The organism is Paenibacillus rubinfantis (assembly GCF_001486505.1).
GTDB classification, from domain to species: domain Bacteria; phylum Bacillota; class Bacilli; order Paenibacillales; family Paenibacillaceae; genus Fontibacillus; species Fontibacillus rubinfantis.
Genome location: NZ_LN909059.1, coordinates 56,865 through 113,720 on the forward strand (window position 1 = coordinate 56,865; position 56,856 = coordinate 113,720).

Annotated in this window: 60 protein-coding genes (2 of these 60 running past the window's edge); 6 read left to right on the forward strand and 54 right to left on the reverse strand. The window is 51.2% G+C overall.

Annotated features, from left to right (window positions below):
* The 6 genes from BN3277_RS25680 to BN3277_RS01990 all read right to left on the reverse strand — a co-directional run.
* On the reverse strand, window positions 1-393 hold the 5' end (the start) of the coding sequence (locus BN3277_RS25680) for a YecA family protein (RefSeq protein ID WP_059040634.1). 498 nt of this gene lie to the left of the window's left edge; the window shows 393 of its 891 coding nt (coding positions 1-393); the start codon lies at window positions 391-393; its stop codon lies beyond the left edge, outside the window.
* 166 nt (window positions 394-559) lie between these two features.
* On the reverse strand, window positions 560-889 hold the full coding sequence (locus BN3277_RS01970) for a hypothetical protein (RefSeq protein ID WP_059040635.1): 330 nt from the start codon (window positions 887-889) through the stop codon (window positions 560-562).
* A 2-nt stretch (window positions 890-891) separates the two neighbouring features.
* Window positions 892-1,284 (reverse strand): hypothetical protein, encoded by a 393-nt coding sequence (locus BN3277_RS01975; protein WP_059040636.1) that lies wholly within the window; start codon window positions 1,282-1,284, stop codon window positions 892-894.
* Window positions 1,285-1,340: 56 nt separating this feature from the next.
* On the reverse strand, window positions 1,341-2,501 hold the full coding sequence (dnaN, locus tag BN3277_RS01980; protein ID WP_059040637.1) for a DNA polymerase III subunit beta: 1,161 nt from the start codon (window positions 2,499-2,501) through the stop codon (window positions 1,341-1,343).
* Window positions 2,502-2,729: 228 nt separating this feature from the next.
* On the reverse strand, window positions 2,730-3,494 hold the full coding sequence (locus BN3277_RS01985; RefSeq protein WP_059040638.1) for a LytR/AlgR family response regulator transcription factor: 765 nt from the start codon (window positions 3,492-3,494) through the stop codon (window positions 2,730-2,732).
* Between the two features lie 46 nt (window positions 3,495-3,540).
* Complete coding sequence (locus tag BN3277_RS01990) at window positions 3,541-5,283, reverse strand: sensor histidine kinase (protein WP_148500957.1); 1,743 nt, start codon at window positions 5,281-5,283, stop codon at window positions 3,541-3,543.
* Window positions 5,284-5,448: 165 nt separating this feature from the next.
* On the opposite strand from BN3277_RS01990, the gene BN3277_RS01995 reads away from it, so the two are divergent.
* A complete protein-coding gene (locus BN3277_RS01995; protein WP_059040640.1) occupies window positions 5,449-5,952 on the forward strand; it encodes a type II toxin-antitoxin system HicB family antitoxin in 504 nt (167 codons plus the stop codon).
* A 515-nt stretch (window positions 5,953-6,467) separates the two neighbouring features.
* On the opposite strand, the gene BN3277_RS02005 is transcribed toward BN3277_RS01995, so the two are convergent.
* The 6 genes from BN3277_RS02005 to BN3277_RS02030 form a co-directional block, all read right to left on the reverse strand.
* Window positions 6,468-6,659, reverse strand: coding sequence for a hypothetical protein (locus BN3277_RS02005; RefSeq protein WP_059040642.1), 192 nt, complete (start codon window positions 6,657-6,659; stop codon window positions 6,468-6,470).
* Window positions 6,660-6,770: 111 nt separating this feature from the next.
* Window positions 6,771-7,001 (reverse strand): hypothetical protein, encoded by a 231-nt coding sequence (locus BN3277_RS02010; protein ID WP_059040643.1) that lies wholly within the window; start codon window positions 6,999-7,001, stop codon window positions 6,771-6,773.
* 76 nt (window positions 7,002-7,077) lie between these two features.
* Entirely contained in the window at window positions 7,078-7,377 is a 300-nt protein-coding gene (locus tag BN3277_RS02015) for a DUF5983 family protein (RefSeq protein WP_059040644.1), read from the reverse strand.
* A 14-nt stretch (window positions 7,378-7,391) separates the two neighbouring features.
* Window positions 7,392-7,925, reverse strand: coding sequence for a single-stranded DNA-binding protein (ssb, locus tag BN3277_RS02020; protein WP_059040645.1), 534 nt, complete (start codon window positions 7,923-7,925; stop codon window positions 7,392-7,394).
* A gap of 32 nt (window positions 7,926-7,957) precedes the next feature.
* A complete protein-coding gene (locus BN3277_RS02025; RefSeq protein WP_082691265.1) occupies window positions 7,958-9,208 on the reverse strand; it encodes a toprim domain-containing protein in 1,251 nt (416 codons plus the stop codon).
* Between the two features lie 15 nt (window positions 9,209-9,223).
* Window positions 9,224-10,189, reverse strand: a complete 966-nt coding sequence (locus tag BN3277_RS02030; RefSeq protein WP_059040647.1) for a hypothetical protein — start codon at window positions 10,187-10,189, stop codon at window positions 9,224-9,226.
* A gap of 361 nt (window positions 10,190-10,550) precedes the next feature.
* Between BN3277_RS02030 and BN3277_RS02035 the strand changes: the two genes are divergently transcribed.
* On the forward strand, window positions 10,551-11,660 hold the full coding sequence (locus BN3277_RS02035; RefSeq protein ID WP_059040648.1) for a replication initiation protein: 1,110 nt from the start codon (window positions 10,551-10,553) through the stop codon (window positions 11,658-11,660).
* Here the strand turns inward: BN3277_RS02035 and BN3277_RS02040 are convergent.
* Window positions 11,648-12,889, reverse strand: coding sequence for a replication initiation protein (locus BN3277_RS02040; RefSeq protein WP_059040649.1), 1,242 nt, complete (start codon window positions 12,887-12,889; stop codon window positions 11,648-11,650). The two genes, BN3277_RS02035 and BN3277_RS02040, sit on opposite strands and share 13 nt — an antisense overlap.
* 1,185 nt (window positions 12,890-14,074) lie before the next feature.
* Between BN3277_RS02040 and BN3277_RS02045 the strand changes: the two genes are divergently transcribed.
* Window positions 14,075-15,061 carry a helix-turn-helix domain-containing protein gene (locus BN3277_RS02045; protein WP_059040650.1) on the forward strand — a complete coding sequence of 329 codons (987 nt, stop codon included), beginning with the start codon at window positions 14,075-14,077 and terminating at the stop codon, window positions 15,059-15,061.
* A gap of 476 nt (window positions 15,062-15,537) precedes the next feature.
* Here the strand turns inward: BN3277_RS02045 and BN3277_RS02050 are convergent, their stop codons facing one another.
* The 7 genes from BN3277_RS02050 to BN3277_RS02075 all read right to left on the reverse strand — a co-directional run bounded on the left by BN3277_RS02050 (window position 15,538) and on the right by BN3277_RS02075 (window position 20,687).
* Window positions 15,538-15,717, reverse strand: coding sequence for an aspartyl-phosphate phosphatase Spo0E family protein (locus BN3277_RS02050; protein ID WP_059040651.1), 180 nt, complete (start codon window positions 15,715-15,717; stop codon window positions 15,538-15,540).
* Window positions 15,718-15,751: 34 nt separating this feature from the next.
* Window positions 15,752-17,482 carry an LPD1 domain-containing protein gene (locus BN3277_RS02055; protein WP_059040652.1) on the reverse strand — a complete coding sequence of 577 codons (1,731 nt, stop codon included), beginning with the start codon at window positions 17,480-17,482 and terminating at the stop codon, window positions 15,752-15,754.
* Between the two features lie 79 nt (window positions 17,483-17,561).
* Window positions 17,562-17,774, reverse strand: a complete 213-nt coding sequence (locus BN3277_RS02060) for a hypothetical protein (RefSeq protein WP_059040653.1) — start codon at window positions 17,772-17,774, stop codon at window positions 17,562-17,564.
* Between the two features lie 79 nt (window positions 17,775-17,853).
* Window positions 17,854-18,294 carry a hypothetical protein gene (locus tag BN3277_RS02065; protein WP_059040654.1) on the reverse strand — a complete coding sequence of 147 codons (441 nt, stop codon included), beginning with the start codon at window positions 18,292-18,294 and terminating at the stop codon, window positions 17,854-17,856.
* Window positions 18,295-18,331: 37 nt separating this feature from the next.
* On the reverse strand, window positions 18,332-18,499 hold the full coding sequence (locus tag BN3277_RS25425) for a hypothetical protein (RefSeq protein ID WP_157688668.1): 168 nt from the start codon (window positions 18,497-18,499) through the stop codon (window positions 18,332-18,334).
* Window positions 18,496-20,376, reverse strand: coding sequence for a phosphoadenosine phosphosulfate reductase domain-containing protein (locus tag BN3277_RS02070; RefSeq protein WP_059040655.1), 1,881 nt, complete (start codon window positions 20,374-20,376; stop codon window positions 18,496-18,498). Before BN3277_RS02070 ends, BN3277_RS25425 begins: the two co-directional genes overlap by 4 nt.
* 17 nt (window positions 20,377-20,393) lie before the next feature.
* Window positions 20,394-20,687 (reverse strand): hypothetical protein, encoded by a 294-nt coding sequence (locus BN3277_RS02075; protein ID WP_059040656.1) that lies wholly within the window; start codon window positions 20,685-20,687, stop codon window positions 20,394-20,396.
* A 355-nt stretch (window positions 20,688-21,042) separates the two neighbouring features.
* Between BN3277_RS02075 and BN3277_RS02080 the strand changes: the two genes are divergently transcribed.
* Window positions 21,043-21,876, forward strand: a complete 834-nt coding sequence (locus BN3277_RS02080; protein WP_059040657.1) for a hypothetical protein — start codon at window positions 21,043-21,045, stop codon at window positions 21,874-21,876.
* A 52-nt stretch (window positions 21,877-21,928) separates the two neighbouring features.
* Here BN3277_RS02080 and BN3277_RS02085 read toward each other — a convergent pair whose 3' ends face one another.
* From BN3277_RS02085 to BN3277_RS02100, 3 genes are all read right to left on the reverse strand, one after another.
* Window positions 21,929-22,576 carry a hypothetical protein gene (locus tag BN3277_RS02085; protein ID WP_059040658.1) on the reverse strand — a complete coding sequence of 216 codons (648 nt, stop codon included), beginning with the start codon at window positions 22,574-22,576 and terminating at the stop codon, window positions 21,929-21,931.
* Window positions 22,573-22,845, reverse strand: coding sequence for a hypothetical protein (locus BN3277_RS02090; RefSeq protein ID WP_059040659.1), 273 nt, complete (start codon window positions 22,843-22,845; stop codon window positions 22,573-22,575). The genes BN3277_RS02085 and BN3277_RS02090 overlap by 4 nt, the downstream gene beginning before the upstream one ends.
* 501 nt (window positions 22,846-23,346) lie before the next feature.
* Entirely contained in the window at window positions 23,347-24,069 is a 723-nt protein-coding gene (locus tag BN3277_RS02100) for a restriction endonuclease (RefSeq protein WP_059040661.1), read from the reverse strand.
* Window positions 24,070-24,140: 71 nt separating this feature from the next.
* On the opposite strand from BN3277_RS02100, the gene BN3277_RS24820 reads away from it, so the two are divergent.
* Window positions 24,141-24,533 carry a hypothetical protein gene (locus BN3277_RS24820; protein WP_082691267.1) on the forward strand — a complete coding sequence of 131 codons (393 nt, stop codon included), beginning with the start codon at window positions 24,141-24,143 and terminating at the stop codon, window positions 24,531-24,533.
* Here BN3277_RS24820 and BN3277_RS02105 read toward each other — a convergent pair.
* Genes BN3277_RS02105 through BN3277_RS02130 form a run of 6 tightly spaced genes read right to left on the reverse strand, consistent with a single transcriptional unit; the run spans window position 24,454 to window position 32,916 of the window.
* Window positions 24,454-25,452: an HTH domain-containing protein gene (locus BN3277_RS02105; RefSeq protein ID WP_059040662.1), complete on the reverse strand. Its 999-nt coding sequence runs from the start codon at window positions 25,450-25,452 to the stop codon at window positions 24,454-24,456. The two genes, BN3277_RS24820 and BN3277_RS02105, sit on opposite strands and share 80 nt — an antisense overlap.
* Window positions 25,453-25,507: 55 nt before the next feature.
* Window positions 25,508-26,236, reverse strand: a complete 729-nt coding sequence (locus BN3277_RS02110; protein ID WP_059040663.1) for a DUF6602 domain-containing protein — start codon at window positions 26,234-26,236, stop codon at window positions 25,508-25,510.
* Between the two features lie 11 nt (window positions 26,237-26,247).
* The gene (locus BN3277_RS02115; protein ID WP_059040664.1) at window positions 26,248-27,009 is read right to left on the reverse strand and encodes a nucleotidyltransferase domain-containing protein; all 762 of its coding nucleotides are present in this window, start codon (window positions 27,007-27,009) and stop codon (window positions 26,248-26,250) included.
* A 57-nt stretch (window positions 27,010-27,066) separates the two neighbouring features.
* Entirely contained in the window at window positions 27,067-30,117 is a 3,051-nt protein-coding gene (locus BN3277_RS02120) for a type I restriction endonuclease subunit R (RefSeq protein WP_059040665.1), read from the reverse strand.
* The gene (locus tag BN3277_RS02125; protein ID WP_059040666.1) at window positions 30,110-31,360 is read right to left on the reverse strand and encodes a restriction endonuclease subunit S; all 1,251 of its coding nucleotides are present in this window, start codon (window positions 31,358-31,360) and stop codon (window positions 30,110-30,112) included. The genes BN3277_RS02120 and BN3277_RS02125 overlap by 8 nt, the downstream gene beginning before the upstream one ends.
* Window positions 31,360-32,916: a type I restriction-modification system subunit M gene (locus tag BN3277_RS02130; RefSeq protein ID WP_059040667.1), complete on the reverse strand. Its 1,557-nt coding sequence runs from the start codon at window positions 32,914-32,916 to the stop codon at window positions 31,360-31,362. Before BN3277_RS02130 ends, BN3277_RS02125 begins: the two co-directional genes overlap by 1 nt.
* A 440-nt stretch (window positions 32,917-33,356) precedes the next feature.
* Here BN3277_RS02130 and BN3277_RS02135 point away from each other — a divergent pair, with 440 nt between their 5' ends.
* On the forward strand, window positions 33,357-34,487 hold the full coding sequence (locus tag BN3277_RS02135; RefSeq protein ID WP_059040668.1) for a GTPase: 1,131 nt from the start codon (window positions 33,357-33,359) through the stop codon (window positions 34,485-34,487).
* Between the two features lie 327 nt (window positions 34,488-34,814).
* Here BN3277_RS02135 and BN3277_RS02140 read toward each other — a convergent pair whose 3' ends face one another.
* The 25 genes from BN3277_RS02140 to BN3277_RS02265 form a co-directional block, all read right to left on the reverse strand.
* A complete protein-coding gene (locus BN3277_RS02140; protein ID WP_059040669.1) occupies window positions 34,815-35,024 on the reverse strand; it encodes a hypothetical protein in 210 nt (69 codons plus the stop codon).
* 88 nt (window positions 35,025-35,112) lie between these two features.
* On the reverse strand, window positions 35,113-36,036 hold the full coding sequence (locus BN3277_RS02145; protein ID WP_157688670.1) for a DNA cytosine methyltransferase: 924 nt from the start codon (window positions 36,034-36,036) through the stop codon (window positions 35,113-35,115).
* A gap of 720 nt (window positions 36,037-36,756) precedes the next feature.
* The gene (locus tag BN3277_RS02155) at window positions 36,757-37,011 is read right to left on the reverse strand and encodes a hypothetical protein (protein WP_392396608.1); all 255 of its coding nucleotides are present in this window, start codon (window positions 37,009-37,011) and stop codon (window positions 36,757-36,759) included.
* Entirely contained in the window at window positions 36,989-38,146 is a 1,158-nt protein-coding gene (locus BN3277_RS02160) for a hypothetical protein (protein WP_059040673.1), read from the reverse strand. The genes BN3277_RS02155 and BN3277_RS02160 overlap by 23 nt, the downstream gene beginning before the upstream one ends.
* 67 nt (window positions 38,147-38,213) lie before the next feature.
* Window positions 38,214-39,344 (reverse strand): hypothetical protein, encoded by a 1,131-nt coding sequence (locus BN3277_RS02165; protein ID WP_059040674.1) that lies wholly within the window; start codon window positions 39,342-39,344, stop codon window positions 38,214-38,216.
* Window positions 39,341-39,808, reverse strand: coding sequence for a hypothetical protein (locus BN3277_RS02170; RefSeq protein ID WP_059040675.1), 468 nt, complete (start codon window positions 39,806-39,808; stop codon window positions 39,341-39,343). Before BN3277_RS02170 ends, BN3277_RS02165 begins: the two co-directional genes overlap by 4 nt.
* Before the next feature lie 72 nt (window positions 39,809-39,880).
* Window positions 39,881-40,378: a BC1872 family protein gene (locus BN3277_RS02175; protein WP_059040676.1), complete on the reverse strand. Its 498-nt coding sequence runs from the start codon at window positions 40,376-40,378 to the stop codon at window positions 39,881-39,883.
* A gap of 109 nt (window positions 40,379-40,487) precedes the next feature.
* A complete protein-coding gene (locus tag BN3277_RS02180; RefSeq protein WP_059040677.1) occupies window positions 40,488-40,964 on the reverse strand; it encodes a hypothetical protein in 477 nt (158 codons plus the stop codon).
* 14 nt (window positions 40,965-40,978) lie between these two features.
* Complete coding sequence (locus BN3277_RS02185) at window positions 40,979-41,368, reverse strand: DUF6573 family protein (RefSeq protein WP_059040678.1); 390 nt, start codon at window positions 41,366-41,368, stop codon at window positions 40,979-40,981.
* 29 nt (window positions 41,369-41,397) lie between these two features.
* Window positions 41,398-42,126, reverse strand: a complete 729-nt coding sequence (locus BN3277_RS02190; protein WP_059040679.1) for a hypothetical protein — start codon at window positions 42,124-42,126, stop codon at window positions 41,398-41,400.
* 15 nt (window positions 42,127-42,141) lie between these two features.
* A complete protein-coding gene (locus BN3277_RS02195; RefSeq protein ID WP_059040680.1) occupies window positions 42,142-42,609 on the reverse strand; it encodes a hypothetical protein in 468 nt (155 codons plus the stop codon).
* 33 nt (window positions 42,610-42,642) lie between these two features.
* Window positions 42,643-44,187 carry an AAA family ATPase gene (locus tag BN3277_RS02200; protein WP_059040681.1) on the reverse strand — a complete coding sequence of 515 codons (1,545 nt, stop codon included), beginning with the start codon at window positions 44,185-44,187 and terminating at the stop codon, window positions 42,643-42,645.
* Window positions 44,168-44,884 (reverse strand): RadC family protein, encoded by a 717-nt coding sequence (radC, locus tag BN3277_RS02205; protein ID WP_059040682.1) that lies wholly within the window; start codon window positions 44,882-44,884, stop codon window positions 44,168-44,170. Before radC ends, BN3277_RS02200 begins: the two co-directional genes overlap by 20 nt.
* Window positions 44,885-45,075: 191 nt before the next feature.
* Entirely contained in the window at window positions 45,076-45,330 is a 255-nt protein-coding gene (locus tag BN3277_RS02210) for a hypothetical protein (RefSeq protein WP_059040683.1), read from the reverse strand.
* A 26-nt stretch (window positions 45,331-45,356) separates the two neighbouring features.
* Window positions 45,357-45,920, reverse strand: a complete 564-nt coding sequence (locus BN3277_RS02215; protein ID WP_059040684.1) for a hypothetical protein — start codon at window positions 45,918-45,920, stop codon at window positions 45,357-45,359.
* 4 nt (window positions 45,921-45,924) lie between these two features.
* Window positions 45,925-46,269, reverse strand: a complete 345-nt coding sequence (locus BN3277_RS02220; protein WP_059040685.1) for a hypothetical protein — start codon at window positions 46,267-46,269, stop codon at window positions 45,925-45,927.
* 24 nt (window positions 46,270-46,293) lie between these two features.
* Window positions 46,294-46,545 carry a hypothetical protein gene (locus BN3277_RS02225; protein WP_059040686.1) on the reverse strand — a complete coding sequence of 84 codons (252 nt, stop codon included), beginning with the start codon at window positions 46,543-46,545 and terminating at the stop codon, window positions 46,294-46,296.
* 64 nt (window positions 46,546-46,609) lie between these two features.
* Window positions 46,610-46,804, reverse strand: coding sequence for a hypothetical protein (locus BN3277_RS02230; RefSeq protein WP_059040687.1), 195 nt, complete (start codon window positions 46,802-46,804; stop codon window positions 46,610-46,612).
* A 232-nt stretch (window positions 46,805-47,036) separates the two neighbouring features.
* Window positions 47,037-47,312, reverse strand: coding sequence for a hypothetical protein (locus BN3277_RS02235; protein WP_059040688.1), 276 nt, complete (start codon window positions 47,310-47,312; stop codon window positions 47,037-47,039).
* A 57-nt stretch (window positions 47,313-47,369) separates the two neighbouring features.
* On the reverse strand, window positions 47,370-47,771 hold the full coding sequence (locus BN3277_RS02240) for a DUF4258 domain-containing protein (protein ID WP_059040689.1): 402 nt from the start codon (window positions 47,769-47,771) through the stop codon (window positions 47,370-47,372).
* A gap of 418 nt (window positions 47,772-48,189) precedes the next feature.
* Window positions 48,190-49,476: a transposase gene (locus tag BN3277_RS02245; protein WP_059040690.1), complete on the reverse strand. Its 1,287-nt coding sequence runs from the start codon at window positions 49,474-49,476 to the stop codon at window positions 48,190-48,192.
* Window positions 49,477-49,687: 211 nt separating this feature from the next.
* Window positions 49,688-50,086, reverse strand: coding sequence for a hypothetical protein (locus BN3277_RS02250; protein ID WP_059040691.1), 399 nt, complete (start codon window positions 50,084-50,086; stop codon window positions 49,688-49,690).
* Entirely contained in the window at window positions 50,086-51,903 is a 1,818-nt protein-coding gene (locus BN3277_RS02255) for a glucosaminidase domain-containing protein (protein ID WP_059040692.1), read from the reverse strand. Before BN3277_RS02255 ends, BN3277_RS02250 begins: the two co-directional genes overlap by 1 nt.
* 20 nt (window positions 51,904-51,923) lie before the next feature.
* Window positions 51,924-54,662: a CD3337/EF1877 family mobilome membrane protein gene (locus BN3277_RS02260; protein WP_059040693.1), complete on the reverse strand. Its 2,739-nt coding sequence runs from the start codon at window positions 54,660-54,662 to the stop codon at window positions 51,924-51,926.
* On the reverse strand, window positions 54,643-56,856 hold the 3' portion of the coding sequence (locus BN3277_RS02265) for an ATP-binding protein (RefSeq protein WP_059040694.1). It continues 432 nt past the right edge of the window; only the last 2,214 of its 2,646 coding nucleotides appear in the window; its start codon lies off the right edge, out of view — the gene reads right to left on this strand; the stop codon is at window positions 54,643-54,645. Before BN3277_RS02265 ends, BN3277_RS02260 begins: the two co-directional genes overlap by 20 nt.

Genomic DNA, 56,856 nt, shown 5'->3' on the forward strand with positions numbered 1-56,856 from the left:
CTCCAATTCTAGCACCTTAGAGAGCATCATCGAAATGTTCACGCATGCGCCCTTCGCTCCGTCCCGAGCCAGTTCCTCGCGAATCAGGTTACAAATTCTCGGAATAACAGTCCGTGCCCGCTCCAAATATTCTTCGCTATACGGCCGCTCATTGACGAATCGCGCGTATTTCTCCAGATATGCGGGATCTCTACGTTCCTGCGCCATGAAATTGGGATGGTTATAGAATTCAATTTGATCGTAGGGAATTTTCTTCGCCGCAAACTCGCTTACGAGTTCATCGTACCCGTTCTGTACTGGCCGATTCGCTGCCGGACTATTCATGCAGCACGCTTTGAATTTCTTCCCGCTTCCGCAAAAACACGGGTCGTTACGCCCCAATTTTGCAGTCATACGAATGCCTCCCCACCCTTGATATAGTAAGACAAACATACCCCGCTCCGTTAATGGAAGTCAATATTTGGATGGGCTTTTTTCCTATGACCTCATCCCCACTTCGACAAAAAAATAGAGGCCCGTTCTGCACATACGGCAGACGGACCTCATTTTTTCTGGCTACTCATTTTCGGCCATTCTTGATGCCGAAATAGTATCCCAAGACCAGCGTTACGAACGGCGAAGCCATCGAGGAAATCGCCTTGAACACTTCAAGCGTCTTATCCACGTTCTGATCGCCGCTGAGCAGTTGAATCGCAAAGATGACCGTGAATACTACAATGACGAAGATTCCCGTACCGACGAGAGCCTTTACAAGCAGACCGCGCTCCTTGTATTGGTCCACGATGGTCACCGATTCCGCCTTCTTGCTTGCGGCACCTTTACGGCTCTTCGTAACTTTCAACTGTTCTTCAACACCCGTTACTTTGAGCTGTTTTTCGTCAACCCGCATGGTTATTCACTCCTTCCTATTTGCAGACGTACAACCTCCTTCCCAAACAGCCCCGAACGCCGCACAGCACAGATTTCATAGCCGCGTTCCTCCAGCTCCACGCCCATGTTGACCAGGGACAAAGCCTTCGAGAAAAGCTGCTCCGTGGTCCGCACGCCGAGCTTTTGAGAAAGATTTTTCAACATGACGAAGATGCCGGAACGCGGAGCATAGACTCCCTCTTCTTCCCGACCTTCGTCATAAGCACTCGCCAACTTGTTCTTCAAGTCGGCCATAAGCGGATGGCGGTTTGGTAAAGCATCAATGAGCTGCCGAAGCTGCTCCTTGGTGTACGTAAGTTGAATGTCCACGACATCCGAATCCGCCTTATTTACTGCGTCCATTGCATTTACCATGCCTTATCCCCCAAACCATAGAATTAGGGCTGCATAACCCGCAGCCCCACTCTTTGTTACCTTACGGGCAGAACGACGTTCGTCATGGACGGATCTCCATCATAGAGCATATAAGCCGGCGAACTGGGTCCGGTCATATGCAACACGACGTCCTTCACGTCCCGATCCCCGACCGCAAGTGCATCCCGAAGGTATCGTCCGTTGAACTTCACCATGGTCAGACCATCGTCCACGACCGATCCTTCGATCGTCTCCACGATCTCACCCGTCTGGCTTTCCGACTTCACGACCAATTCTCCGTCGTCGCTTCGAAGGAAAAAGACCCGATGATTCTCGGATTCCAACGAGAGCATACGGTTCAGCGTTTCATCGAGCGGTCCGCGCGGAATCTTCGCAACGATCGGTTGCTGCGGCAGTTTCATCACGTCCGTCACATTAGGGTAATTCCCTTCCAGCAGCCGGCCGAAGTAGACGATATTGCGATCCCGAAGAATCAGCCATGCGTCACTCAGCGCCATCGCAATGCGATCGGCATCTTTGAAGGAATCCACGATGCTCTTGAAGTGAATCGCGTCGATCGCGCCTCCGCGGAAATTCGCCGGGTCCGGAATCGTTACATCGGAGATGTACCGATAAATCCGGTGGCGGTTTGTCGCAACAAAGCCCAGTTTCCCTTCGGCTTCGTAAATCTTGACCCCGCACAGAATCGGCGTATTCTCGTCCGTCGAAGCGAACCGCTGCGCGGCCGCACCTTTACGCAAAGCGTCGATCGGAATGTGGAGAAATTTCGCTCCTTGCAGGGCTGGCAGCTGCGGAAACTCATCCGGATCCAGCACTCGAAGGGATGCAGAACCTTTCCCATATGAGATATGGACAGAGGCTTCCTTCACGCTGAACGAAAGCGTACCGCTGGGAAGCCGCTTGACGAGCTCGATACCTTCCCGGGAAGGGAACAAGTAACTGCCGTTTTGGTTGCCCGTGTTTTCTACCTTCAGCTGCAGGAGCACCGACTGCGTTGTGTCCGTCGCCGTCACGAAGAGGGTATCGCTGTTTAGATCGAACTTAATGCACTTCATGATCGGAATAGCGCTGCTCTTTGGAGCAACCTTCGCGCACGTGGTGAGCGCGCTCATGATCGCATCGTGTTCAACGTTAAACGACAAGCCATCTGCCTTCACTACCGAACTGCTTGTTTGTTCCTGGATTGCGTTTGCCATCCTACCTATTCCTCCTTGTTTTTGAGCACGCAAAAAAGCCGTGGAAAACAAAAAAACACACCATAGGCGTGTTCATGTTCTCCACGGCAATTTCAGTGCCAATATTTTGCGCCCAATTCTGGGCCTTCTCGCTCACCTACCGAATTTCAACGGCGGTGAAAAAAAATGGTGTTTCGTAATACCCTTATTATAGAAAATATCCTACAAGCCCGCAAGACGGGAAGTGCCTCAGCTTTTCCGAAGCTCTTCCCGAAGACTAAGGAACTCATCGTAGTTCGTTCTGGCCAGCATGACTTCTGCATTGGTATGGTTCATAGCAATAAGGTAGTTGCCATAGATAACAGGATCCGGTCGCACAGAAGCAACATATTTGAGGTTTACGAGAAAACTACGGTGCGGACTGAAGATATACCTGGACGTCTGCTCCAGCATTTTCTTTAATGGCGTGCTCGTCTCAATCACCCGGCCATCCGATAGATAGATATTGACGTGCTTTACCTTGCTCAACTTCTCGGCATAAATGATCAGATTCTCGCTGAAGGTTAGGTCACGCCACTTATGCGTCACGGTAATCATGTTTACTTGTTCCGACACCGCGGCGTTTAATAACTCGTCCGCCTTGATACGCTGGATCGCTTTATTCACTGCAATCTCAAATCGTGGGAATGTAACGGGTTTCGCAAGATAGTCCACCGAATTGAGCTCGTAGCTCAACAGAAGATGCTCTGGATTACTGGAACCCGTTACGAATATCATCTTGGGCGATATACCCTTATCTAACAACGAACGATACGCAGAAATACCGTCAAGTTTCTCTAGCCCGATATCGAGGAGGACGATGTCCGGTCTGTATAATTCACATGCCTCGATTAACCGCGAGCCGGAGGAGACCATATCGAGCACGGTAAGGCCCAATTTTTCAGCAAAATGCTTTAATTTGTTGCGCGGAATAAGGTCATCCTCCGCGATGACTACTGCGTATTTCCTCTCCATCTCCTATACTCCTCTTTGTCTGTGACTTGTCGTTATCGCATGCACCTCACCTAAGCGTTATTGGTAACCAAACATTGAATTGAATAAATCCCTCTTCGGGCAATTCCGCGTGAATGCCGCCCCTGTAACGAGTGACCCGTTCTTTTACAATGGATAAACCAATACCTGTGCTGTTCTTAGAAGACTGCTTTGGTCGGAACATTAGGTCAATTGCTTCTGGTAATACCTCTCGATGTAGTTTATTTTTAACCGCGAACCGAAGCTCGTTCTCGTACGTTTCGCCGCTGATGAACACAGTACGCTCACCCTCTGGGAGCTTCAGCACTTCATCAAACGCATTATCGAGCAAGTTCCCGAGGATTTTTACAACATCTACAGACTTCACGCCTACGATATCCAACCTTCCACCGGCCAGGTTACGGAATTCATAAGTGAAGTCGATATGCCGCGCAATGGATTGCGTCAGCTTGGATTGTATTAAAGCCGCTATACCGGGATGGCCGATATCGATGACCTCGTGTATTCTGACCGTTTCCTCAGCCAAGTCATTGATATACCGCTTGGCTTCGTCGAAACATTCCAGTTCGATCAGTCCATGAAGGGTGTCCAAATGGTTGTTGAAGTCGTGCCGCTGGCCTTTGACAGCCACGAGCAGGGAGTTCAATTCGTCGGTATAATTATCCTGCACGTCCTGGGCGACTCTGTTCTTTACCCGGTTTATTCCCCGAATTACGATAAGCCCTACAATGATACTGGCGGCCGTGACGACTGCAATGATGATAGTATGACTAAGGAGTTGATTATGAAGAGCTTTCTGAACGCTGTCCATGCTGCTGGTAATGCCGATGACATATGGGAATTGTACGTTCTCGCTCGTAACGGGAAAATAGGTCTTTAACACTTCGTACCCATTGACGTTCGCCGTATAGGACGAAACGCGCCCAGTGCGAATCGCCGCCTCGATAAATTCCAGGTCTTTGCGATCGGCATACTCATTCGAACCGAAGAGGATTTTCCGTTCCGAGTACCGCGGGTTTCTTACTCCGTTGGAAACCGTGTATAGCCGCGGATCATCTTCATCTAATGCAAACGTTCTCGGATTGAAACCTGCAATCGCTAATAGTTTCCCCTTGTTCTCGTCAAGCGTCTTCCGGACGTACGCGTTTGCCCCTAGCGTCCACTCAATCTGCTGGATATAGCTGCTATCTATGTACGGGTTGATGATGTAATTAGTAGAGCCGTCGAAGTAATAACCGTATTTATTCTGCAGCGATTCCGGGTTTGATGAAGAACCGGATATCTTGCCGGACCAGTAGTGTTCGGAAACAACCCCTTCCACTGTGACCGGCTCAAGATTGAACAGTTGGTTAAACGCAGTGAAGTAATCTCCCCAGCCTTTCGAGCTTAAACCGATCTGCCTCGGTTCGGATGAGCGGACCACGACGATATCCTCGCCGTTGCGCGCGAACAGCGAGATAGCGGTGACGTTCAACTGCTCCGCCAACTCGACCAGTTTTTCATTCGTCACATCATTGTAGCTCGGCGGCAAGTCATTGCGGATCGCAATCGCCGTATTCTTGAGTGCGTGAGATACCAACGTATCGGATAAATACATAGCGCTCTCAACGTTATCTACGCTAAGACTAATTTGATTCGAGATCGTTTCCATCTCGCTAGCGAGGTTCTCAGTAAGGGACTTTTTACTTACAAAATAAAAGATAGCATCATTAGCGAGTAGGATAATTAGTATAGTAATGAATGAAACCCAAGTCAGGTTCTTGGCTGACATTAACAACTACTTACCTCCCAAGTTGCCACTCCCATATGCCTATTTCTTTTGCAATTCAGGGCAAAAATTCTACAATTTAGGACATGAATATTCCTGAATCGTGCCGTGGTGTATAGAATGTGTAATAGGCACACTATCGAAATTGGCAAAGGGGGTCTGGATCATATGAGTCGCGTTTCTTATTTAGTTATCTTCGAAGGAGACCATGCTGAGTCCAATGTTGCTGCGTTCGTGCCGGCTTTAGACGTAAGCATCATGGGCGACACATACGAAGAAACACGAACCCTCGTAAAAGAGATATTAAATCAAGAGATCGCGTCCCTTATTACTAGAGGACAAGGTATCCCATCTGAGAGCGCCCGATCGGAAACGATTGAGCTCGCAGGAGAGAGCTACCCTGTTCTCTATGAGTCGAGCAGCAGCGTTGAGCGGTGTACCGCCTACATCCCAGGCTTGCGGGTTCGGATTGCAGGCATGTCCCTTCTGGATGTGCGGTCGAAAGCAAGAACCATCCTTGAATCGGAATTGGCCGAACGGACTACTGCCGGCAGACCAATGCCGAATGATTTCGTTCGAATCGAGTCGGTTTCTGTCAATCTTCGGCACGCATCGCACATTCTGTTTCGACAAAAAAGTTTCAGGAATGCAGAAGTATTATACAATATTTAATGTGTCATAACTTGTCAAAAAAAGTCGATCCAATTTATTCAAAACAATAGAGAGAGGGCAGCGCGGCTGCCCTCTCTTACTTTTTTCCTATGGGTTTACGTCTTGCTTCCACTCGGTCATCAATGCCCCCACCTCTTCAAAGGATAGTACATCCGGGACGATGCGAAGGAAAGCCGCGTCGAACAATAAATCAACGGTTGTGCTGCGAGCTGTGCGACAATAAACGGATTGCATCCATCTCCTCACGATCTCCCTGCGGTCCATCGGAGGGAATGTGACGTGGATGCCGGAATGATATGCTCGGACAGAAAGCTGCAGCTTCCTGCCCTCGTCCTTTACACATACACAAATGTACAAATTGCCCGGCTCCGGGCGAAACCGCCTTACCGAGAGCCGGCAGGCCGCGGCTTTTGGCTTATATGAGCGGTTCGCTGGTATTCGGCTTTGCTCGCCGGCGCGGGCAGCCATGTTCATCAATACCAGCTCCTATTCACTGTGACGCGCTGAGCGCCACCTTATCCGACAGACACAAGCGGCCTGTGATGCTCCATCTCTGACCACTTGCCCCAATAATCCAGCAAAATCACTGGACCGTACGTTGTTCCTCCGTTCAAGCCCATATAGAGAAGGTACGGAACCCCTTCCTTTTCCGACCGGTAGTCCGACGGCATGCGAGCATAATCGCTTCTCAGCATCACCGGCTGCACGAGGACGTCTTCCCCTCGTACAGTCCTCTCATGCAGCTCCCCACGCGCCGCCGCGGCCCAAGCGTACGTCCACCATTTCGCCTGTCCTGCGATCTACTAATCCGTAATGAATCATTTATTCCCCTCCTGTTCGCACGGGCGCCTGTCATGCTCCTCAACGCATGCGATTTCGATTGCATGCAGTCTACCGCCGCGGTCGACGAACGAAAACCACACTTGGGTTTCCACTTCTGAGATTTTGCCGGAAAAATGATCGCCGTTCACCAGTCGAAAAACGACGTAGTCTCCTGCCTTGATGTCTTCCAACTTCACCGGATCAATCGAATCGAGCAATGGTTGCATCGATACCCCTCACTTTCATTTTTCTAAACTAAAAAAGGGAATCGCCCGGCACTCGCCAGAGCAATTCCCCTTACCACTACCAATCAAATACCGGGATTCCATCAACGGTCGGGGCGTCGCTATCGAACATCACCCACGAACACCCTTCAGCAACCGCAAGCCGTAATATGTCCTGAAGCTCCGAGGGAACCCCATCGAGATTCTTCCCCGCTTCCGGAACCAGAATCCAGTATCCATAAATGTGCTTGTCGTAAACGATTAATGTTCCATGCTCGTCACCCGACAGCCATTGGTTCGTTTCCGAACTGATATGCGCGGTTGAGAGCTCAAGCATATTCCGGATAGCCGATTTTACTCCCGTTTCTACTGCCCCCATGACGTCTCCTCCTTTCAAAACGGCAAGTCGTCTTCCGATATGTCGATCGGCCTGCCCTCATCCGAGAACGGATCGTAGTCCCTGCTGCCGCGAGACGAATTGTTGCCGCCGTAACTTCCGCCGGCGCCATAGCCGCCGCCAGTACCGTAACCTCCGCCGGAGCTGCCGCCATAGTTTCCGCCTTCCGCGCTTCGATTCCCGCCGTTACCGCCATTGCCGCCTTCTCGGTTCGGCGATTCCAGAAAGCGTACGTTGTCTGCGACAACCTCTGTCACGTAAACCCGCTTCCCTTCGTTATTATCGTAACTGCGTACTTGGATGCGTCCTTCAACTGCCGCCAGTCGGCCTTTGCGAAGATAGTTCGCACAATTTTCCGCGAGCTGACGCCACGTGACGATCGGGATAAAATCTGCCTCCCGCTCACCGCCGTTTGAGGTAAATGGACGGTCTACCGCGAGATTGAACTGTGTAATTGCGACGCCCGCCGGCGTGTATCTCATGTCGGGATCTTTCGTCAAGCGACCGATTAGTATAACCCGGTTCAGCACTTTCTATTCACACTCCACCATGATTTTTTTCCCTAACTAAGCAAGGATGATACCTGGGGTACGTAATTTGCTTGAAGCAATTCATCTATGCCCTTCCCAAGCGACACGTCCCACATCGCCAAACTAAGCGCCATATCGCTTTCTTTAGCGAAAAACTCCGCGCAAAGTTCAAGGGAACGCTGTACTTCCGGTGTCGTAACCGCATCTGCGTCGTACGCGAGTACGACGTGCCGGCATCCGAGCCGCTTGAGCGGTTCCAACGCCAGTCGGAATGCCCCTGTTCCCGGAATAGCAAGGAACGGTTTGACCATCAAATCCGCCGCAAGGTCAGCTTTCAATCCGCCTTCAGTGATCCATACTTCCGAACAATCAATCAGGCCGCTAGGGTCTTCCCCGACGTTCCAGTACGGCAAGCATGGATGCGGGAGCGCCAAATGAACCGGCAGTGGACCGCCTATGGATGCGCCGTTCGTCTTCGAACCGCTGCTCCACCACCAATACTTCGTCCCTTGTTCCAGCTTTACACTAAAGACGAATTGCCCGGACTTAGCATGGCAAACCTTTTTATCTTTCTCCGTCAGAATGACCTCAAGGATCTTATCTTGAACACGAAGCGAGCATCTGGCACGACGTAAACCATTTTCGAGCGGTTCCATCTCTTCCAAGATTTCACCCTTGATAGCCCCCTGCATCGATAATTCCAGCTGGGGTTTATCCACTCGAATCTGCCATCCGATGATCTCATTGTGAATGGAACGAAACGGGATCATAAGACCCGTATCGCCAGCCATTGTCCAATAAGGACCGTAGCGTCCCTCGGCCACGAAAAAGCCGGGGACGCCAAGTAGGTCATTATCGGCGCTGAGCCGCCCGATGACGCCTTTCGCAACCTTGAAGCGGTCACGGTCAGGCATCGTGCGGTACTCGCGCAATCGAATGGCGTTCTCCTCCATCATCCGAACGGATCGCAAATGGTCGGCATGCTTCGCAGAAAGCGTAAGCTCCTTCGTCAAGGCACGGTAGACGCGATTAAGATGGTAGTCTGGACGCTTCTCGACTGCGTTCGAAACTTCGATCTCAATCTTTTCCCTCGGCACGCGGTCGGTCAGATAATGCGTATATTGGCGGCCGATATCGGTGTCTTTGTATTTTTCGGACGGTACCCGCATGCAGTGAACGATGTTTTGGTCCTCGTTAATCCCGCACCAACCTTTATGACCACAAATCGGGCATTGAGACATAATCTCATACCATCCGACGTGTCTTGTTCTGCGTAGTCTCATGCCATAACCCCTTTCCTACGACACCCGTTGGTTGTTCTCCAGCTCAGCCTTCAGGTGCGCTTCAACGAGCCGTAGCTGCCCAACGTCAAGCGAATTAAATTTACCGTTGAACGTAATTTTCAGCAGCTGGGACACTCGATTTTTAAGATACACTTGGTCGAACCCTTTCGTAAGATCGATCAGGTTCCGTACCAATAGATTCTTCGCGTTTGCCGGATCGTCCTGCTCGTTTCGGTTTTGCGGTTGACCTGGTTGGGTGCCCCCGCTGGCGCCGCGGGAGTTCCCGCCATCGTTCCGACCCGAAGACCTTTCTCCGGATTGCCGGTTAGCCGCGTTCAATTCTTCGAGCGCCTTCTGCCTCGATAGACCGATGAATATATCCTCGAACGACGTCAATCCGGATCCAATGCAACCATAGCCCGCTTGCGCAAGCGCGCGACCGACAGCACTCGTTGTTGCATTTTCAATGGGATTTGTCGCATCGACGCCCGTTCCGCCAAACCCAATGACGGCGCGATCGCGGGTCTTAACTTCCTGACCCCTACGATTGAGTCCTTCGAATACGCACTCGATGACCCAAAAATTGCCGATCTGGTCAGCGTAGGTGTCGAGCTTGTAGCCGCGGCCTTGTTCGTTGTGGACGTCAATCATCTCGGTAATACGACCTTCAACATCTACGTACGGTCGATACGTTTCGACGAACGTCTTGCCGTTGTAAGACTGCAGCCCCCGCTTCCGCTGCTCATCCGTGAGAAAGAATTCCTTGTCCCACAGCTTTTCCTTCTGCGACAGCAGGCGAATATGCTTGTGATATTGCTGCGGAACGGTATCATAGACATGCTTGATATGGTCGGCTGCCAGCTTCCGTTTTTCGAGCGCCAGTCCGAGAATATGCTCGGCAAGCCCGCCGGCCAGCTCCGTCCTCTGGTAACCACCGTCACCGTTTTGATGATGTTGCCTGCGACCGTAATTTCCTCCCATACATGCATTCCTCCCATAATGGATTTCTATTGCCCCTACGCCTTGCTAAGTGCTGGTCATGGACTCATGACCATTCCCCCTTCGCCTGTTTATTTCCAACAAAAAAGGCCCATCCGAAGGATGAGCCTCATAAATGGACGCAAAAAAAGCGCACACGTCTCCCGCATGCACCCACTGCTTCCATTGATACCTATTAGCCTTGACAGCCAACTCCCTCTTCACCGAAAGTATTAGACGGCGAAGAAAATACGATTTCAATCTAGTAATGAGTAAATTATAGCATTATTCACTTTTCCAGAAAAGAGGGCGCCCACCCCGCCCCAGGGTGAAGTATAATACTGGTAAGGCAGGTGACGGGCGAATGACGTTTGAGATGCACTACTTTGGGATGGACAACCTTACCCTTACGGAAACAAAAATTTTGCTTTGGCTGGCAGACACGATTCGCGAAAACCTAACCCCGTCGCATCGATATGAAGCCGACATTACCAAGTTATCTGAACGCATGGGACACCAAAACGTCAAATACACCGAACTCAAGACGAGTGTTATTCGCCTTGCATCATCGGAGACCGAAATCCAAGCGGGATCGCTCGTGTTCACAAGGCGCCTGTTTGAGAAGATCGACGCCCCGTCCGGCACAGCGATGCTTTACTTCACCTTGCATCCGACGGTCGAGGTCCTCTTCCTCCGGATCGCTCGCATGTTCAATAGCGACGAGATTGATCTGCTCCTCAAAACCAGGAGTATCTTCACGATTAAGCTCTACTCCCTAATTCGTGACCGCATTTGGTCAGGCGACGTCATTCCAATCGACGAGCTACGGGCGATGCTGGGGATCGCGGACCGGTATCCGCGGTACGCAAACTTCAAAGCACGGATTTTGACGCCGGCGACAGAGGAATTGCGGAGTCATTTCGGTCTAACGATCAACTTAGTCGAACACAAACATGGCGGGGACCGTGTGACGGAAGTCCAGTTCAACCTCGCACGTTACGCGTCCCACGTCCATCTGGATGTCAATCGGGACCAATTCTACGAGGAAGCGAAGTACCAAGCCGAACAACTGGGGATCAACATGACGCCCGCATTGTACGATAAGTGGATTCAGAAAGGCGAGTACGCCTTTATTGTCGCACTGGACTACGTCCGCAGCCGTATCGAGACCATTCGGCTGCCGGTGCCTTATCTGACCAAACTGCTGGATACCGAAGATTACGGGCAGCCACTTAACGGCCTGCAAACGGATGAATACCTGCTCCTTCGCGATTTTCTCGACCGGTTCAGAGAGACGGTCAGTCTGACTCCCCTTTTTGTGATCGAGAAGGAATTTCATCGATTCTGTGCCGAGGCGGGATTGGCAGAGCGCGCCGGCAGCTTATGGGTTAAAGCCTCGGACAAGATCAACAAGGATATCAACGCCTTTATCTCCATGAACCGAAAAAAGAAGCACCCCCGTCATACGACGTAGGGGTGCTCCAACAGGTATTCGTAAATGTCCCGCGCATAGGGGTGTTCAAAATCATCAGATTCAAGCGGCCGTAAATTACGGGTCCGCCGAAGATCCAGCGTACGATGAATTTCATCGACAATCTCTTGCGTCATTTCGCTTCGCAGTCTCTTCTCGTCCGACTTCTTTCCGGCCTCAATCTTCTCCTGGTGGAGTTCGATCAAACGCCGCAGACGAGCATTCAACTGAGGGATCGACGTCTCAAAATCAAAATCGTCTTCATCGTCGTAGCCGGCGCCGTTATTGACAAAGTCCTCTCGGATCGCCTTCACGATGTAACCGCTTATGTTATCGATATTGGCTTCCTGCTTCGTTTCATATACGTATTGAATATTCGCTTTTACACGCTCTTCCCCGAAATTCGCGATCAGCTCATCCGCAACCGCCCTACGAACACCGAAACGGGTCAGTAAAGAATAAGCTGTAACGTCGCTCTCAAAAACCTCCGCACTTTTCTGCAGCAGTTTCTTGCGGTGATTTTGCTTTATGTAACAGGTTATGGCGACCACCTTATGTCCAACCTTTGTTTCCTCAAAATCAAAGGAAATATCCGTCTTTTCGGCGAGCTCCTCCTGCGTTTTCAGAAGAACGCGCTGTTTCATGTGGCCGTAATGGGTCAGCTTGTCCGGCTCGATCTCAAGCAAGTTCCGAAGTTGCTCGATCGTAAACCGCCGTTTTCCAAAGTTCAAATAGCGTTTCAAGAGCTCGTACATCCGAATTGAATACTTGCTCTTTAGGACCAGCACATTTGCAAGCTTGTATCGGGTAAAATCCTTCTTCAATTTAAGAAGGTACGGTTTCAACTGCGGCGAAAACTCCAACTCAACGAGCCCTTTACGGTGATGGTATCGGGAAGCGGAAAGCCAGTTTACTACAAGATCGGATTCTCCGTTGTTCTCACGAATGACCAGCTGCTTTCGCTGCAGCCCCGTAACGACATCCCGGATCTTCTTGTAGAAGTTCTTCTCTTGCAGATCGAGGATATCCGCAAATTCCTTTACTTTTATGTGATGCGTCTTGAAGTCTTCGTCATCCGGCTGGATAAGCGAGATCAGCGTATAGATGATTCGCGATTCCTGCAAGTCGAGGTTAAGGGGCGTTTCAATGAGAACGTTCGACTTCGTAACGATGTATTCCGGCGATATTGGAGTCGGTGGTCCAAAATCTAATTCTAGTTGCTCAGTAGACATTCTCTTTCCCCTCCCTTCAAATTTAATATAAAGAACCATTCCCTTAATTTCCACTCCTTTATATGTGACAGATAAATCCTGCAGAAAGTCGGTGGGCCGTCACATAACGGGGAGCGTAAGCGCCGAGCCGTCACAAACAAGGGAGTATTATCGGCTTTGTAGCCTCCAACTATCACAAATTGGGGAGCAATAACCGTCGTTTCTGGTGAAAGCTCGGCTTGCTGTCACATAATACGGAGTGAAATAAAGTCCCAGCGGTCACATTTCAGGGAATAGAAGTGGAGCTGTCACAAAACACGGAGTAAAACTAACTCGGCCGTCACAAAACGGGGAGTCTACACAGGCTAGCTGTCACAAAACCGGGAGTATTTCCGGTTGCGGTCGCAAATAAAGGAGCCCCATACGGTTAGCTGTCACAAGTTTAGGAGTACGGAAGGCTCGGAGCCGTCACAAATCAAGGAGTCCAGATATCTTACGGTCACAATATAGGGAGTTCTGAATACATGAATCGGGCAACACGGGTTCTGCTGTCACAAAATGAGGAGCTTTCCGATGCAAATCCGTGCGGATCGGAGGAAAACCGGGCAGCAAATCAAGTTATACCCCCTGGAGGTAACAAATCGGGTGATAATCCGGGTGTTGGACTCCCTTCTATGTGACAGCTCCACTCCCCATCTTGTGATAGCTGACTCCCTTAAACGTGCGCGCCAACTCCTTCATTTGTGATTGCTAGACTCCCTAAAACGTGATGGTAGACTCCTAGATTTGTGACGGTAAAGCCCAATAAAGCCTGTCGTATCAATACTTATGCCGTCTCGTAAACAATTATTCATATATAAATCATTAAAAAAAGAAAAACAGAATATAAAAACAGACAAATTGCGCTTGGCTTCGTCAAACGCTTAATCATTTTTAATTTTCTGTCACAAAACAAGGAGTGGAAATTTGTAGAACCTTGAAGGTAATATACTAATATATATATTAGAATAATTTCCCGTACAAAGAAAAAAAAATAAAGCCCCCATCCCGATCGACATTCACCGTCCGCGGCCGCCAAGCGTAAGACGTTGAATGATGGAGGATTTGAGGACTTCATTAAAGTAAAGTTGTGGATAGTGTATCACAATCTTTTTTACCTGTGAAGTCCCTCTTCCCTATGGCTGGGCAGCATAGAGGTGAGAGGAAATGATAGAGAAAAATCTAAAAGGAACACAGCACAAGCTGCTGTACTACCGGTATCGACCTACGGGTACCGAAAAGCCGAAAGTCAGAACCAAAAGCGGATCAGAGCAAGCCTATACCGAGAAAGAACTAGAGAAAATCTTCATCCCCGAAGAAGAAGTTCGTAAGTTTACCTTGGACAAACATGGGCAGCCTATTCCCTACGTCGACGGGCACGTTACGATTATCAGCAATTATATATTCGATTATTGGAGCCATTTTCTAACGGCGGAAGGCGTCGCCCTATACGGCCACCTCAAGCGGTACTGTTATGGCGAGAAAGATTACTGCTGGCCGGATCTCAAGATGATCGGCTTGAAAATGAACAAGAGCCGCAACACGATCAAGAAGATCCTCAAATCCTTGGAAGACTTCGGTTTCGTCCTCATGTTCAACGTACAGAACGCCGACAAGAACAACATGGAGGAAAGCCCCCTGTTCAAAGTGCGGAAGCAAGTCCCCTTTCTACCGCAGGAATTGTACGAGCAGTTACCGACTGAGCTCAAACTCGACCATGACAAGTACATGCAGGGGATCGTCACAAATTTTAATCAGATTCTAACGCTTGATTCCGCTGTCGATTTCTCCGAAGTTTATGAGGACGTAATCCGTAAAGGAACAATCGTCCGAAAAGAAAAATCGACGCTCCATCTGGAGAAAGAAGCCCAAGATAAACTGAAGCTGCTGAAACATCAGCAGACACCCGAGGACATTGAAGTATGGGATAAAGCACTGGCAATTATTAAATCCAAAATGTCCGGGCCTTCCTTTAGTACGTGGTTTTTAAATACGTTCGTGATCCAAAGAAACCATAAATATATCGTGTACTCCCCTGTGCAATTTACCCGCGATTGGCTGGAGTCGCGCTATAAACGAATGATACTAGAGACCATCCGTTCCATAAATGATCAGATCGTAGACGTCGAATTCGATTGTCTGCGACGGGAATGATTAAGAGCTGGCGATCCTGCCATGCTCATTTTTTTTGCCCTATCGCCGTATCTCGAATTCCGAGAGGCGGCGTATAGATTATTGAAATGCCGCCTCTCAGTTTTTGACATGCGGGGTATAGGATTTTGAAAGGCGATGTTTCTCAAAATCTGAGAATCGGGTTTATCCACATAAATACCGCCTCTCAAATTCTGAATAGCGGGGTTTCGAAATTGGATAGGCTTGGCCGCATTTCAAGACTTGAAAGACCCTATCCCCAAAATTGAGATAATCCATCCGCAAAAATGAGATACCCTTTGTCAAAATCCGAGTAGAAATAAATACGAATTTAAGTAATTGAATTAAACAATACAATTAAGAAATACGATTCTATTATTATCATCACTATTATAAATGCAGGTAAAATATTCTCTGGATCTAACACACAAAAAAAAAGAACAAGCGGAGGAGGTCCCCGCCTGTTCTTTGAACAGCTTTTATTTCACCCTCTTTTGCGAAGACATGGACAAGACCGAATACTCGTTAAGCAAGCTGTCCAGCTCCTGTGATTTCTTCAGCACATATGGCGAACGAACGCCAAAACGCTCTCCCGCACGATTCAACACTTCCCTCTTACGTCGAATCGCTTCTTCAATATCTTTAATGGACTTCGACATCCGTATCCCCCCGGTTCTGAAAATGGTTAGTCGATCATTGAGCATTCCGCCAAAAACGGTCATCCGAAAAAATGCCAGCTTGCATCAGCACTTCCCACCATTTGCGGAAAGCAGCGTTAATCAACAGCCTTTCTTCGCCGGTCGGATACGGACCGCCAAACTGCGTCCCATAAACCAAATAGGAATCGGTTAAACGGGCTTCAGCTAGTTCATCCTCGATCCAAGCCTCGAACGCTCTTGCAAAAAGCTCATGATTCCGGCGCCAATACTGTCCTCTTGCCTTTGCATCAGCATAAAACAGACTTTCGTCGGAAGGGATGTAGAACTCCGTCGGTACCGCCCTCCCCGCATCCTTCAGCAGATTACAGTACATGAAGCCGATATCCGTCCACATGTTCTTCTTGACGCGATATTGCCCCACCAAAGATCTAAGTGCTGCGCTCACGTCGTAGCCGTTCTTCGCGAGCTTCGCTTTGACGCTTTCGTAGTAACGATTTTTTGGCTGCGGAAGCGGGTCAGGAACTTTCACCAAACGGCGGCCAGTCCCCTCTTTGATTGCTTTCATCAACGACGCAAAAGCCGTTTTCACTTCGTTTGGCAGGTACGGACCCGCTTCGGATCCCGATATAAAAGCGCGCTTGCCGTTCACGAACCGATACGAATACGAATACAGGTTTTGGTCTAGCGCATGCGCCCACTCGTGGCATTGCGCACCGCCACCGCGATATTTCGTAAGGTTCATGACGTTCGTCATTGGTTCAAAATGCGCTGCTGCTGCGCCGCTCCCCCGGGCTCCGTAAGCGATCCCGAGTGCGCCGTAAAAAGAAATGGCTTTACGCGGGAGCTTTAAGATCGTGGCCAGGTCTGCCCAAGCATTCCCCGAGCAGAGAACATGATAACGGCCGGCAGCGTCCTCGACGTAATTGCCAAACTGGACTCCCCGGAATCCATACTGTTCAATAATGTCCTCCGGCTTATTCACGCCCGAGGGCTCCTTTGAGAGTCGAATGACCTCATCCGGCACCATTCGCTCCCATACGGTCTTGTTTGACTTCCGGTTGACGCTATGCTCCCTGCGCACCGCCCAGTTCCAATCACGTCCTTCTTCGGATTCGAAGGCACGATCGAATATCTTTCGGTACCCAGGGCCGGATCGGTTTTTGGCTATGAAGAGCGACTGAAAACGATCCCCAAGCGACAGCCAATGCGCGAATGTCATCAACTCAGGCTCACGTTGCACCTTCTGCTCATACCGCGTGTAATAGGCTTTACGGGCGCACTCGCGCAGCGTCAAAACCGCCGCCTGGACGGCGTCCACCGACTTGGCATCCGAGAACAGCGCTTTCAACTCGATCACCGCTTGAATGAAGTACCGTCTCTGAAGAGGATCATCTGCCGGCCGCTGGCTCACTCGATCCCAAATCTGCTTGATCACGAATGCCGCCTCGGACGTATATCCCTCTTCTTGAAACCTTTCCGCACGAAGCGAGCCGACCAGTTCGTCCTTGCAGACCATCTGATACGCCTGTGTGGGATCTTCCTCAATCGCTTCTTGCCATTCAGCGGAAAACATCGCGTGCGAAGATGCAAGATGCTTGCGCGCGCCAAGCAGTTCCTCACCGCAATCGTAAGCGTATTGCTTGCGCAATGATCCTGTGGTGCCACGGGTGTCGGCCGCCGTGACAGCGATTTGAGTCGCCGGAACCGCGTTGCATTCGTCGAACGTGAAATAGTCAAACAGCGAAAAAGCCAATTGTTCGGTCACGAATCCTCAACCTCCATATCCCTCCGCCCGTGGCGGAGGATGTTTAATCGTCCGCCAGGACGTCGGAAACTATGGATGCTTACCTTTTTACTTGCGGGACAAGATCAAGCTCCCAATCCGCATCGAACAAGTATGCGAGATCTTCTTTGGAAAGCGGCGGGAGCATCATTTGATCGAATTCCTCATCAAGGAGGAAATCCTCCTCGTCCAGCGATGCAAAAAAGTCGAGATTCCGTTTTACCCAATTCATTGCCAAGAACGACTGACAAAGCCGTTTAAGCCATTCCAGCATCTCTATTCCTCCTAGTGACACCCCCGGCCAGGAGGGATGTCGAATTTCATCCCCCTGGCGGGTAGTGACTAGAAGCGGGTTATTTCCCCCAGCTAATACGCCGATACAGCTGCATCGTGTTGACGAACAGGCAGACCGAATATAGGCCGGCGATTGCGTAGTACAGTGCCGCTTGCTCCTCGACCGCCAGCATAAAGGCGCGAGCACCAAAAATCGTAAAGACGCCCTGTAAGATCAAGTCGTCGCGGAACCGCTTAATTCGTTTCAGCAAGCTGCCGCGTCTAACAAGCTGCAGTTCGTTGTGACGTTCCCATGTGTATGCTTCCAAGCTGACAACAGGGATACAGTTGTCCCGAAACTGGTTCCACTCATACTTGACCTTATAGACGAACTGATCGACGATCGGCTCATAGTAGCTTTCTTGAACGACTCCGGTCATCCCCCTGCGAACGCCGCTGATCACCTCTACGGTATCGTCAGTACGGAAACGACCACGAATGCTCTTAACGAATCCAAACATTCCTACCCTATCCCCTTTCGGTTGTGTGAAAAGTTAATTACGCATCGAGTTCGCCGTGCGCATAAAGCTCAAGAATCGAATCCAAGAACCACGACAATGCGCCGGAGACAACCTTAGAAGATAAAGCAGAGATAGCCGTCTCGGAATGGGTTGCGATTACGATTAAGAGCATCAGTCCAATAACACTCCAAAATGTTTTTTTCATACCAAGCACCCCTCGTTCATCTTTTGTTGCGTCAGAACCCGCTCAATGGCCGCCGCGTCTTCTGGAGAAGGCTGATCGATTCCGGTTCCGAACGGATCGAATACGGAGTGACCGAACATCCTGCGGAACGGGCCAGATAAGCCGAGAAGTTTGTATATTGCCTCCCGGAAACGCTCAGTGACAGGGAAACCTTCGATTGACTCCCGCTCCAACACCATCTGATAAGCGGTGATGATTTCGCTCTCCCGCCATTCAATGTTAAGCCGAGCCATCGTTTCTAAAAGGAGCGTCCGGCAATCGATGGTAAGGTCTCCGATGCCGCTGCCGATTTTCGACTTCCCGATTCGCTGGAAGCCCGAAATCCCCCCGTACCGAATGTCCTGTCCGATCGCCTTTAACACTGCCCGAAATTGGTAATACTTTTCATATTCGGGAAACGTGCTGATCAGGTTGCCCATGCTCTTGTCCTGCGAGATCGTACAAGCCCAGCAGCCTAGCCTTGCAGATTTCCCGCATTGCATCACGGCTTCGTTGTCGTTTACAACCGCGGCGCCGAGCGGGCATTCGCTGCCTGCGGCGTTGCCGTAAAAGGCAAGCAGTTCCGTATTGCGTGCGCCCTTCCACGGTGCCCTGTTGAAAGCAAGATATGTGACGACCTCCTGCTTCGTCCAGTCGCGGATCGGTGAGGCAGTCCGGATGTTTCCGACAGGGTGATGCCCGTAGAAGTCATCCCCGAAATGCTTCGACAAGCTGCGCCTCCGCTGAACGCTTTCGTTATCCCGAGTCCCGAGCACCAGGACCGTGTCCTCTGCACCGTCGGCGAGAAACACCGCTTCAAGAAATTCGCGGGCAGGCTCCACCTTGAGGCGGCGGACGCAATACTTAAAATTTACGGATGGGCTTTGGTATGATTTACCAATAATGCAGACAAGCAGCGTATTGTCTTCTCTAGGCTCCACAATGTGATACTCGATCCACGGAAATGATTTGCAGAGCGAGTCCCGCAATTCATGGATAATTTTTTTGACCCCGGGATTTTCGACAAGCGTATCTGCCGAGATGACCATAATCCGCTTCGTCGGATCCGGATTCTGAATCGCATGCTCGATCATGAGCTGAAGCGTAAGTCGAGAATCGACCCCGCCCGAATTTAATAGCCCAATAATCGAATGTTCATCGTAAATTTTCTTGATCTTCGCCCGCGTTACGGCCAGCAGCTCGTCATCGACCTTATCGAGAAAATCTAAGGACTCCCCTTCGGCGACCCGGGCCGATTTTTTCGGAGGCTCGCTCATCTCGAAACCGAAGAAATCGAAAGCCGGCTGGCACCGCTCTTTAGGAAACGGAAGCGGGACATTGCTTGCGCCGTATGGTGGAATGTCGAGGAAGTAAATCTCGACGAGCAGCGCGCAAGTCGAATGGAACGCATAAACCTGAAACTTATGCTTCGGGCTCATGTAGCTCCAGTTGTCCATGCTTGGATAAAGTGCGTCGTAGAAGACGTCCATTACGTCGAAAGCCGTGGACGCAACGAGCGCATCGATCGCGGCTTGCTCTGGCATTTTTAGCTCGAATCCGGATTCCTCCAAAAATAAAAAAAGCGACCCTTGGACGGAATCGCGCCGGAAGATGTCGTGCCATGAAAAGCCGCTGTCGGGGGCAATGCAATCTGCCTGAGGTCGATCTTTGATGAAGTGGTGGATCGCATAGTAAGCCCCGTTCTGAAAGATTCCAGTACAGTCCCGAATAACGCCGTTAAACGAAAACCCTTCCGCCTCCAAGTAATCCCACAAATCTAAAACGACGGAACAGTAGTCCTTCAACCGGTCGTCGATCGCAACCTTCGTGTTGTTATCTACCAACTCATAAGTTTGCATTGTCTCTATTACCTCCCTCAGCTGTTGGAGCTATGCACATTGTAGTAGATCCGAATGTAGTGCTCGTCAACGATCTCGTAGGCGTGAAGCAGGAAGTATTGGTGCATGGAGTGCCGAAAATACTCTCGCTCCTTCCGGATGAACGCCATGACTTCTTCGATGGTGTCAAACGTCTTGGTGTTCGGAAACCGCGGCGGTACGATCCGATGAATATTGGACAACGATAGCAGTACTTTACCGTCCTTCCCGTAGACCTTCAGCGTTTTAAGATAGTCGTTTTCGATTTCAGCCTGCAGATCGTCCATAAACATCCCTATTCCTCCTCTTTTTTGGGCACAAAAAAAGAAGGCCCCAAAGACATACGTGTACCGTACGCTTTATGACCTTCCTGTTTCAGTCCGTTATTTATTCGCTGTGAAGCTACCCCTACTTCGCCGAATCGTCAACGGCAAAGAAAAAAATAAAGGTGATTCTCATAATATTTTTATTATATCGCTTGCAGGGAAGGATTGTAAATATTGTGTAGCTCTCTTAAAATAATGGTATAGGAACGAGCTCGGTTGAGCCGAACCTATCACACTCGTATTCGCAGCGGCTATTCGTGGTCCGTCTGTGATTGTATCTTTAATAATTTATAATATGTTATAAATTAAGGAGAGGGCCGACATGGATGAGCTGAATGTTCGAGGAAAGCGGGATTGGGTACAACGCAGCGACAACACCATCCGGATTGACGGAGAAGGCAAGAAAATGTCCGAGATCCTGTCCATCTATGAAAGCTACATCGAATCGGGGTTTGACCTGTCGATCGAGGAGATTGCTGCCTACATATCATCTTCCTATCGGTTTGCCCTACAAGAGATTAAACCCCATATCCCCCATATCGGCGTAACTCAGACGATCAGAATCGCCGTGATGCGAGAACTTGAACGGACGGGTAGAGAGATGGAGATGTACAAGCTGCAGTTGCTCCAAAAGCGGATTCTCCTTGATCGCGCGAGCTTTGAGGCGTTTATGCTGGACCGGCTGAGCAAGGAACAGAAATTTGCGGTCATCCCCTTCGAGCAGTTTACCACTCATCCAAATTATGAAGTATTGGTCGAGGTCGTGCGGGACAAAAGTAGGCACCTGGGTATCCTCCGCAGGGCTTCTCTCGATGTTCACAAGGAGGCGTGGAAAGCGCCGATGGACGCCAGCCCCGTCCGGACGTTACCGGATCAGCTGTTAAGTCTCCAAGACTTAAAGAAGCTGCGCGGGTTCCGGCACAATGCGGAAGTCTACCACCACGTGAACATGAGCGGGGTCAACAAATACCGCATTGGAAATATGGTCCGCTACGTTTTGGCCGACTTCGAAGACAACCGAGACATGGTCCCGGTCCCTTACGATCATCCTGCAGAAAAAGCCGTCGCACGTATACTAAACCACGCGGTTGCAACCGAAGCTGCCAGAGAAGCCGCTCGTGCGCTCGCAAAAATGGAAAAGGTCCTTCGGTTATAACCAAGATTATGTATAACGGAAAGCCCCTCGTCCTCTTTCTTGGAAAAATGCTTCACCTGACCTCGACCTTTGCCAGCCGCCGAATCCGATCCATTACCTTGAGGAGGCTCGCGGGTCCCTCACTAAGTACAAAAGAATGTTCCTCCTTCATACCGTCGATCGACCACGAGAGCGTATCCGTCCAGCCGTCACAGACCATGCCGGCGTCCAAGCGCGGATCCGGTTCCTGCTCCCACGGACGGGCGAGAATCACCATCGCAAGGTTCTGGAAGACGCGCTTGGATGCCTGCCACTGATAGTCGCTTGGCAAAACAAAGGGCAAGTCTTCCCCATCGCAGGCATATTCCACCGTTCCATCAGGGAGGAAGCGCAGTTTGAAGTATCCGAACGGGTAGCCAGCGAAGAACTCCGTTTGGATCCACTCGACTGCAGCCGGCGCGCCGCCGATGCGCTCGTGCGACAACAGGGCGATTAGGTAAGAGGGCGAAATGAGCCCATGCAAGTCGTCGGGGTCGGTGACCGGCATCATCGCCCAGGCTTCCTCGAAATAACGCTTGTGCATCCGGATTTCGGCGCAGTTGGGCATCACATAGTCGCCTTGAACGCGATACGAATCATTCCGATAGTGCGGCGATTTGATTTTGATCTGATCGGCATTGCTGCAGATCCGGTGCCAGATCACGTGAAAAGGCAACTTCATGAGACAGCCTCTCCGACGCTTCTCTGTTCAGATAGAATCGGATACAAGTACGACGGCGCAATAAGACTTTTGTGAAGTGCACCAGGTCCGCTCACAGGCATCTGCTTCCATGCTTTCTCGAAATACGATTTTGGAATGCGAATGTTCGTCGTATTCGGAACGACATATTCCCCCGAAATCGCATACGTAAACTTTTGGCCCCGGACCTGTTGAAACTCGCTTCCTTCAAGTGCGATAATGTTTTTCCAAACCTCTGCGAACGATTTCATGTGCCGCCTCCCAATCTAGCAATTTACTGGTATCTTAACACATGGCCCCGCCAGTAAATCAAGATTGGGAGTGGTGTTGTGACTATGTGTTTGCTGTGTGTTGGGTGTGTCCGTAGGGGTTAACGGGTAGATCGTAAGAAGCATGTCTCGCAACAGCATTCCGCTCTCCCGGTCAAATGTCATTGCTTGACTCGATATTCCTTTCATCTCGCGGTCTTTCGATCCATAGGTGTTGAGTTGAAGGTATACCTCGCCACGGATCTTCTTTGCACGCACGGAACAAACAGTCTCCGACTTCCACTCTACCTCTCGATTATCCCATAGAATCTTCTTTACCAATGCCATACTTCCCATCTCCTCTTCGGGTTTTGGGCGCCCTTGGATCAGTATAGCACAATTTTTTGCAGTGCGATTTAGCAATTTAACGCACTAAAGACGGTGTTTAATTGAACCACGTCTAAACACAATGTTTAGCCGACGACGGCCAAACGCGGTTGCGCGTTAGTTCGATTCGACAAGCGTATACCGGCACTTCGGAAAGGCGCTGCAGCCGTGAAACTCCCCTTTCGGTCCCTTACGCAGCACGAGCGGTTTTCCGCAGCGCGGGCACGTCTTGCCTGTCGCCTCGGCCGCCGCGGCAACTTCATTTGCCTTCGGTTTCGTAGCGGGATTCATGTTTAGCATCAGTTCGATCAAACGTTCGCGGCCAATCAAGGTGACGCCGTTCGATTTGGCCAAATTCTCGGCGGCTTCGGTGAACCCTCGATTGGTGACAACCCACGCCTGCGCAGCCTTATAGTGGGCTTTCGAAGCCTGTACCTGCTGCACCGCGTCAATGCCGACATTCTTCGAGTAGCACTTCGCCTGGACAACCGTGCGGACACCGTTCTTTTCGATTACGAGATCGGCGCCGTAATCGCCTGCCAAGCGGGTTACTTCGGTCTTGTATCCGAGCGCCTTGAACAAGAGGCCAAGGTACAGTTCGAACTGCCGGCCGTCCATCTTGTCGATGTCATAAATCCCGGATCGGCGCAGTCGCTCTTCCCGCTGCTGGTTGAGGATCATGCGGACCGCGATAATGATAGCCAGGACCAGGACGAACGTAATAATGGCCGCGGCGGCCGACTTGGTGAGCAGGTACATACCGATGGATGCTAGAAACAGGAGGCCGGTCAGCAGTTCGGCGACCGGATCATCTTTCTTTCTTCTGCGTTTTTTCGCCATTGTCGCTTCTTCCTTTCGCATGTAATATCTAACATAATAGAGAGAATGCCATGAGACCAGGGGGCGTTTCAATGATTGAACTACGTGGAGCGGAAATTCATCCGCCCGGTGGACGCATTACTTTTGTGGTTCGGCAAATCAATGTGCGCTTCAACACGCCCGAGACAGTCACCGTCGTTCTTATTGACGACGAGTTCTCAATGGTTACGGAAGAAGGCTTCCGTGAATATGGACACTCCATTATTGAGGACGATGAGTATTACATTATCGTAGCCGCGCGCCGCGAGGAATTGAACGTAGCTGGAATTGTTGGATACCAATACGGGTTGTACTTACAGCACTTTCTCGGTTGCGAACAAGATCACGAGGAAGCGGTCTTATTCGCTAAATACGTGAACGCCCAGTCGTCCAAATATCCAATATCCTTGATGGATGCGTTAAACGCGGCAGGCGAATCACGCTAAACGTTCCACTTCTCACTTTTCTCGGAAAGTTCCTCGATGGTGTGTATCGGATCGTACTTCGCGGTGTACTTTCATTGCCCATAAAGTCCTTTTGGACGCGGATTACAAAGTCTCGAAAGTCCGGATTTCGATTGCTCATGACGTTCAATGTCTCCCAGTCGATTTCTTCTTTCATTCTCGCAGGGAAAAGTACATCAGAATCGTCCGGATCCTTCAGGTTGAGCCGCAAGATGCCAATGCCAAAGGCGTTGGACAGGCGGTTGAGATCGCTTTGGAACTCGTCATCACTATCAACCGCCGCGGCAACGAGATACCCCTCATTCGCCCACGAGGAATTCGATACCGCCTGAAAAAACGATTCGCGCAGGTTGGCTTTGTTCAATTCTCGCTTCAGTCCAAACGACACGAGTCTAAGCGACCGAGTTCCGATTGCCTTCGACAGATTCTTGACCTCATCCCGCCAATCCGGGTACACGACACCCACCATGTCCGGATGCAGCCACTCGCCGCTACCGGATTTCTTCGACGACTTTTCGTGGTAAACCGTCCGGGTCATCGTCTTGAGATGCGTAAACGCATAGTAGGCGAGAAACGGGTGCAGTTCGCGCTCGATGAAATTGAATTTTGGCGCCACTTGAATCGGTTCATCTGGCTCCTGATCTGTCTGCAAGCCTGCGGCGAAAGATTTGAGCGCAAACCGGACAGGCCCCGAGCCAACCTTCGTAAACGGTGAATTTGGCTGGTTCACCATGTTCACGTAAATTTGGGCCTCGATCGTTCTCCACGGCGTCTTTCCCTTTGTCTGAAGCAGTTGATCGTAGCCGCATGTCTGGATGGCTTCCCAGATTTCTTTCCCCGAAAGCGGCTTACGTTCTTCCGCCAGTACCTTTTCGCTTGCCGATAGAAAGGTCAGTTTCATGATTAACCCGCTTTCTCCATAGTGGTAAACCCCGTCTGGGCCCCCAAATACCCGCCTAAATTGAGTCCAGCGCTCGGCTATACAGGTCGATGTCCATCGCCGGGACAGTCCCCAGGTTTTGCAGTTGGGTGAACAGTTTGATGAAATAGAAGATCAAGGCTTCTTCCGGCGTACTCGTATCGAAAGTACCATCCGGCTTCAATAGAAACGAGCCGCTATCTAGCGCACAGCCGATATTCAGACGTTGCCAAGGTTTTAGCGTTCCCATGACATCGTGAAACGACTTGCCGAACGGCGGGGACCAGTCGGACGACGTGGTAATGAGGCCGGCAACGATGTCGAAAACTGGCCGCGGCGGATACGTTCCGCCTGCATGAACGATCGGAACCGACGTCCGCTTGAGCGCACGAACGGACTCTGCCTTTCCGGCTGCATATTCAATATGCGGCTTGTTAAGCGCTTGTTTGATCTCAAAGATTGCGTAAACGCTCTCGGCGGGAATGAATTTCACGCCGTCGTGAAGAAAGACGAATGGTGAATACTGCTGGTCGTAAATAACGAGATCGATCTGGTCGCTTCGCGTACCCGTGTGATCGACAACGAACGCCGTGTCCACGCAATACCAGTTTGGCAAGTAGTTGGAGAGGAACTCAATCCAACTGCGTTCAACCGCAGCGCCTTTGGTCGGCGCATGAGTTACATGCCTTCGCATGGAGTTAAGTTTTGCAAGCATCTCCTGCTGCATGTCCAAAAACAGTTCTTTCATGTTGACCTTATGAGCCATTCCGACACCTCCTACCAAATGATGTTTTCCCAATACTGCTGTGATCTGCTTTCCTTTGCCTTCTTGCGAATGGCTTCCTTCTCGTACTTGAACAAATCGTCCGAGATGGTATTGTTGGTGTTCGCTGGATCCACGATTGTCTTATCTACAAACTCATCTCGCAAATAATCGAGCAAAGCCAGAAAGTTATTGGCCGGATCGCTTTTGCTCCTGCCTTTCAGTGCCTCCAAAACGGTCAGTTCCAAATAGATCGAAGGGAAGTCGAGACCATGAAGTTTCCGCCACACCTTCAGCAGCACGATTTCTACGATGCGTCCGGAGTCTCTGACGGTGTTAATATGTCTTATGACGTTGGTTTGCGTCCATGTGTCCCGTTTGCTGATATACAGGCTGTGGTCATTCGTGTTGCCGGGCCGCTTTTTGGCCGGAACCAGGTCCACAGCGGTATTCCAAAGATGGACCCCGATCGAGACATTCTGTTTCCTGGCTTTGTAACCCTTTTGGTCGAGGTAGTTGAACAACGATTCGTATATTTCCTTCAGAGTGTTCTCGGTGTCATGTTTGAGCGAAATGAACAGGTCAAAATCAGAGGAAAGAGTCGTGGCCGTTCCTTTTGCCCGTGAACCGGAGAGCTCTACACTATTCAGGCAACTGCCCGCCCACTCCATCACGACATTATGCAGCGGAGTGATGACAAACATTTTCGTAAGCGGATCAAGTTCTTTCTTGACGTGGTACTTGTTAAAGATGTTCATTACAAATTGATCAGACAATCCAAGCCCCCCTTTCAGACAAAGAAAGCCGCAGGCTCGGAACCTACGGCTTCGATCTTATGCCTCAATTGGCCAATCTTTAAATTTTTCCTTCGCTTGATCGATGATTGCATGTGTCAGAAACCGTAGTTGTTCACCCTTGATCTGCTCGCGGATCAGCACCATCTTCACCGCATTGCTGACCTTGGCCAAGACGTCCGCTCGGTGCGGGTTCGTCCAGTCGATCTGGAATTCCTTTTTCATCGCCGCGACGACTTTGCGGATCAAGCCGGCAACAAAATCATTGGAGAAGGCGTCATTGCCCATGTTTTCGATAATGTAGTAAAAGGCCATTTCCTCATCGGACAACCCGAGCGCCTCTTTCCTCTTGCGCTCTTCGTCCAGTTTTTTCTTCGCTTCCACCATCATTTGCGCGACGGCGGTTGCTGTGATAACCCGGTTATGATAGTCGTTGATCGTCTTCTCCAGTAGTTTGCTTAACTCTTTGCCGAGCGAATTTTTCTGCCGGACCAGATAGAAAACTTCGTCGTCCAGCAATTTCTGCAGTAGTTTAAGTCGCAGATCAACGTGCGGTTTCTGCTCGAAATCAGCGAGAAACGCTTCGTCAAGGATGGAGATGTCCGGCTTCTCCAGCCCCGCCTTCTCGAACAGATCGACGGCCTCTTCGCGGGCACCGATGCTGCGATCGATCAGTTTTTTAAGTTCCTCTTCTATACTTTTCGGCTTGCTGTCGGGACCTCCACCAATCGTTATTTTTTTAATCTGGATTGCAGCAATCTCGTATAGCAGCACTTCGTTCGCGTGTGGCATGACCGCCGGCAGGTGCTTGACCAGTTGATAGGCTTTATCCAGTTTGGCTTGTATGTTTAGGTAAGCGTCCTGGTCCGGCCCGAGCAGGAATCCCACGAAATCGGCGATCCAATCCTCTCGCTCGACCTTCGGCTTTGCCCGCCAATCGGTTATGTCGATGCCGGGCGGGATGAAGGCACGAACGGATTCAAGAGCTTCGAAGAAGATCGGCACGGCCTCCTCGTCGATGTTGCCGGCCGGTTTTCCCTTACCGCCTCCCTGGGTGTATCGCTGGGTGGCCTCCTTGAGGGCCTCGGCAATGCCGATGTAATCAACCACAATGCCGCCCGTCTTGCCGGGATACACACGGTTGACGCGGGCGATCGCCTGGATTAAGCCGTGACCCTTGATCGGCTTATCGACGTACAGGTACGTCAGTGGCGGGATGTCCGTGCCCGTCAGCCACATATCCCGCACGATGACAAACTTTAGCGGATCGTCGGGATCGCGCAGTTTCGCCTTGACGCTTTCCTGTTCTTCCTTTGACTTGATATGGGAAAACTCGCTGCCCGGTTGCTTCTGGCGCCAGGCCGGCGGATCTTTGTCGATGTCGCCTGTCATGACAATCTCAATCTGCGGGCATCCTTCGATCGCGCGCATTTTCTCGTAGAGCCGAACGCAAATCTCCCGGCTCATGCACACGATCATGCCCTTGGCATCGGGGGAGGCCGCATTCTTGAAGTGCGACACGATGTCCTTGGCGAGTGTCTCAAGCCGCTGTGAGGTGCCGACGACCTTCTCCAGCGCCGCCCACTTGGCTCGTTGCTCGTCCCATTTGCCGTCGCCGACCTCGCTTACGATCTTCTTGAACTCGTCATCAAGTTTGGCGTTCTCAAGATCAAGCGGAATGAGGCGGGATTCGTAATAAATTCGAAGAGTTGCGCCGTCCAGCGTGGCCTGCTGCATGTCGTAGATGTGGATGACGTTGCCGAACAATTCATATGTGTCCCGGTCAGCAAACGTAATGGGCGTACCGGTAAATCCAATGTGTGAGGCATTCGGCAAGGCACGACGGAGGTTTCCGGCAAAGCCGTCGAAATTAAATTGGGTGCGGTGCGCTTCGTCGGCGATCACGATAATATTGCTCCGCTCCGAACAGACCGGAAACTCGCCTTCCCCGTCCTTCAGGCGAAACTTCTCGATGGTTGAGAATACGATCTGGCCCGCTTCGTTGCGGAGCAGTTCCCGCAGTTCATCGGCGTTTTCGGCATGGTGAACGTTGCCGACGAGGGACGCCCCCTGCAGGAACGTCTCGTGCAGTTGGCCATCAAGGTCGGCGCGGTCAACCTGGATGACGATCGTGGGGTTATCCATTTCGGGATGACGCGAGAGGATCCCCGAGAAAAATAGCATGGAAAGCGATTTTCCCGAGCCGGTAGCGTGCCACAAGACCCCAATCCTCCGGTCCCCTTCCGGCCGGGTTGCGCGAACGGCATGTTCGACAGCAAACCGGACGCCGAAGAATTGATGATACTTGGCCCCGATCTTGATTGCTTCCTTGTTGCCATCTTTCATGAACACAATGAAGTTACGGATGTATTCGAGCAGCCGCTCTTTCGGGAACATGCCCTGAATGAGCGTCCGCATCGTGTTTGTGATATTGTTATCGACTTCCTTGCCGTCGATGGACTTCCATGAGGCATAAAAATCGTATGGCGCCCCCGGGATGCCGTGCAAAGTGAGCGTGCCGTCGGAGATCACGGCGAACGCGTTGTAGTTGAACAGTTGGGCAATGTCGTAGGTATAGTTCGTGATCTGGTTGTAAGCGTACTCGATCGTCGCCTGCTCGCTGTACGGGCTTTTCAGTTCGAACACGACAAGCGGAAGACCGTTGATGTAAACAATGAGGTCTGGCCGCCGTGCCATTCTCCCTTCGATCGACAGTTGGTTGACGACAAGGAAGTTATTCCCGAGAGGATCGTTCCAGTTGATCGGATAGACATGGTGAAATACCTGTTCGCCCTTCTCCTCGTAAGAGAAGTCGATGCCCTTAGTCAGCATCTCTTGGAAACGCTGATTGCGCTGCAGCAGCGTCACCCCGTCCGGATCAGTAAACCGAGAAACAAGCGCAGGGATATGCTGCGCCGGAATCGCGGGATATGTCTTTTTCAAGAAGGCTTCAAGCCGGTCATAGAGCACTACCTCACCAAGCGTTGTGCGGCCATAAAGGTTCATCGCATGGCTGTAATCGTATCCGATGTCCTTGAGCCGCTCGATTGTCGTTTCCTCAAAGTCCGTTTCATAGAGACCGTTAGGCACCGGCAAGCACCTCCTCGACTTGTTCTTCGGCTGTCTTCACCTCGATTTCTCCGGAGAGAAGGCGGGGTAGCAGATAATCACGCATTTCAATTAAGGTCCTATTTGCATGGATGTTCGAAATGATTTGATCCACAAACGAAAATATTTTTTGGTTGAATTCTTCTCGTACAGATTCAGGTGGAATAGGCACGGAATATTTGGCCATTTCCTTCCAGTCACTACGAGGCATCTTGGTCCCGCCTGATGTATTCGTACAATAGTCGATGAATGCGTCTTGTATAACAAGACCAAACAACATACCAAAGAACTCTTTGTTTACTGGCTTTAGAACAAGAATATCAGTGGAGCAAACCCCGTCAATAGGAGCGACACCAACCTTCTTAAAGTACGGTCGCAGTTTTCCAAAAAGAATATCACCTTTGTCGAACATTGATTTGTGGCTTGTAACTTTATCGCTGCTCTCCCAATCCTCCAAGGATGTATTCCCCTTGGGCATATGTTCGAGACCGATATATGGGCGTGTTTCTTCCAATTCCGATGGGTCAACTTGAACCTTATGAACATAACCGACTTCTTTCAACGTCCCCCATCGCCAACCAACAGGGAGTTCGTTATCGCCAAATTCTGCGAACGGACCAAAATCTATGAACCAATGCTGATATAATGCAATCACCATCTGTTCGAGCGTTTCGTTCATACGACGGTTGAGTAAAATGTTATCGTCAATCGCTCCAAGAATATCGGCGATTTTCTTTTGTAAATTGAAAGCAGGAAGCCTTACAGGTACAGAGCGAAGAATTTCAGTATTAAGGTTGGGCATAGTTGTCCCGACAGCATTTGCGTAGACATAATCAACGGATTCTGGCAGATCCAAAAAGTATGATACAAATCGTGGGTCTACTTTCGGGTTATTGAACCGAATAAATAGACACCCGGTACCGCATAACCATCCTTCCTCGTTGGCTGTAACGTAAGCATGTCTACCAATGTCTCCTCGCCGAGAGTAGACAATATCCCCGGATTGAAGTTGATACTTCGCAAGCCGAACGCGATCAGACTCCCGAATCCGTGCAATACCAACGGGGTCCACGGTGTTTCTACCTATATTGACAGGCATTACAACAGGTATGCCATCTTCAACGTAATCAGATGCGTGTAATTGACTCCCGAACGGTCCGGTTTGAACCAAGCCACCAAATTCGTCACAGAGTTCACCGATTCGCTTTACAATCCATGAACTCATTACAGCAATCCCTCCAAATTCTTTTTGATTCGTTGCTGTAATTCGATCGAAGTATTGAACTGATCTTGAAGTCGCCCCATCAGATCAATCATTTTCTCTTCGAACGAAACTTCTTCCGACTCTGACTCCTCTGTTCCTACGTAAATCCCCGGTGTTAATTTGTACTCGTTGCCATGAATCTCTTTTATAGTCGCAGTCTTGTAAAAACCGTCCACACCTTCAAATCCTTCAACGCTCCGGAATGCGTGGTACGCATCTGCAATCTCTAAGATGTCCTCGTGTGTCAATGCCTTCTGCTTCCGGCTTACCATGACGCCCTTCTTCCGGGCATCAATGAACAACACTTCGTTCTTCCTCGCCCGGAAGCCCTTCTCACCGCCCCGGTTCTTACTCAAAAAGAACAAGCAGCACGGAATACCGGTCGTAAAGAACAATTTCTCCGGCAACTGCACAATACAATCGATGTATCCTTCTTCCACTAATTTCTGCCGAACGTCTTTCTCGCCGGAGTTGCTCGTCGTCATGGCGCCATTGGCCATTACAAAGCCGGCTGTTCCTCCATCTTTCAAATGATGGAGAAAGTGCTGCATCCACATGTAGTTGGCGTTGCCATCGGTGACGGACTTGTCATAGTCCGCAATCAGCCGCGGGTCGTTTTTCTGGATCTTCTCCGCTCCCCATTGTTTCATGTTGAAGGGAGGATTGGCGATTACGAAATCAAATTGTTGGTCCTTATATTGGTCATTGAGCAGCGAGTCTCCCAGCCGGATGTCAGCATTGATTCCGTGCATGAGGACGTTCATTTTGCCCAAACGTACGGTAAGATCGACGCTCTCTTGGCCATAGAACGAGAGCGCATTTTTGTTCTTGGCATACCGCTGGGATTGCACAAACATCCCGCCAGATCCGCAGGCAGGGTCCAAGACAGTACCCGATTCCGGCTCCAACATGGCAACAAGCAGTTCGACGATCGAACTGGGCGTGAAGAAGACTCCCCCGCGGCTGCCCTCGCTCGATGCGAAAGTACCGATAAAATATTCAAAGGCTCGACCAAGCACGTCCACCGCATCATCGCTGGACGAACTGAACGTGTCGCGGGAGAAAATCTCGATCAGCGAAGCCAGGTTTTCGGCTGGAAGATTCGTCGCCTGGTAAATGCGCGGCAGAACACCGACCAAATCCTCGTTCTCGGCTTCGATCAACTTCATTGCATTGTCGAGAATCTCTTTGATATTCGGTTGCTTTGCGTTTTTGACAATAAACGACCAATGCGCTTCTGTTGGAAGCACATATACACGTTCGGCGATATACTGGTCGCGGTCATTCAGCAGTTCTTCCCGCAGTTCAGCATCTTCGATGTAATTCGGGTTTTTCGAGTCACCGAATTCCATCTCCAGATGCCTGCGACGGTTATCGTATCGAATGGAGAGATAACGTAAGAAAATGAGCGGGAGAACAATATGCTTATAATCAGCCGGAGCAACGGTTGCCCGCATCCGGTTGGCTGCTTCGAATAGGTCTTTCTCAAAATTGATGTCTGCTTTGGCTGATGCCATATCTTAAATCCACTCCTTAGGGTTCTAATATAGATTAAAGCTCAGACAGGTACTTGCCACCGAACAAATGTTTGTTGTGTAATACATAGTCTTTTTGAACCATACGTAGAGAGTTCTACGAAATACGACAAATCTCCTTCCTAATCCCTTTTTTGGTGAATATGTTAATGATAATGTTCGGAGGTTGTATGAGTGGATCGAGGACATCGGTTACTCCCGCTTTACCTCAGAATCCCAAAGCACACCAACCGAATGTTGGCATTCTGAAGGACTCGACAGCCAAAACTTACTTACCCATTCGGAAAATTCCCTGCATGGTGCCGCAATGACTTGCAAGCCTTAAGTTCTAGATAATTCCTTTAACTGACAAGGAAATTGCTGATCATTGTCGAATACCACGTTGTTGGAACTATTTCATTAAACGTGGAGGGCGAAAAGACTTGACGAATAGTAACGGAATTAACTTTGATGACATTTATGATAAAGCCTACCAAGAGGTAAACAAATTTCGCCCGAATATATTGGTAGTCGGCAAAACGGGTGTTGGAAAAAGCACGCTCATAAACGCCTTCTTCTCCGGGAACATAGCAGAAACCGGGGTCGGGTCCCCCGTTTCAAAAAATCTCATAAAGTACGAAAAGGAAGGTGTCCCGGTATCTATATGGGATACCAGAGGACTTGAGCTAAAAGAAGAAGCACAGCAACAAACGAAAAGTGAAATAATTGGCGAGATACGTCAGTTAAAGAACAACGGAGATATCACTAAGCAGATAAACGTATGCTGGTATTGCATAAGTTATCTCGGCAAACGGGTTGAAGAAACTGAGATAGAATGGATTAGACAACTTGCACAGGAGCTGCCCGTGATAATTGTCTTAACCCAAACACAGAGTAAAAAAGACGTTGAGTTCTATAATGTGGTTAAAGGTATGGATATTCCTTTTAAACAGGTTGTAAGAGTGCTAGCCCAACCCTTTGAGCTCGATGATGATATTGTGATTAAGCCATATGGGTTAAAGGAACTGTCGGACATCACGTTTCAGCTTTTGCCGGAGCAATTAAGAAATGCCTACATTGCCTCTCAAAAAGTTGACTTAGAAAAGAAAATTTCCAGAGCTTGGGTAGCAGCAGGAGCAGCAATTGCAAGTTCTGCTTTATCAGGTTCACTGCCTCCGGGCGCAGATTTAGCAGCGTTAGGAGCTGTTCAAGCATCAATGCTTGCTGCAATAACCGTCATATTTGGGCTAGATTTTAATAAGAACTTCTTTATTTCCGTGGTAGCGGGCATAGCCGGAAGAGCCGGTATTACAGCAGGGATTACATACTTCTTTGGCAGTTTAGCAAAAGCGACTGGGATCGGATATGTCGCTGCTGCCGCTATAGAAGGGACTATCAACGTCGCAATCTCAACTGCACTTGCTGTAGCTTATATTAACGTTTGTACAAAAATTGTTCAGGGTAAGATCGAGAATAAAACCGCAGATGATATTGCCGAACTGATCAAAGAAGAATTTAAAAAGCAGAGGGAAAAACAAAGCAAGAAGATTAACCTTGAACCGGACGGAATCTGATTACGAATAAAGAGGGAAGCGGGCACCACGACGGTGACCGCTTTCCTCTTTACGTTCCATGTACGGTACCGACATACAACAATGGCTCGTCGCTATCACAATCGAAGTAGTCGCTGTAGTAAATTCCTGTCGTCTCATGCCCCGTACCCGGTCGCCTGGCAGCAGGACCGAATTGGCGGGGTCAAACCACGGAGGTAGTTATTTGATGCAGGAAGCAGCATCGTACCGCAGCCGACGCACGTATCCATCACCGTCGGCCACTTCATCCTCTGTCGTAGTAGGTCATCTCCACTATCATGCGCGTAATCTGGAACGGCGTAGGGCGAGTCAGTAGTCCCTGCGCCCCCAATGCAGGCTGTCATAGCCAAAAAGGAACGGCAGGAGCCAGCCCCGCTTCTTCAAGCACTCTTCGTGGCTGCGCGGCAGTCCGCCGATCGCCGCGGCGTAGTCGGTGATCTCGGATGCCAACCGGGAGAGTCGAGCGGGATCGAAACGGGACAGTCGGTACAAGTCAGCTTTGTCTCTATTACGGTTCATAGCGCTTCCTTATACCTTCCCCCTGCACAGGGAAGGCGCAATTTATGCCCTGTGCAGAGGGTATGTCTCCTGTCTATTTCGCCTTTAATCACGCGGACAACGATTCAAAGGAAAGCGAGATTTGCCCACTCGCGTCCTCCGTCAGCCACTCTCTCTTGATCTCCCGCTCCGGAGCGGGACTTTTTCCTTTCACAGCCACCGAGTCGCCCGCAGATGCCGTAAGCCTGTTCCGCATGAGGGCATACGCTGCCTCAATGCCGATGGCGCGAACCTTCCGGCAATCCACCGAGTTGCCGAGCATAACCATACGCTTCGTTTCTGGAATATGCTCCGGGAACTCGAAATCCGCAGGCACGTCTAAAATACGGGCTGCCTCCGCGCTCAGAAACGGGCGCCATAGCTCCGGATGGTCGGGATGCCATAAATAACTGCTGGTGACCTGAATGCGACTGTACGAGGCGACGAGGGCGGCCATACGCGTATCCGAAGGCTTCACCAGCGTCCGGTTGGAATCGGCACGGAAATTGTTTTTGTCCGAAGACTTCCTCAGCAGACCTTCCATTACTGTCCCTTCGATCGGACGCCATTCTGCGCGGCTTTCCCAGTCCTTCCCGATGACCTGCTCAATCGTCGGTCTCCTGTGTTCAGGGATGCGCGGCTGCGGCCATTGAAAATCATCAAGGGGGAAGCGGGCGGCGACGACGTAGCCGCGCGTCCGCCCCGCCGGACTGCCAAAGTCGTAAGCATCGAGAACGGTTGGTCCCTTCCAATAGGGAAAGACATGCTGGAGAAGACCTTTCAAGTGCGCAAATGAGCGAGACCGGAAGTATTGTACGACTTCCTCAATCATAATCAGCTGTGCGCCGCTCGCGAGTACCAGGTTCGCGTAAATCGGCCCCATGCCTTCTTGGTCGCCTCCGGCCAATACCGGAGGCTCGAAGAACAGCCATACCTTCCCGTTCTTGACGGACGTACCGACGTTCCGAATGAACGATACCTTCTCATACTCCATGCTTCCTTTGTCCTCCTCTTTTGGCACAAAAACAAAGAAGACGCAAAAAAACAGCATACGGGTACCGTACACTGTTTGCGTCTCCTGTTTCCGTGCAGTATTTTTGGCCGCTTCCGCGGCTGCGCCCCTTCCCCGCCGAAGTCTAGCGGCAAGGAAAATGTGAGTGTTGCATCATACGAGTATTATAGGGCACCAAAAATGGGTATGTAAATATATGGAAGTGGTAATAACGTAGTCAGTTATGTATTGCGCACCCTTATGGCCTCGATATGCTGCTCTATTTGTTGCAGCTTTTCCCGCAAAGAAGGCAAAACACTTAGTTCATCAAACCGATTTAAGACTTCTATACGTCTATTCCGGTTTTCTCGGGTGATTTGCTTCTGCGACTTAAAAGTAACTTTCTGAGGTCTGCGATTAAAAGGGACAATGTTATCCATCATACAGCCTCCTATAAGTGGCCGCTATTTGTTGGAACGCCTCTTGGAATTAAGTTTCTCCACTTTCCGCATAACTTCCTCTACTTCTCGCATTATCTTTTCCCGTTTATCCTTTGAGGAAGGAAAAGAAGTTTCACCCGTCTGGAACATGCCTCGAACGATTTTGTTTCGCTTTGACTTCACTGCTACCGCCCCTTAAATGGTAATAGGAGCAGTATGGCCAAGAATCTATGAAAAGAAACGTGAAAAGGAGCCGTTAATAGGCTCCTCTCCAGTTTCCGATCTATTCTTTCCCAACGGCAACTTCTCGTTGGGAAATCATTACCAGCAATTTCAGACTCTCTTCTTGCTCGGACAACAGTTTCTTTACGTTGTTTCGGATCTCCCGCGTACGGACACGACCCACTTCAACGTTAGCCCATGCACGCATGTTTTCCTTCTTTAAGCGCTCGATCTCTTCAGTGATCGCCATTAAACGTTCATGGCTGGTTACCAAACCCTTCTCGGCGGATAGTTCAGCCCGCGACATGGTCTTCACCCTCTCTCCTCAAGAGTCCCCGTTCATCGAGATGGATACAAATCGCTCGGATGTAACGATATAACTCTTTCATCTTTATTATATCATTCATTTTCTCATTTGTAGATTCATAGTGGAAATTATATATGAAAAATCTGCCGGAGGGAATTCGAATTCCCAAACTTGCAACCGTCCTACCCTCCCGATCACTCGTTGCAAATTCAACAGAATTTCCACTGTGAATCAACTTCACCGAAGAATAATGAGAGTATGCTGGGTCGGCAATATCGATTATTCTTGGCGTTTCCGTAGTGCCCTGTTCGCACAAACGGTAAAGTTTATCGTCCTCCAATTCAAACAAAGAGAATGCGGTATGGACTCTTAATTCAGAGGTGTCGAATAGTTGGTCGCTTTGACGTAGACGGAATATCGTGTCTATCGCAGCGTTGTACCCGTCCTCGTTTATTTTAACCAACTGCTGCAGCTGACCTATGAATTCGTAAAGTTTCTCCAATGATGCTTGGTATTCGGTCAGGTCATTCTCTTTGTCATCAAGCTGTTTAGTGAGGTCGTCTATTTGTTCCTGCAAACGCCGTTGTATATCGATATGTGCCTGAACAACCGAATCCAGGCCATTCTCTCTATACAACAACTTTACCCACTCCTGGACTGTTTTGAACGTGTACTTATTCTCTTTAAAATACGGCAGGAACATGTAATATTCCTGCTTACGTAAGAGCTTGTACACATTCGAATTGAAATAAGGGTCGTCCAGTATCAGCATACGGCTTAGGTTGGCGTAAAGGGACGTAATAATGGATACCCCGATGACCGAGTAGGCAAGGATGGTTTGCCATAGGGAGAGCTGGAGGATTGAAGAAAGTGAACCCCCGGCAACACCCGCAAGGCCCAAGAGCGTTCCCCACGTTTTCCATTGGTTCGAAAGAAATGCCAGAATCTTATTGACGCTGTCATCTGACATCTTTTTGTAGCTCGCCCCGAACAGGGAGCGGACCAGCCAAATAAATACCCATCCTTCCGCCTCGTTGAACCGGCGACGTCCTTTTAATAGGAGCGGGTCGAAATTTCTTTCTATGGTTTCGAGCCAGCTAAATAGCTCGACACGATCAACAGGTTCTTTTTGGTCCCCGGACAAGCCAGTACCCCCTTTGGTCAAATCTCTCATATTGTAACATAGGCGAACGACCCATAGTTCATTTTTTTCATTCGCCCGGCGGCACGAGATCAATGCTCACTTGAATATCATCGTACCTGTCCTCCAGCGAAGCGAACATGCGGACGTTGAAGGCAAGCGCGTCTTCTGACGGCATCCACGCCGGCGCCGCGGCGCTCCCGTCAAGCGACAGGAGTTTACCGAAAATACGCCCGTTCAGCCAAGAGGAAGCATCGGCCGAAAACCACGGATAACGCAGGAGCAAGTCCGTCGAGCCCAAGCCGAGAGCATGCAGATTGCACGCGTCTCCGAAGCGCTTGAACATATCATCGAACAGCTGCGCCCGGCGCTTCCGACCGACGAATACCGATCCGCCGACCGCGATTACGTCATGCCCTTCGTCGATATACGCCTGCAGCACGTCAAGCGAGTTCTGCACGTGATAGACCGGAATCGGCTTCCGGCCGACGACCCGCTCCAAGTATAACGAATTGGCTCGCGTTGTCTCGGGATCTCCGATTCGATCGATCGTGAGGTACTGATAGATGATATCGCTGTGCTGTATGACGAACTGGGCATACTCGTCAATGTCGATCGGCTTGACGACCTTCCCCTTCTGCCTCGCTTCATAGAGCGTCTTTTCACCGGGGTCCAGGAGCACGCAACGGTGCGAAAATCCGAGCTCGCGTAGGTTCTGTTTCCACGACGCCGCCGAATCCGATCGGACAGTGAAGTAATTGACCAGGACGAAGAGACCGCCGTTTTGCCGCACGACCCGTACATCGTCCTTCCCCTTCGAGATGCCCGAGAAGAAGTACCGCAAGCCCTTGAGGGACAAGCGAACGCCGGATCGCGTGCGGAGCACTTTGCAAATGTCGATCATGATGACCCGAATAAGCGCGGCGAGCGCGCTGGAGAACGATTGGATTCGGATCAGTTCTTTGAGCGTAATCACCCTCCGATAAAAGAGGATGGATAGCGCTTTGCGAAGATGCTCGCGCGGAATGCGGTGCGCGCCGTCGCTGCGGCTCGTGCGGATAAATACGTACTTCTCCGTCACGCGTTCGATCGTATTCGGCCTTCCGGTAACGGTGTAGACCGTATAGCCGGGCTTCCCGTATTTTCGGAAGAATGATCGTTCCTTCGCCGCCGCTTTCATGGCAAACGGGATCGCCGTCATAGAACCCTCACACGGATGCCGGTCCGCCAGTACCCCATATCGTACTTCGGGTCGTCCTCCCGCTCATCCTCGTCATCGTCTTCCGGGTGGTACTCGGTTTCAAGCAGATGCGTAAAGTGGACTTCTTTCTTGATCTGCTCGACCGTCCACGCCATATCGAGAATATCTGCGAAGGTCAGTCCGGTGTTGAGCTGCATAAGCTGGAGGATTTGCGGCACGGTCTTGCCGGGGAAGCAAGTCGCTCCCGCTTCGGCGATCGCCTGAAGGGCAATCCATTCTCGTGAACCGGCCGGCTCCCTCTTGCTGAAGCGTTCGACACAGAACGTGCCGACAAAGGCCATAGATCGGGCGACAAAGACGTCGGCCAGTCCCCCATCTTCATGGAAAGTGACATAGGCTTGTCCGAGCTTCAGCTCAGGAACGTCCATCGCATCTTTCTCGTCGGTAAACACTACATATTGCATGGTTGCGCTCATGTAACAGGCGGGGGAGCCCCGCCAAGTTACAGCGGAGCTTCCCTCCCTTACATCATGTTTTTAATCCGGAACGACCCGTAAATGGGCGATCCGGCGTTGAACCATCTGTTCTTCGTATAACCTCCAGGACGCGGCGCGAGAAATAACGATGGATGCCTTGCAGAGCGCCTGCTGCAGCGTCTTCCCGACTCCGATGTAGGTATCTTCGAAGTAGACCATCCAAAACAGTCCGGTACTCGAATCGCACGGATGGATCGTCATCTTATCGGGGATGAGAAAAGACTCGAACAGTCGTTGCGCCGTCACAAGGCATTCCGCCGGCTTGAAGTCGTCAGGGGGAATACGCTCGCCATCAGCGAGGTAGAAACCCGTATCGTCCGCAAGTCCGATCTTCCAGCCCATCACTTCCGTTGCGATGTACTGGTTTTGATCTTCCGGACAGAGTTTATCCCAGCGATTCAAAGCAGACTCGTGATTCAGGCGAACCGCGCGAACGTCATCTTTCGTGAGCGTTAGACGGTACGGAGCCGTTGCGCTCGAATACGCTTTTTTCACCATAGTTGTGCCCTTATAATGCCGAATGTCCTTCGGACATGTGGGGCTGCCCTCCTTCATGTTTATGTACTGAAGCGGGAAGGAAACGGGTATGACCCGCTTCCGCGGTGCCTCAGCACCAAACGAGCCCGCTGTGGTCTTTAAATGTCAGGCCGTACATCCTCTGCTCTTCCGCCAGCACCTCAACGTCCTGTGCCCAATGATCGACTCCGAAATTTCCCCAACGGTGGCTTTTCCCATACTGTTGCTTGAGAAATAAAACCACCGAATCGGCGTTCCATCGGGTGACGAGCACGGACTCCAAACAGTGATACTGCAGGTAAGAGGTCGTCTTTCCTGTTCTCACCCGCTTGACCGTGTAGACGTTGACATACTGAAATACAAAGAGGAGAGGCGCCGCCTTGATGAGCCATGCGATTGCCCTGCGGATCGGCGTCCAGACTCGTTCACCGAGCCGCGACGCGCTGCGCCGAACGGTGGCCCATGTCCGCCTCCCGCGAGAAACGGATGCAGGAACGGCCGTCGCCGCTTGCGAAGCTGCGGCCCTCTCTATCTCTTCCAGATAGTCGAACATATCAATCTGCTGCATGGATCATCCCTCGTTTAATCTTCGTCTTCGTTCAGGAGCATGATCGTGATGACCGGCTCCGCGTTATCGCCGGGGCCGCAAATCGCTTTGAGCGATATTTTCTCGTGCTGACCGTCCAACGTGGCAAGAAACTCGAAGAATACGCGCCAGCCGCGCTGCCCGGCAATCGCAAGTCGGAACATCCACAGGCAGTCCCATAGGCGTCCGTCCTCGCTTTCACCCATCGCCTTCGCCTTTTCATCGGGAACGATATAGCCGTCCCAAACAGCTCGCGTCACAGCGACCGGTATTTTGATGCCGGCTTCCTTGGCGAGCCTACTGACGTCAACCAGCGAGCCGTCAGCCAGCATATCGGCGCGCGTATACGAGTGAATGACCGTAAAACCCTCGAAAAGATTGTTCATCGTGTTTATATCCTCCCAATGGCATAATTTTAGATGGTAGCCGGCGGCAGCCCGAGACGCCCGAGCGCCTCGTCCCTGCCGAGAAACCGGATGTAGTTGCACCATACTGCAGCGATCTGCGGATCCAGCCGGCTCGTCTCTAGGGCAAAACGGAATCCTTCCTCCGTCCACCACTGATTCGGCTCGTCCGCACGAAATTGCTGTCCCCATAGGCACCGAACATCTGTTTTGGACCACTTCGCCTTCTCCACGTCGTATGCGGTACACGCAAGATACCAACGATCGTCGGCGTGCCGGTAATACACGACAGAATGGCCGTGGTATTCGGCTTCCTCCCTGTACCGGTAAAATACAAGCAGAAAGGGGTCGTCCGGCAATCGGAGATGGTGCGGAATGCGAGCGATCACATCGTTGTCGATGGCGGGGGTATAGACCCTCGGCGTCTGCTTCTGCCAGAAGAGAGAGCGGCAGACTTGACCGTTCACCTTGACGCACCAAAGGGCAACGACGATTTCGTGAAGCGCATCGCGCGCGTCGTCCTCATCCATTTCCCCGCGTCTCCAAGCGTTGTAGACCTCATACACCCGATCATTCAACTTGCGGATCTGCTCCTCCGAACGCTTGTCCCCTGCATAGCCGGCTTCGTTTCGCCGCTGCGTCCCGATGCTCTGCGCTTCGTGAAAGTAATCCATGACGCTTGCGGCCGACCTCTTTATGAACGCCAGGTAATCGAACAAGTCGATTTGACAAATGCTCATCGCGCCATCGCCCCCTTACAGGCGGTAACGGAGCGGGGCGGTCTGCTTGATGCGCCGAAAGAGATGAGCGATCTGCCATTCCCGTTCATCCCGCTTCCGGTAGTTCGCGAAATTGCGGCATACCAGGAAATAGTTCATGAACTGGCTGAGCGGACGCTTGGGAGCAGGATCGCCCACGTAACCTTGCGAAGCATAGTAGCGTTGCAGCGTTGACGTGATGGCGAACAGCTCTGCATGGGGATGTTTCCGCCGAAACTTTGCGATGGCCTCCTCCCGCTTCTTGAAATACGTCTCGGGTTTCGCATAGAAGAACCCGAGCCAGGGATTGCAGTGCAGTTCGAACGAACCGTCCCGCTTCCGGCTGAAGACGTAATAGCGGTTCAAATATCGACCCGTCGCGAGATTGAGAAGCGTCCCGAGCAAGCCGCCCAGCGGAATGGCGCAGATGATGAGAATGGTGTAGCAGACAAAAAAAGCGAGCATGTGTATTCCTCCTTGAAAAAATGTTTCTCTCTTCTATGCAACGATGGTGGAAGACAGCGCAGCGTTCCGAACGACCGTAGCCACGAAGTATTGCGTCTGCGGCTCGTCGAAGGATTCGATCGATTCGGCATTGTCGATGTAAACGGGGTACGCCTTGTTTTGCACCCTGTTCAGCAACCCGGCAAGCTCGATCGAGCATCGGATTTTCTCCGACGTCGAAAGCGACTTGTACTCCTTCTGCTCGTAAAGGATCGTGAAGTCAAGGGTCATTTCGCCCCCCGTCCCGTACTTGTAGAGCCGGATCTCGGCTCGGTTAAGGAACGAATTCACGTACTTTACTTGCATCTCGGCGTACTGGAGCATGAAGTTTCGGACAGCCTGCATATCGGCCGTCTTCTCGTCCCGCTCCGCCACAATCTCATCGTAAATCTGATGCTGCTTCGTCAAATCCTCGGCCATTTTCAGCTTCGCTTTGCGTTCGGCCTGAACCGACTGCAGTTGTCCGATTTCTGCCTGCAGCGACTGAATGCGTTTGCCCCGCTCCTTGAAAAATTCGGAGAAGAGCTTCGTATTCTCATCCTGCAGTCGCATCATTTCGGCAACCAGTCGATGACCTTCTTCTTTCAGCTCGTCGCATATCTTTTGTAGCTCCAACATGCGCGCCCGGCGCTTGTCCATCTCCCGCAACGCTTCGTCCGCCGAGTATTCATGCAGACATTCGGGACACTTATCGCCGACGGTGGGAAGCGGGAGGGATTGAAGCCGCCGAAATTCGGCCTTGTTCTCGTCGAATTGGGCGCGTAACGCAGCCTTACGTTCCGTCAGCGGATGGAGGTCGTGTTGGAACGGAGCGTTGCCTTCCTGCGACAGCTGTTCCAGCTCCGCATTGAGGTTAGCCAGCCTGCGCTCGTCCTCGTCCAAAACCCGCTTCGGCACGTCAAGCATGCTGTTTATTCTCAGGTAATCGATCTTGCCCTGCACGTTCTCCATGGATCGCTCCAGCTCCGCGATCTCACTCCGCAGCCTTTTCAGCGCGCTTTCCGGGTTGACCATGTCGATTTTGGCAATTCGCGCTTGATCGTCTTCGGCCAGTTGAGCGACAACCTCGTCGTGGTTCAAATGCGGAAGCATCGACACGAGCAGGTTCCGCGCCTTTGTCGGCTCGCCAGCTGCCAGCGATCCGAAGTAACCTGGAACGAAAATGCTCAGAAACAACTCCATCCGGCCAATCAGACCGTCAAAATCGACCTGTTTGGCCGGATGACCGTTGATAAAGAGCTCCGTCGTCTTCCCGCGGCGGACCCGGCAAAAGTTGTAACGAGCCGCTTGTCCATCCTTGGTCAGCTCGACAGCCACGACGACCTTCGTTTCCTTGGCGGACGGATTGCGCAGACGATCGAATACCCCTTTCGTGTTGCCCATGAGGTCGCAACCGAAGAAGCACCACGTAATCGACTCGGCAATCGTCGTCTTCCCTTTTCCGTTGCCGCCGATAATCTCTGTGACCTTCCCGAATTCGAATAGCCGCTTGGTTTTGTGCAGCTTGAATCCGGAAATCTCAGTCGATAAGATCAACATGTCTATAACCTCCCTTGCCGACCGGGAATGAACCACGCTCTTTGAGGCTGTAAAAATCATCCCCGCCGATAATGACATGGTCCAACACCTCGATACCGAGAAGCATACCGCCATCCACCAAACGCTCCGTGAGCGCGACGTCCTCCGGACTCGGATGTGGTACGCCGCTGGGGTGATTATGCGCGAACACGACACTCGCGGCCCCTCTCCGGATCGCACCCTTGAATACTTCCCGGGGGTGGACGATCGCGGCGCTCAGGGAACCGACCGAAACGGTTTCCCGGCCGATAACGCGATTTTTGGCGTTGAGATAGAGGGTAACAAAATGCTCGCGATCGAGGTATTTAAGATCCTGGACAGCGTCCCGAACATCCTGCGGCCTGCGAATGATCATCTCATCCTGCTTAGGAGCCACGCTCATTCGCTTTGCAAGCTCGAACACCGCCATCAGCTGAAAGCTCTGGCGTTCATCAAGGCCGAATAAAACGGACAGTTCGAATTCGGAAAGCTCCCCGAGGTAAGCAAGCCCCTTCTGCAGAATGTCGTCCACGACAGCGGATACCGAACGATTCCGAATGATCGGCTCCAGAATAACAATCAGCAGATCTTTTTCGGAGAGCCGGCTGGCATCGCACGTGCGGTAGTAGACATTCTTCGCTTCCTTGACCGCGGATTGATTGAGGATCGAAACGGACATCTCTATTGCCCTCCCCCTTATCGCGACAGCAGCCTGCCGATGACGGTGTACTTCTTCAGCTCGAGCCGGCGGTCGTATAGACGTTGTGCTTTGAAAAGAGCAGCTTTGCTCATGTTTATTTGCCCATACCGCAAGCGAGGGCTACGCCCTCACCGTATGCGGTAGAGGGGCTCCCTCCTCACGTTTCTTTTTTACCTTGCAGCAGCCGGTTTCCGGCGCAGGCGTCTACGAACCTGTTCGTTGGTTAAGCCGATGCTAAAACCTTCAATGTATCCCCACGAGAATACAGGCTTCAGATCGTCGAATGGTAAAGTAGCTCGTTGACCCTTGCGATCAAGCTGTTTAACCTCTACCTCAACCAAACGATTAGGGAGGATGTTTACAATAACGACTAACTCCCCCTGAAGCTCACCACTTTGCGGAACGTACGCGGTTTGTCTTGGCAAAGCAATCACTCCTGAAAATTTATTTATTACCCCACGCTCAAGTCGAGCGTAATCTGATCGTCCGGACGCTGATAGCCGAGGAGATTGTATTTAAGATCGTCGAGCCATAAGGAAAAGCGGTTATGCGGGATCGCTTTTCGTCCATCGCTGGTGCGGACCTCGAAATAGTAATGATCTTGCACAGGATAGAACGAGAACCGCACTCGTTTCTCTTCCTTGACCCATATCCGCGGCGCGTTTTCACGGTACCCATATAACGGCGGCTTAAAATCCTGAGTGTCGAGAGCAACCTGCAGCCAGTTTACCGTCGTCGGTACGTGGCTGTTGACCGTGATGAACCAGTCAGTAAGGAGCCGTTCGAGCGGCCCTTTATCCACGCTACCGTTCACGCCGGTCCAACGGATCCAGTAGTACGATCGGTCACGGCTGTTCATCCTGTCCCTTGCCTCGATTTCCAGCTTGTGTTCACCGGCGGAGCGGGACCAAATGTTCCGCTTGCCCTGCGAGAAGCCTGCAAGTTGCAGAACCGGGGCGACAGCTTCCAACGGAGCGTCAACAAACCATTTGAATGCGATATACCGCAGTCGCATGTTTTCACGCTCCTATCCGGAAGCCTTGGGTAATGGCCGTTCCGAGCGGGAGTACCCCGCAGTATTTGCGGCCGGCCGCCAGGATCACGACATTCGCGACATTCATCCCCTGCTCGCGCAACTGTTCGTTGATCAGTGACGACCATACATGCAGTTCGCCTCGGGAGAGCGACATGACGTTGACGGGAACGGGAGTATTCCCTTCCGCCAGCGGCATGATGCCGTCTCCGGTTAAGGAGTAAATGGAGTCCCCGAGGCAGTACGCCTTGAGCAAGAGCTCGTTCATCCGGGTTTCGAAACCGCCAAGGTTCATGAGTAAGCAGATTGGCTTGCGCTCAGATTTCGTCATCTCTATTGCCCCTTTCGTACAGCTCTATGCCGTAATGGAATACGTCCCAAGTTTCAGCGGAACATTGTGCTTCTCGAACAGAGCCAGCAGCGCCGCTTCATAGGCGTCTGCATCCCGTTCGGGAACTTCCTTTCCGCGGCTGCCGACAATGACTTTCAGCGGTTTGGTCTTAACCACATCGAAGAAGATGCAGGCTTCCGACCCGTCCCGCTCCACAATCGCAACGCCGCCGCAGATCAGGCTCCGGTTGAGCTGAATCGATACTTTTTTAATCATCTCTATGGCCTCCTTCGGGCATAAAAAAAGAGAGCCTCCGCCCTCTTCGCCCCCGTATTCTCGTTCACGCGCTCGATTTCAACGGAGTGTTGAACTTCTCGATCAACTTCTCCAGCGTTACTTCGATTGTCCCGTACACTCTGTTTTGATTGAGCAACTGGACGTAACGATCGATCAATTCCATAAAATCGACTTCAGTCCCACTGATGTCCGTTACGATCAAGGTTCCGCCGTTGAATTTGCGATGGCATGTAAACATGTCTATTGCTCCTTTCAAAAGTCCTGTGTCTTAGCCAAAAATCAGTCGATCGATAATGATTAGAGTGCCGATGAAGTAGCTGATTAACAGAAGCAGTTTCGTTTTGTCGGCCTTCTTCGTAGGCATGGACCTCAATCCTTTCGTTGTTTTTATTGCCGAAAATGAAAAAAGCCCCGGGAATGGATGACGCAAATGCGCTCCATACCTGGGGCTTCCCCTTCCTATTGCCTGCCTAGTTGCTGATGTGCGGCGCGATAAAATCCATTGGCTTGAAATGCTCTTTGAGCTTCGCCAACGAGACCGTTACATCTCCGACAATGCCATGCTTCTCCAGCAGCATTTTGTAGCCGTCCACGATTACTCCGTCCGGAAGCTGCGTCAGCACTTCGCATTCGCACTTCCTTGCTGGAATATCGGAAACGGTCAGGGTGCCGCCTTCAAATGCCTGGGATTTCGTCGTCAGCATTTCTTTGTACTCCCCTTTGCACCGGTCACAATGAGTCGTCATACGCAACGCCTCCTTCTGACCTTATTTTATCACGGTTTTCGCATTCTCCCAAAAAAATCAGTTTGATTCGAAGGATTCGATGAGCGGAAGATGACGATGGGCAGGCGGGTAACACGTAACCACCTTAAAATGCTTGGAAGAGAGCAGTCCGACGACCACAATGAACCATTCCCCCTGCAAATCCTTCCCAAGAATGAGACGGCTCGGGGCGACGAGGCCAGAGGATCGGGATTCCCGCTTCCGGTTATCTTCGCTCGAATAGCCTTCGACTATCCTTCCGTTAAAAATCGCAACCGCAATGTCGATCTGCGTGTAAGTACGGTTCGCGTACTCGTCATTGGCAAGCCGATCATTGAGGTAGTGATCCGCGATTTCGATGACAAAGCCATCGACCCCGCCGTTCACCGCCTTGCGGATGCACTCCAACTCGTAGGACCAGTTTTCCTTGCGGTAGTCCATATCCCTATTACCCCCCTTGCTGATGGATTGGATCAACAAAAAAAGCCCCGAACGCAAAAAAGAGCACACCCATAGAAAGGTCTGCTCCGAACTCTTGCATCAAGGCACTTACCTATCGTTGTCGTGTAAGGACAACATGCTCCTTCTTCACTGAAATACAGCAGCGAAGACAAGTAATTGGTTGATTCGTAATACATAAATTATAGCCTAATCATGGAAATGGGGCAATAGGACGGCCGTACCTGCCAGGCTCCACGCATCGAAATTCCATCTATGCGTTTATTCGTGTGAAGTCGAGCCTATTGTGATCCATATACAGATTAATCGATACGAACTTCCTTTTTTCGCATTACAGCAACGGAATGGCTCTAATGCAACTTGTCATATTCAGGCTCTGAGGAGCTGTCGATAATACGCCTCAGCTGTCGTCCCAGATCAATGGCGTCAGCAGTTGCTCAGACATCCATCGCGTTTGTTCTTTGAGCTCTTCCACCACTTCGGTCTGCGGTATTCCCCGTTCTCTGAAATGATGGAGATGACCAAATAAAAACGCATAAAACAAATTCATGGCCATAATCTGAAAACCAAGTATTGCTTCAATGGCGGTCAGATGATGCACGTAAGCGTGATCCATGTGCCAGTATGTCTTCAGGTCGTGAAACCCCATGTTTTCAATGTCCCATCTTGCCGCTGCTATTCGAGATATCGTATCCGTACCGGCAGCACCTTTATCGATTGTGGTCCCTACCCATCGTTCCAATATTTCAGTTTGTTTATGTTTAATGCCGCCAACAATCACGTTTCGCTCTGTCATACGTATCATCCGAATCATCCGAAAAGGGACACGTAGTTGCTCCCAACTGGTAAAGTCCTCCTCATCCCATGCCTGCACCAACACCTGGTTACCGCTTGAGTCCTTTTCCAGCCAAGCTACATCCGGCGATCTCGATTCAAACAGCCCTCTTGCATCCTTCATGATTCGTCGTCGTTCTTCCTTCATGCGTACCACGACGTGTTGGTGATGATCCAAAGCCTCGTGAATCAACGGGGCCTGCGCATACAAAGCGTCGAGCGTCAGCACATCCGCTAGAACGCCGTGTCGCTCTGCACTTTGGTGAATGAGTCGCATGGCCGCAGCAACTTCGCCTTCCGCTTTATCCGACCCGTCCTTCTTTTTTAGAAGCTCAGCTCCATAAACAATTCGCGGGTCTCCTCCGACCTTCTGCAGAAACACCGCCCGGTGAAAATACTCGGTTTCCCCAGTCGACAGTTTCCTCGTTAAACATTCGTTGCAGCAGCGGCTTTTACTTGCAAACAGCTCCACTCCGTCGATTGCAGCCGTCCGCCAACCGTTGATGGCACCTTTCCATGGTCCCTTGTTATGTTTGAATTTAGCGATAAACAACTCGTGGTTAGCCCGGTGGCTCTCTAAGTCCCACTTCATTAACGCTTGCCTTGCCGCATCATGTGACGGCATCTTTTCCTTAGCCGGTACAAGCTGTCGGAACCGGCCTTTCTTCACATTCCGGTCCAACTCCTCCATGCTGCGCAAGCGAAACAGAAAGAAGAAGAGCATAACCACGAAAATCGTTGAAGAGCTGATATTTGGGTTACGTCTTCCGTCTTTTGCCTGCTTGACCATTGTTCTAAGTTGGTATATTTTGGAGGAGTGAGAGACTAGTTCTCTTGCCCACTGTCTGGTCACAGTGGCCTCACCTCCTATGGTTGGTTGCCATTAGGAGGTTTCTCTATTTAAGCCGTTTCCCCCTCCAAAATTGCCAATAAAATTTGGATTTTCTTTATTTTCGACAATACCCTCGCAACCTTACTCCCACATGGCTTTAACGATTCATTTTTGATTCAGGTGCGTGGAGCCTGCCGTACCTGCGCCGATCCCATTACCCCTAAAAAATACGTCACATGTTGAAAAATGCGTGTATTGGAGCGTATTTAGGCTGCTCCGAAGCCTTGTCCCGCTTCAGCGCTTCCCACAGGTCAAGGAGTGCTTCATCGTCACCGCGAAGCATCCGGACGTTCAGAAGGCGAATCAGCAGCTGGTGGAGCGGGTCTTCCGTCGAATGCCCACGGTGCAACTGGAAGAATACGTCCTCGTGCCGGAAGATGACCATCTGTGCGAATGAAACCTGCTGTTCGCTCGGGAGCTTGTCCGGCATGAGAATGGCTCGAAATAGGAAGAGGTCGTCTGCCGGTTGTCCGGCCATTTGAAACCATTCCCGGACGCCGGTAAAGGCGATTTCAAGATTAAGCATGAAGTAGGTCTCTGTTTGAAGTTGACCGACCATCTGTACATTCATCAGTATGTCCCCCTGACGTATTGAACGTTCGATACGAATAAGTCCTCATCGGTACCGCCTGTTAGGGTCACCATAATAGCGGAGGGCAAGTCCTTCACGTACATATCGGGGGCTTCCGTCTCTCCGCTATATCCATAGTTTATCACATTGTTGTAATTCACCAAATTGATGATTGGCTTGTTGAACGTCGGATCCATCAGATTGGATCGGGTCACGACCTCATGCGAGGTGGTGGCCCCGGTAAGCGGATTTCTCACCGTTACCGTTCTTCGGTTTACCTTCTTGGCGTAGTCTCCGTAAACCTGCTGGATACCGAAAACGAACGTTACCGAGCCATCCCCGGCGCCGCCCCCGCTTCCGCCAAAGAACGGAACATCTGCAAATGGCTGCCCTGTCTCTGGGTCGATGCCTCCGTTGGCGTCTAGGATAGCGAGGTTTTGACTACGAATTATCGCCTTCAACTTGTTGGCGTACTGGCTGTCGGTCGCATAGCCGGCGCGCTGCAGCTCATTCGCAAATGCGTACGGATTCTCCTGGGCGAGAGCAAAGCGGTATCGCGGATTCTCCAGGAGAAAGTCGGAGTGATCCGCGAAGGATTCAAGCACGCTGTCGTATGCGCGGAACACAGCAACGGTACGGACGACTTCGCCGCCATACTCCTCGTTTGTCTCGGCAGAACAGGTCGGACCGTCGTACCCCCGGTTTGCTTTGATACCGAATACGTTGTTGCAAATGCTGCTATTGCCGTAGCCCGATTCAATCGCAGCCTGCGCGAGCGTGATGCTTGCAGGAATTCCGCTTCGGCGTTCCTCCTCCTGCGCTGCGGCAGCGTATTTCATGAAGAACGGGTGTGTGAGCGAGCCGAGGTCGGGTGGCACAGTAACGATCTCCGTGTCCTGCGGCGCCTCGGTTTCCGTGCCGTTTCCGGTACGTGATGAGACATGTCCGCCCCCTAATTTACGAATGGATACTGTTCCCGTTGTGTTGAAGGCGGGAGCGGGAGTCTCCATGTAGACCCCGCTCAAATAGAGCAGTTTCCTGGATCGGTAATCGTAGTCCCCGCTCTCAGTCGTCCATCGCACCTTGTCCATCGCCCGGAACGCCTCCTTGCTAGCGGCGTCCGTCGCCTTCGACATCATCATGATAAACATGGTCGGGTCAACGGGATCGGCGCCGGTGGGAATCCATTCGTAGTGCAGGTGCGGCCCTGTCGATTTTCCTGTGTTTCCCGACAAGCCGATAATTTCGCCTCGCCGAACCGCCTGGCCGGGGGTGACAAAAGCATCGCTGAGATGCAAGTACCGGGTCGTGGCATCGAGCTCGGGATCCGCACTCTTCACCGCAACATAGATGCCGGCATTGTAGTTGCTTTCCGTTGAATTTGAAGACGGATAGCTTACGGTTGTGACGACCCCGTCGAACGAACTGATAATTGGCGTCCCGACGGGAAGCCCAAAATCGATCCCGTTGTGAAACGCCGTTTTTCCGGTTACAGGGTCGGTCCGCTCCCCGAAATCACTCGTAAGGATTGTTTCTATGTCGCGGTAGTAGATTTGGGGCGGCACCACCCGCTCCGTAACAAACGCTGACGATGAAACCGACGTATTGTTGGAAACCATTGTCGCCAACAGAAGGAAAAAGAGATAAAGCCCGAGGATGACGGCGACGATGATCCAGAAAATCGGATTCGTTAAGACGGTGGATGCCAGCTTTTTCATCCCGCGCCGTTTCAGCTCTTCGATGACGCGCTGTTTCAGCTGCTCCCCGTTCAATCCCCCTCTTAACGCATCCCCTATGACAACCTTGGGATCAAGCACAGCGTTCTGCTCCCTCCCAATCAGTCAAGCTGTTTGAGCGTCCTGGTCTGCTTGCGCCCGCTTTGCGCCTTCTTCGCGACAGACTGCTCGATGTTCTTGTTTGCGGCGGATACGTCGGCTTGGGGTAACCGGCCGCGCGCCTTTTTCATAATCTCTAGCGACGCCTGCATATCGTCAAGCCCGCCGGTGACCTCTGTTGACACTTTGTTCTTCAAGTTCATGACGACTTCCGTTTTCGCATTGGTGTCGATGACGAGTCGCATGTCTTGAAGTTCGGCAGACGTAAGGTTGTTTTTCAGGTTTGCGCGGGAGGACTCGATCTTGTTTTTCAGCTCTGGATTGCTGATCTTGACGTCCTTGATGACGAGCTTTGGATCGGTCACGTTCGTCGCTGTGATCAGAAGCGGCGTCCTCGTCGTATACGAGATGGCGCCCGCAGCATTCATCTGTGCAAGCAAAGGCGCCGGAGGAATGTCTCCTGCCTTCGGAAGCGGGGGCATGTTCTTCAAGATCGAAGCGGGATTTTGGAGCGGGTGCGGCTTGAACTCCACAACGTCCTGAACGCCGCCGCCTTGAATTGCTACCTTCCGGAACGCCTCGTTCGCCTTGAGAAGTCTCTCCTTCTGCTCCCCATACTCCGGCATGGAATGGAAGTGCGAGGCTACCGCAATCCGCCCATTCCTCGAAAGCATAGTTGTATTGACCTTCTGCGTCGTGTTAAGTCCCGCTTCCTTGAAGCGAGCATCCATCCCTTTGACGAAGTCGGTATGACGGACCGGTTCGCCGGTCTCGATTGACGTGTCCACCGCATTTTTATATTCCGTCTTGTATCGCTGAAACAGTTGAACCATGACAAAATCATCGACGGCCGTCTCCAGTTTACGGTTACGGTTAAGCGTCTTGGCTCGGCTGAGTTGATTCACAGCTGATTTCGGTCGATTCACCATAAACGAGCCAGCATCGCGGATCGCGTTCTCGTTCGAATACAAGGTCGCGGCTACCTCTTGATCGTTCATATCGTCACGCACACCCTGCATAAGAACGGCGGTGCGCACGTCTCCCCCATCTGCTTTGATGGCGGATAGGCGGGTCTTCTCCTCTTTCCACTCTTTGTCCATCCCGCGGAATGGATTCTTTGTGCCAACCCGAAGGTTTTCGTTGACCTTTTGAACGAACGGCGAGTATTGAACCGGTCCGCCGTTTTCTGTCGCCAGTTGTTCGGCAGCTTGTTTTTCACGCTGGTAGCGAAGCATCATACTCGCTGTCGTCGCATCGTTAATGTTGGTGTCCGCCGTGCTGAGCGCGGATGGCTTAAAGGTGCTAGGCACTCCTTCATGCTCTTTGCGGTTAAAGAAACTGCTCACTCTGCTAGCTGCGCTGTTATACACCGTTCGTGTGACATTTCGTTGAAGTGCATCCAGTACCGTAGATTTCGGTCGTGCTGGCATGGGGATATGCCCTGCCGCTTTGCTGAACACTTGTCCTATTTCATTGCGGTACTTGAAAATAACAACAACGACGATCGCTTCGACAATCAGCGCCGTGAACCAACCGGCTCCAGAATCATATACCACGTCATACGCTTTATGACCGAACACGAGCGATAGGCTGAGGAAGAACATGACGAATGCGGTCATAACGCTCAGGCCGATCAACTTGATAAACTGCTGCCGCATGGAGTTGAATCCCGCTTCCCTGCCAGGGAGAAGTGTAGCGAGCAACGTGACCGACATAACGCCTGCATGGATAAGCAGCTTCAAGCGGTAGAAAATCGATACGACCGCCCAAAACAGGAATAGGCCAAGGATAAACGCCCCAAAGATGAAGTAGCTCGTGATGATGATCATTTGCTCATTGGACCGTTCGCGCGCGACGGCAGGATATTTTGATTGGGCCTTTTTGAGAGCTGCTTCCCGCTCCGGTGAGAATGGGTCGGTGGCAAGCACTTCGCGGAGTGTCTTTTCATCCTTCGTCCGCACATTCGGATCGTCAAACTGCAGCATCGCGTAAGGGCGAACAACGAGTTCATTCCAGACTTGCTCGGAAATTACCTTAACGCCGACGTTGGGATTCGTATTGAGTCCGGTCGCTTTCGCCAAGCCGGAATACATGAGGCCGCCGATTTCATTGCCGACACCGTTGAAAAATTTAATGACCGACCCCGCATTCGCGAAGAAACCGAGACAAATGACGAGTGCCATAACGAAACCAACAGCAGACTGGTAGCCGTCCATATATCGGCCTCGAAGCATATTGAACAGGATGTAGAGAATCGTAATCATGGCGAAAGTACCGAACAGACTCCCCCATAAGCCGTTCCCCAACGAGCCGTTCTTGACGCCTGAAATGCTCTGGATAATCTCCTCCGTCGCTTCAATCAACTGATCCATAAACGAGAAGGTAAACGCTTGGTGCGTCAGATACGTAAACAACCGCGTCCCTTGGACAAGCACATAAAACACGGCGCTAAGCATATGATCGTAAACCCGTACAATACCATCGGAAGCCTTTGCACCGACTTGCCAGAACGAACGTTCCGGCAAGACAGTCTGGAAAGCGTAATGGGAAGCGCCGTATTTGTTGTATAGCGCTTCACTGCTGCCAACATCAGGAACCATGCGATCAATGGACGATTCCTTCTCGTCCTGTGTCGCAGCGTAAATGGTGGTTGGCAGAATAACTCCAAGTAACAGACAGCAAATCAAGCCAAGAAGAACAATTTTCACCCGTCGGGAGCGATTATTCGTCTTCCGGATCATCTGGCTCGCCTCCTTCAAGCCCCGCGGCTACGAGCTTGTCGTAGTGCGACTGGAACTGTTCGAGGATGGAGAATTCATTTTCCTCGTCCGGCGCCGCGGCCTCTTCTTCCCCCGCTTCCGGTGGACGCGTATCGAAGCAGTCGAATAGTCGTTGGAACACAACGTCTACGGTTAACACGCCGATCCGGCCGTATATGTCCTGCATGAGACATTGACCGTTCTCCAAGTTTTTGATGAGATCGATATTCTCTTGTGTATGCTCCAAGCCGAAGTATGACAGCGTGTTCTTAATCTTGGTCGTGTCGGAGTCGCGGAAGGCGAATTTCATCCCGATGTTACCCGCGAGGTCGCCCGCGACGTCCGTTGCGTTCTGCGTCGCAATCCCGAGACCGCCATTCAGAGAACGTCCTGTCCGAATGACGCGGTCCGCCATCTCCTTACCGATCTGAGTACGCAGAATCGCCCACGCTTCGTCCATCTCCGCTAAGGTGAAGACGGAGCGGTCAAAATAAACGAACGTATCCATGAAGCGGCCGATCGAGTACATGACCGCGATGGACATTTTCTCGACGAGAGAATACGTCTCCGGCGGCTTCTCGACAGGAGGCATTTTAAGATTCTGCACTTGCAGGATGTTCATCGCATAGTCGAGATTGATCGTCTTCTGTTCCCCGTTGCCGAACAACAGCTTTGCAAAAGACAAGTCGCTGAAGCTTTCAAGCACTTCCGCGACGACGGCGGCCGGCGGGCGGGTTTCCCCCATTTCCCGAAGAACCTCGATGCACTTCATGAGGTACGGTCTCGGTTCGGAAGCGACCTTCATAACGGACTGGGAGATATAACTGTACTCGACCGAGTTGCTCTTGACAGACGCCAGGTACGACAGAATGTCCATCGCTGCTTCTTTGGCATCCTCGATGTTTTGAAGCATAACGAACGGATCGAGCTTGCCTTGGTCTTCGGCTGAAGCGGACAGCGTGGCGACTTGGATTTGTCCCTTCAACTCGGTGAGCATTTCCGGCCAATGGCTGCGCTCGCCTTTCGGGTCGAAGATCAGCGTCTTCCCCCCGGTCACAGAGTTCTGGTAACCGAGCAAGTTCAGCAAGACGGATTTACCGCCGCCGAGCGTACCGCTGATGGTAAATGACGGAGATCGGTTGATTTGGCTTGCATGCCGCAGGTCTACGAATACCGGACGTTGGAGAGAACCCGTCGTTCCGATATACAGGCCGATACCGTCCCCCAACATTTGCGTTGCGCCAAACATGCCTGCCGCAAGCGTTTCGGGTGGGATACGCTGGATGTAATCCGAAACGTACCGGGGAGAACCCGGGATGAAATCATTGAACAGCAGCCATTGATCGCCGGCCGGCAGTTCTACATGAATATTCCCGAAGTCGCGAAAATGGTCTTGCAGGATCTTTACGTTACTTTTCAGCAAATTGATGTCCGTATGGAACAGACCAAATGTAACGTGCGTGATGAACGTTGGGTTTTTGCGCTTTTTATATTCGTCTTCAAGGTAGAGCGCCTTTTCCTGCTTCTCCGCGAGATCGATCGGAATCGTCGCTCCCGCTTCCTGGACATTTTTCACTTGGTTGTCGATGTCGGTTTTTTTCTTGGAGAGCTTTTTTAACGCTTCTGGCGCCTCAAGCACTTCGCATTTGATGCTCATTTGTACCGGGAACGGAAGGGTCGCTGCGCTATACAGCCATTCGCTCCCCGGCATATCCATATTGTCGGGCAATTCCGAAACGGCAAGGTACGCATGGTAGACCACTTGGTCGTCCCCATCATACGGCTGCGTGATCTTTACACGGCGCGGATGGGAGCAGTCGATATCGGCTTCGGTGAGCGTAATAACTTGGCGGGAGTCGTACAGGAACGTATCGAGACCGCCCCGCTTCCCTTTTTGCTTTTTGGGCGACCACGGCTTCTCGCTCGTAGAGCGAAGTACCGGATCTGCAATTCCCCACCAGAAGTTGCGTTTGATCAGCCATTCCGTCGTGGCCGGCGTACCCCTCCGCACTTTTATACGTCGCGAGATCCGATCGAATATCTGGCGTTCCTTGATCGAATAGGCTTGGAATTCGTGCTCGAAAATCTCCGGCTCGTTCAATCCGGATATATGTTCGATGAAACGCTTTGGATGGAGCACCATCTTCTTCACTTCGGTATAGGCGTTTCCGATCTG

Excerpts from the sequence above, each read along its gene's own strand:
- BN3277_RS01970 (WP_059040635.1), bottom strand. The coding sequence starts at position 889 with ATGCGGGTTGACGAAAAACAGCTCAAAGTAACGGGTGTTGAAGAACAG.
- BN3277_RS01975 (WP_059040636.1), bottom strand. The coding sequence starts at position 1,284 with ATGGTAAATGCAATGGACGCAGTAAATAAGGCGGATTCGGATGTCGTG.
- dnaN (WP_059040637.1), bottom strand. The coding sequence starts at position 2,501 with ATGGCAAACGCAATCCAGGAACAAACAAGCAGTTCGGTAGTGAAGGCA.
- BN3277_RS01985 (WP_059040638.1), bottom strand. The coding sequence starts at position 3,494 with ATGGAGAGGAAATACGCAGTAGTCATCGCGGAGGATGACCTTATTCCG.
- BN3277_RS01990 (WP_148500957.1), bottom strand. The coding sequence starts at position 5,283 with ATGTCAGCCAAGAACCTGACTTGGGTTTCATTCATTACTATACTAATT.
- BN3277_RS01995 (WP_059040640.1), top strand. The coding sequence starts at position 5,449 with ATGAGTCGCGTTTCTTATTTAGTTATCTTCGAAGGAGACCATGCTGAG.
- BN3277_RS02010 (WP_059040643.1), bottom strand. The coding sequence starts at position 7,001 with ATGCAACCATTGCTCGATTCGATTGATCCGGTGAAGTTGGAAGACATC.
- BN3277_RS02015 (WP_059040644.1), bottom strand. The coding sequence starts at position 7,377 with ATGGGGGCAGTAGAAACGGGAGTAAAATCGGCTATCCGGAATATGCTT.
- BN3277_RS02025 (WP_082691265.1), bottom strand. The coding sequence starts at position 9,208 with ATGAGACTACGCAGAACAAGACACGTCGGATGGTATGAGATTATGTCT.
- BN3277_RS02030 (WP_059040647.1), bottom strand. The coding sequence starts at position 10,189 with ATGGGAGGAAATTACGGTCGCAGGCAACATCATCAAAACGGTGACGGT.
- BN3277_RS02035 (WP_059040648.1), top strand. The coding sequence starts at position 10,551 with ATGACGTTTGAGATGCACTACTTTGGGATGGACAACCTTACCCTTACG.
- BN3277_RS02040 (WP_059040649.1), bottom strand. The coding sequence starts at position 12,889 with ATGTCTACTGAGCAACTAGAATTAGATTTTGGACCACCGACTCCAATA.
- BN3277_RS02045 (WP_059040650.1), top strand. The coding sequence starts at position 14,075 with ATGATAGAGAAAAATCTAAAAGGAACACAGCACAAGCTGCTGTACTAC.
- BN3277_RS02050 (WP_059040651.1), bottom strand. The coding sequence starts at position 15,717 with ATGTCGAAGTCCATTAAAGATATTGAAGAAGCGATTCGACGTAAGAGG.
- BN3277_RS02060 (WP_059040653.1), bottom strand. The coding sequence starts at position 17,774 with ATGCTGGAATGGCTTAAACGGCTTTGTCAGTCGTTCTTGGCAATGAAT.
- BN3277_RS02065 (WP_059040654.1), bottom strand. The coding sequence starts at position 18,294 with ATGTTTGGATTCGTTAAGAGCATTCGTGGTCGTTTCCGTACTGACGAT.
- BN3277_RS25425 (WP_157688668.1), bottom strand. The coding sequence starts at position 18,499 with ATGAAAAAAACATTTTGGAGTGTTATTGGACTGATGCTCTTAATCGTA.
- BN3277_RS02070 (WP_059040655.1), bottom strand. The coding sequence starts at position 20,376 with ATGCAAACTTATGAGTTGGTAGATAACAACACGAAGGTTGCGATCGAC.
- BN3277_RS02075 (WP_059040656.1), bottom strand. The coding sequence starts at position 20,687 with ATGTTTATGGACGATCTGCAGGCTGAAATCGAAAACGACTATCTTAAA.
- BN3277_RS02080 (WP_059040657.1), top strand. The coding sequence starts at position 21,043 with ATGGATGAGCTGAATGTTCGAGGAAAGCGGGATTGGGTACAACGCAGC.
- BN3277_RS02085 (WP_059040658.1), bottom strand. The coding sequence starts at position 22,576 with ATGAAGTTGCCTTTTCACGTGATCTGGCACCGGATCTGCAGCAATGCC.
- BN3277_RS02090 (WP_059040659.1), bottom strand. The coding sequence starts at position 22,845 with ATGAAATCGTTCGCAGAGGTTTGGAAAAACATTATCGCACTTGAAGGA.
- BN3277_RS02100 (WP_059040661.1), bottom strand. The coding sequence starts at position 24,069 with ATGGCGAAAAAACGCAGAAGAAAGAAAGATGATCCGGTCGCCGAACTG.
- BN3277_RS24820 (WP_082691267.1), top strand. The coding sequence starts at position 24,141 with ATGATTGAACTACGTGGAGCGGAAATTCATCCGCCCGGTGGACGCATT.
- BN3277_RS02105 (WP_059040662.1), bottom strand. The coding sequence starts at position 25,452 with ATGAAACTGACCTTTCTATCGGCAAGCGAAAAGGTACTGGCGGAAGAA.
- BN3277_RS02110 (WP_059040663.1), bottom strand. The coding sequence starts at position 26,236 with ATGGCTCATAAGGTCAACATGAAAGAACTGTTTTTGGACATGCAGCAG.
- BN3277_RS02125 (WP_059040666.1), bottom strand. The coding sequence starts at position 31,360 with ATGAGTTCATGGATTGTAAAGCGAATCGGTGAACTCTGTGACGAATTT.
- BN3277_RS02130 (WP_059040667.1), bottom strand. The coding sequence starts at position 32,916 with ATGGCATCAGCCAAAGCAGACATCAATTTTGAGAAAGACCTATTCGAA.
- BN3277_RS02140 (WP_059040669.1), bottom strand. The coding sequence starts at position 35,024 with ATGAACCGTAATAGAGACAAAGCTGACTTGTACCGACTGTCCCGTTTC.
- BN3277_RS02145 (WP_157688670.1), bottom strand. The coding sequence starts at position 36,036 with ATGGAGTATGAGAAGGTATCGTTCATTCGGAACGTCGGTACGTCCGTC.
- BN3277_RS02165 (WP_059040674.1), bottom strand. The coding sequence starts at position 39,344 with ATGACGGCGATCCCGTTTGCCATGAAAGCGGCGGCGAAGGAACGATCA.
- BN3277_RS02170 (WP_059040675.1), bottom strand. The coding sequence starts at position 39,808 with ATGCAATATGTAGTGTTTACCGACGAGAAAGATGCGATGGACGTTCCT.
- BN3277_RS02175 (WP_059040676.1), bottom strand. The coding sequence starts at position 40,378 with ATGGTGAAAAAAGCGTATTCGAGCGCAACGGCTCCGTACCGTCTAACG.
- BN3277_RS02180 (WP_059040677.1), bottom strand. The coding sequence starts at position 40,964 with ATGCAGCAGATTGATATGTTCGACTATCTGGAAGAGATAGAGAGGGCC.
- BN3277_RS02185 (WP_059040678.1), bottom strand. The coding sequence starts at position 41,368 with ATGAACAATCTTTTCGAGGGTTTTACGGTCATTCACTCGTATACGCGC.
- BN3277_RS02190 (WP_059040679.1), bottom strand. The coding sequence starts at position 42,126 with ATGAGCATTTGTCAAATCGACTTGTTCGATTACCTGGCGTTCATAAAG.
- BN3277_RS02195 (WP_059040680.1), bottom strand. The coding sequence starts at position 42,609 with ATGCTCGCTTTTTTTGTCTGCTACACCATTCTCATCATCTGCGCCATT.
- BN3277_RS02200 (WP_059040681.1), bottom strand. The coding sequence starts at position 44,187 with ATGTTGATCTTATCGACTGAGATTTCCGGATTCAAGCTGCACAAAACC.
- radC (WP_059040682.1), bottom strand. The coding sequence starts at position 44,884 with ATGTCCGTTTCGATCCTCAATCAATCCGCGGTCAAGGAAGCGAAGAAT.
- BN3277_RS02215 (WP_059040684.1), bottom strand. The coding sequence starts at position 45,920 with ATGCGACTGCGGTATATCGCATTCAAATGGTTTGTTGACGCTCCGTTG.
- BN3277_RS02220 (WP_059040685.1), bottom strand. The coding sequence starts at position 46,269 with ATGACGAAATCTGAGCGCAAGCCAATCTGCTTACTCATGAACCTTGGC.
- BN3277_RS02225 (WP_059040686.1), bottom strand. The coding sequence starts at position 46,545 with ATGATTAAAAAAGTATCGATTCAGCTCAACCGGAGCCTGATCTGCGGC.
- BN3277_RS02230 (WP_059040687.1), bottom strand. The coding sequence starts at position 46,804 with ATGTTTACATGCCATCGCAAATTCAACGGCGGAACCTTGATCGTAACG.
- BN3277_RS02235 (WP_059040688.1), bottom strand. The coding sequence starts at position 47,312 with ATGACGACTCATTGTGACCGGTGCAAAGGGGAGTACAAAGAAATGCTG.
- BN3277_RS02240 (WP_059040689.1), bottom strand. The coding sequence starts at position 47,771 with ATGGACTACCGCAAGGAAAACTGGTCCTACGAGTTGGAGTGCATCCGC.
- BN3277_RS02250 (WP_059040691.1), bottom strand. The coding sequence starts at position 50,086 with ATGAATGTACAGATGGTCGGTCAACTTCAAACAGAGACCTACTTCATG.
- BN3277_RS02260 (WP_059040693.1), bottom strand. The coding sequence starts at position 54,662 with ATGATCCGGAAGACGAATAATCGCTCCCGACGGGTGAAAATTGTTCTT.